Source organism: Marinifaba aquimaris, from assembly GCF_013328345.1.
Taxonomy (GTDB): domain Bacteria; phylum Pseudomonadota; class Gammaproteobacteria; order Enterobacterales; family Alteromonadaceae; genus Marinifaba; species Marinifaba aquimaris.
In genome coordinates this window covers 1-51,187 of record NZ_JABULX010000030.1, presented here as the reverse complement: position 1 = coordinate 51,187, position 51,187 = coordinate 1, and the positions used below count along the sequence as shown (strand labels likewise).

The following is a 51,187-nucleotide window of genomic DNA, read 5'->3' as shown; positions in this document are numbered from 1 at the left end:
TGGGGGCGCATTATAGAGATCTAACTTCACCCGTCAACGCTTTTTTTGAAGTTTTTTAATAAAAATATGATCTTTTTGATTTTTGACTAAAAACCATACAAAGCACTGACTTAATGACCTACAGCCATTAACCTAGTATTACATTTACTTACTTTTGCATATTAATCTTTAAAATATGAAGCGAGTCCTGATTCTTTGACATCTTCTATTGATTTGTACTGCCAGTCAGGTGCTTTGTCTTTATCAATTAATAACGCTCTGACGCCTTCTGTAAAATCTCCTTTCATCAGGATTCGGTTTACTAAATTCTTCTCAAGCGTTAAAGCATCTTCAATACTTATTTCACCGGTAAAATGTGTCAGTTGTTTTATAATCAAACCTGCACTTAATTTACTGCCGTAGATATATGCTTCATTTGTCTCTAGATAAGGTTTTAGCTTATCTGTTAATTCTTTGTAAGCCATTTGCTTAAAATCAATATCTTTACCTTCTTCAGCATATTGATAGAGCTTACTATTAAGGTAGTCATCACATTGCATTGATAGTTCACTAAGCGTGTTATCAAGTATCGTTTTACAATCCTCAATGGCATGCCATTTAATCATTTTTAATCGATCCAACAACTGCTCAGCATCAATATCGGGTATATAGTAGTCGGCAAGATTCAAATAAATAGCTTCAGATGCATTAGCTTGATAAGCCGTTAACGCAAAAATAAGCCCGCTAATTGATGGCATCTCGTTAAGAAATTTCGTCGCACCCACATCTGGAATCAAACCAATACTTATTTCAGGCATCGCCATTTTACTGTTTCTGCTGACAATGCGGTGACTCGATGCATTGACGAGCCCAAGCCCTCCTCCCATACAGATACCATGAGCAAAAGTGACGATTGGCTTGGTAAAATGCTTCATCTGAGCCATTAGTGCATATTCATGGCTAAAAAACGCTATTGCTTCTTCACAAACAACATTTGCTTCGATGTTGTTTTGAATAGTTTGTGCTTTTGCTAAGGTGCTCACATCGCCGCCCGCACAAAATGACTTATCTAATGTTGAAGTTAAATATACGCAAACAACGTCGTCATCGTTCTCGGCATTTACTAATGCAGAACTTATCAGATCTACCATTTCAGTATCTTGTGCATTGAGTTTATTTGGGGCATTAAGTCTGATCCTACATATATATAGGTCATTAACCGTTTTAACTAAATCCACTAATACTTTACTCATCTGAATCGCCTTTTTGCGTTAATGCTGTTTTTTTTCATTATTTATCGATAGACTTCGACGTTAAACGTTAATTCAATTTTCACCTTTTTACATGACAATTATTAAATACCTTTCTTATTTAGTTTCTGGTGCTGTTCTTTTTTTTGTAGCCTTTGGCTTGTATTTACCCGATGACTATAAAGTAGAAAGACAAATTAAGATTAATGCGCCTGCAGATGAAATACATATATATGTAGGGAACTTAGATAGATGGCATAAATGGACAATCTGGCAAGACCTAGAACCAGATATGCAGATTAACGTTCTAAAATCTGAAGGTGTGGGTGCAGAGCAGAGATGGAGCAGTAAAAGTGGTACTGGTAGTTTAACATTTACTCGAACAGACGATTTTTATGGCGTCGATTACGATCTTGTATTCGATAGTAGTACTACCGCAAAAGCAGGTATTCACTATTCACTCGCTGATCAAGCTACCATTGTTTCTTGGCAAATGTCTGGTCAAGTGACGACACCTGTTATTGGTCCATACGTAGCAATGATGATGGATGGTATGTTAGGTCCAACCTTTGAAAAAAGCCTAATAAATTTAAAAGAGTTAGTCGAGTGATAACAAATATTAGGCTCAAGCTAAATTGAATACTTGCTTAGTGTTCTGATAACAAGCTTGCTCTATTTCAATTGCAGGCTCTTTTCTTATCTCAGATAGTGACTCAAATACCTTAAGCAAATTTATAGGTGTATTGATTTCACCTTGTTTTCCCATAACAGGCATATCAGGTGAGTCTGTTTCTAAAACTAAGCAGTCAAGCGGTAAATTCGCAATCACCTTTCTTGTTTTTTGCGCTCTGGGGTAAGTTATTGTTCCCCCTACCCCAATCTTAAAACCTAAGTCTAAATATTGTTTAGCTTGCTGATAACTGCCAGAGAATGCATGAACAACCCCACCATGTAGAAAGTTAGCCATTCTTATATGTTTTGCCATGGTATCGAGTGTTTTTCGATGATGAAGGATCACAGGTAACTTACATTTTTTTGCTTGAGATAATTGAATATCAAACAGTTTTTTTTGTTTAAGCCAGGTTGATTCACAAAGGCTGTAGTCCAAACCAATCTCACCCACAGCTACAGCCTTTTGATAAGTGGCAATATAAGTTGATACTTGTTCTGCTTGCTCTTCGGTATGTTCATTAACGAAATAAGGATGTAAACCCAGTGCAATATGAATACTCGGATACTGCAAAGATAACTTAAGCACATTATTCCAGGTGCTAAATCGTGTGCCAGGTACAACAAAATCGGTGATATTTAATTTTCGAGCATTGGTTATGACATGTTCACGCTGCTCATCAAAGCAGTTGAAATCTAAGTGGCAATGACTATCAATATGCATAAGAATCTAACAAATTACGCTTTTATTACATATATTAATAAAGCATTTATTTTTGCAATAAATTTGCAACATACCAGGGTTAGTTTGGGCGAAATTTCAGGCTTGTAGTTGCAGCATATATGAAAATTTCAAACTTCTCTTTTTTATCTTCTGGCGTCATATGTGTACTCGCAATACTCCTATTTATCATTGTTTCTTGGTCAAGTGAAAAGCAAACTTCAACACAAGAGCAGTTCCACCAATACCAAATCAGTAAAAACCAAATATCCCAAGGTTTTGTCAAATCAGTCAACACTTACTTTCAGACGGGTGATACTTTATCACTGAACCAAGCCAGTAAAACGCTTTTAGAAATTAAACGCTCGCTTGAAGCTCAAGATGAAAACCTAATATTTGCCGATTCGATTAGACAGCTTGATAACTTAAACCAACTTCTTTCTCTTATATTAACCTCTGGCAATAAGCTCGGCAAAAATGCGCAGGCACTGATTCAAAATAATGAATCTAATATTCAGGCCAGCATTGAGCAATATGCAGCCTACTTATATGAAGCTCAGAATTTAAATAAATCGATTGAGGTTATTTACCAACATTCTCAAGCTTTACAGTCCATATCTAGTGGTTTAAATGAGCTCAGTAATCAGCGGGAACGTTTTTTTATAAAACTTTCTCAAGGCGAGCAAGATTCAACATTACTTAACCAGAAAATAGACGAGCTAACGCAAAGTACTCATCAGCTCGCTGCTATGGATAGATTTGGCATACTTGAACAAACAGACGAGGACGAAGATGAATTGTTTTTCGACGACGAAGCTGAAGCAGAAGAGAAAGGTCAAATCATCGTAGATGAGTTACTGAGCCTGGTTAATCGATACAACAAGGAAATAAATAATACCATTGCTGGCATACAATCCACCTTGCGCACGGCTAATCAGCTCAGTAAACAAGTTAATGAATTTCAGCAAAGTTTTATTGATATAGAACAAAACTTAAAAGCTGATGTTGATCGCGTTTCATCAACGACTAGTCAATTTTTATACGCAGCAGCTCTATCGCTGACAATTATTGGGGTGGGTATTTTTTACTTTCAGTACCAACTCGTCGTTAAAAGAATTGCTAAGTTGCAGAGTCGCTTTAAAGAGCTCGTCAATACTGGCGTATTAACGAAAGTAAAGTTGAGCAGTGATAAATCTGAGATCAACGATGTATTTAGACTCTTTAACCAACTTGTCGATAAATTATCAAACGAACAAGAGCAAAAAAATCAAAAAATCTCTGTCGCGTCTTCGTCTTTAGGCGGTTTAGTGAAAGAGATAGAGTCAATAGAAGATGCGACCCATTCTATTTTGTCTGAATTTGAAGGCACAGCAGATACAACCAAAATGCTCACTCAGCTAGCAGATGAAGTCTACAGCGGATCTGACAGTGTGCAGACAAATGCAGAACAGACTGAAACATCAATATTAGATACCAATCAAAAGATTAATGACGTGTTATCGCAAACTCAAGACATTGTAAAAAGTATCGATGCCAGTCAAGTCGCTATAGAAGAATTATTATCCTCTGTTGAAAATGCCACAACGATAGTAGAAACCATTGGTAGTATTGCCGGCCAGACGAATTTACTGGCATTAAATGCCGCAATTGAAGCGGCGCGAGCAGGCGAACATGGTCGAGGTTTTGCGGTGGTCGCAGATGAAGTGAGGAACCTTTCACAAAGTACGCAGGCGTCACTTACCGACATTAGTTCAATTTTAGAAGGTTTAAAATCGAGCTCTTCTGATTTGAACAATCAAGTTGAAAATATTAAGCGCTTATCCTACTCACAAGAGCAAGTTGCGGTTGAATTATCACAAAATGCAGAGTCAGTGCGTATAAAAGCACAAAGTTCGGCCAGTGCTGCGACGCAAAGTGTACATAATGCGAAACACCAAGTTCAGCACCTAGGTGATTTTGATAAATCGATTCAACAAGCCATTGAACTTGCAAAAGAAACTCAGTTAAAGGCTTCTCAGATAAGCTTTACAACTAAACAGCAAACTTCGCAAATTTTAACGACATTAGGAGCAACATAGGGCCTTTTTTAGCAGGTTTTATATCCTTTAGTCGTAAAGTTCGTTTTTTATTCTAATATGCATGTAGACCTGTGGTTTCATTCGTGTAGAATCCGCGCTGCAAAATAACTAACGAGAAAATAGGCTGTTTTATGTCTAGTAATTCAATACTGGGTGTTTTTGCTAAATCACCATTTAAACCTCTTGAGCAACATATTGATACTGTTCTCAAGGCCAGCGAATTGTTGTTACCTTTTTTTGAGGCTGTTTACCAAAAGAATTGGGAAAAGGCTGAACAATTAAGACAACAAATTTCTGATACGGAGCGAGAGGCTGACAAGCAAAAGCAAAGCATTCGCATTAATCTTCCCAAAGGCTTATTCTTGCCTATTGAGCGAACCGATTTATTAGAGCTCTTAACACAACAAGATAAGATCGCTAATAAAGCCAAAGATATTGCAGGACGCATTATTGGTCGTGAACTAAACATCCCTTCTTCACTTCAACAGGATTTTACCGCCTACGTCACACGTTCTATTGACGCAGTTAAACATGCAGCTAAAGCAATTCACGAGTTAGATGAACTGCTTGAAACTGGCTTCCGAGGTCGCGAAGTTGATTTTGTAGAAAAAATCATTCATCAACTTGCCGCAATCGAAGAAGATACGGATAGATTACAAATCACAATTCGTAAACAACTTCATCAAATAGAGCACGAACTAAACCCAATTGATGCGATCTTCCTATACAGCGTAATCGAATGGGTAGGTGAATTAGCTGACAAAGCTGAATCAGTAGGTAGTCGATTAGAGTTATTATTAGCTCGTTAAAACAAGAGTTTTTTTTGCTATGGATATTTTATCAACCTATGGCGTAATGCTGATAGCATTTGCCGCTATTGTAGGCTTTTTTATGGCTTGGGGTATTGGTGCAAACGACGTTGCCAATGCCATGGGTACATCAGTTGGTTCAAAAGCCTTAACAATCAAACAAGCGATTATCATCGCAATGATTTTCGAATTCGCTGGTGCTTATTTAGCAGGTGGTGAAGTTACATCTACTATACGTAAAGGTATCATAGACTCTGCACCATTTATAAATATGCCGGAAGTCTTTGTTATAGGTATGATTTCAGCACTTGTCGCTGCGGGTACATGGTTAGCCGTTGCATCTTACATGGGCTGGCCAGTATCAACAACTCACTCAATTATCGGTGCTATTATCGGTTTTGCTGTAATCAGCGCAGGTGCCGATGCAGTTAACTGGGGCAAAGTAACAGGTATTGTTGGTAGCTGGATTGTTACGCCATTACTATCGGGTGTTTTGGCATATATCATCTTCATGAGTGCGCAGAAATTTATATTCAACACTGACAACCCAATCAAAAATGCGAAACGTTATGTACCTTTATACATGGCATTTGCAGGCTTTGTATTATCGCTTGTAACAATCAAAAAAGGCTTAAAACACGTTTCTGATATTCAATTATCAACATTTGAAGGTTACATGTGGGCGGTGTGTATCGCCGTATTTATCGGCCTTCTAGGTAGTTATTTTGTTAGCAAAGTTAAAATTGATCCAGAAGCAGATAAAGAAATGCAGTTCAACAACGTTGAAAAAATCTTCGCAATCTTAATGGTTGTAACGGCTTGTTGTATGGCATTTGCGCACGGTTCAAACGATGTTGCTAACGCTATCGGTCCATTAGCAGCTGTAGTAAGCGTGGTAGAAAACGATGGTCAAATCGGTGCAAAAGCCGAGCTAGCATGGTGGATATTACCACTTGGTGGTTTTGGTATTGTTGCAGGTCTTGCCCTTTTCGGACACCGCGTTATGGCAACAATTGGTAAAGGTATTACTCACTTAACACCTAGTCGTGGCTTTGCTGCAGAGTTAGCCGCAGCTTCGACAGTGGTTATTGCATCAGGTACAGGCTTACCTATCTCTACTACACAAACTTTAGTTGGTGCAGTTTTGGGTGTAGGTTTAGCTCGCGGTATCGCGGCACTTAACTTAGGCGTAGTACGAAACATCGTCGTATCTTGGGTTGTTACACTACCTATTGGTGCAGGTCTTTCAATCCTCGCTTACTTCGCGTTATCAGCAGCGCTACTGTAAAGCTACAGTTAGTTGACAGAAAGATTACAGAAAGGCCAGATTGTCTGGCCTTTTTTATTTCCTGCCCTTTTCGATTAAAACTTGACTTTTATACGAAAAATCATTTATAAAACAATAACTAAACCAAATCACCCCGCCTTATTAAAGTTCAGCACTTTTAACCACGTGTAACATTACTGTCATAAAAACATCATATACTGAACGCGATTATAATTAGCTCAAGGTTTAAGATGTCTCAGCACCTTACACTCCCAAACAAAAATGACAGGATCAGAAAGGTTAAAGACCAAGTAGCCAAATACGGTGTTTCAGCCGGTGGTTTAATGGTTTTAGCTGCTCTATTAATGATCTTTTTCTACTTACTTTATGTCGTCTACCCTATTTTTGAAGATGTAGAAGTAAGCCACGAATCGAAAATAAGTGTAGCTGGTCAACAGCACAATTACGCACTAGGCCTCGATGAACACGTTGAAATTGGTTACCGTTTTACTGACCAACCTAGCTTGGAATATTTCAGCTTAGTTGAGGGTAAATTAGGTCAAACCATTCTCAATAAAACATTTGATAAGTTGGATAGTGTCAGTACTTTCGCTAAATCATCACCTCACCAAGGTTTATTTGCTTATGGTTTAAGTAATGGTGAAGCGTTTGTAGTTCAGCCTAAATTCAAAATATCATTCCCCAATGATAAGCGATTTACTGAACCTAGAATTACTTACCCACTTGGTGAAGAAACCATCACATTAGATGAAGCGGGTGAAGCGATTGAACACTTAGCTTTCTCAGTTTCAGAAGAAGGTGCGGGCTTTTTATTCAGCACGGCTTCAGGCGTTAAGTATCAATATTGGGTCGCTGAAGAAAACTTCATGACAGATGAAATTGAATGGCAATCAGAAACCGTTGAATTAGATGGTTTAGGCTCAGACATTCAAGCACTTCATATCTCTCCTGATTTATCTAGAGCGTTTGTCGTTCAATCTAAGCAATTAAATATCATTGATATTCGCGATATAGAAGAAGTTGAAGTTAAGTATCAAGTATCAGTTGCTAAGGCTGATGAAAAAGTTGTCGCTTCGACATTATTATCTGGTGCTAACTCAATCATGCTTGCTAATGACCAAGGTATCATGAGCCAATGGTTTGAAATCAATGGTGAAAAAGGACCTGAGTTAATTAAAGCAAGAGAGTTTGTTACAGATAACAAGCAAATCAATGGCTTATTCTCAGAGTTCTACAGAAAAACGTTTTTTGCAACATCGCAGAACGGTCGTTTAGGTGTATACCACACAACCAGTGAAGCTTACCTTTTTGATGAAGTCGTGACAGAAAATGCAGTAAACAACTTCGCCATTGCACCTCGCTCAAATGCAGCACTACTTGAAACGGATAAAGGCTTTGAATTAATCCGAATCAAGAACAAGCACCCTGAAGTGACTTGGTCTGGTTTATGGCAAGAAGTTTGGTACGAAGGTTACCCTGAGCCTGACTATATTTGGCAATCAACTTCAGCCAGTGATGATTTCGAATCTAAATTTAGCTTAGTGCCAATTAGTTTCGGTACGATCAAAGCAGCAGCTTATGCAATGCTATTCTCTATTCCAATTGGTTTAGCTGCCGCTATTTACACCGCTTACTTCATGCCATCTTCTGTTCGAAGTGTAGTTAAGCCTACCGTTGAAGTCATGGAAGCCCTGCCAACTGTTATCCTAGGTTTCTTAGCAGGTTTATGGTTAGCACCCATTATTGAAGAAAACCTGCCTGGTGTCGTTGTGCTCATGCTAGCGGTTCCAGTGTTTATCTTGTTAACAGCATTTGCATGGCATAGCTTACCGGCCAAAATCAAAAATAGCTTACCTGAAGGTTATGACTGCTTGATTCTTATCCCTGTCATTTTAGCTGTTGGTTACTTCAGCTTTGAGTTCAGTCCAGTGATCGAATCAGCTTACTTCGGTGGTGATATGCGTTTATATATCACGGATAGCTTAGGCATTGACTTTGACCAACGTAACTCATTCGTTGTTGGTATTGCGATGGGCTTTGCCGTCATTCCTACTATCTTCTCCATTACTGAAGATGCAGTATTCTCGGTACCAAAACACTTATCTCAAGGCTCTTTAGCCTTAGGTGCAAGCCAATGGCAAACACTCGTGCGCGTTGTGTTATTAACGGCAAGTCCTGGTATTTTCTCTGCTGTGATGATGGGTCTAGGCCGCGCAGTTGGTGAGACAATGATCGTACTTATGGCCACAGGTAATACGCCAATTATGGATTGGTCAATTTTCCAAGGTATGCGTACGTTAGCGGCAAATATCGCGGTAGAAATGCCAGAATCAGAAGTGGGCTCAAGCCACTATCGAATTCTCTTCTTAGCAGCCTTTGTACTGTTTATATTCACTTTTGTTTTCAACACTGTGGCCGAATTCGTTCGTCAGCGCCTACGTGAAAAATATAGCTCACTTTAGGTTTTAGGAGATTAAAAAATGAAAAGTTGGTTTAAATCAGGCTCTCCTTGGATCTGGATGACTGCAGGTGCGGTGAGTATCAGTTTAATATCAGTAATCGGTCTTTTATTACTGATTGCATGGCGCGGATTAAGCTTTTTCTGGCCATCAGCTATCCATCAATTTGATGTTCAGCAAAATGGTCAAAATGCGGTTGTTATCGGTGAAGTTTACGATCGCGAATATGTACCAACAACCCGCTTAATCCAAGCAGGCGTTGATACAAAAGGCTTTAAAGGCGAAGAGATCGAACGTTTACTGATCAAAACGGGTAACCGTGAGTATGTAGACTTAGACTTCCGTTGGATCTTACGCACAGACATTCAAACACAGACAAAACCTTCTGGTGTCGCCGTGTTTGAACGTTCTAAAAACGGTAACTTCTACGGTTTCGTTTCACAGATTATCGAAGATGGTAAAACCATTGATAATCCTAGTAACGAACAGTTAGAAGAGTTAATTGAGCGTGCAGTAAACTTCAATGAAGAAGCGCTAGATTTACAAAATGGTCCTATCGGCTCAATCAACTACCGCTTAGAGCGCATCCGTTTAGAAGAAAGAGCATTAGAGCTAAAAGAAAAGCTCACGCCAGAAGACTCAGCCGCGTTTAACCAAGAGCGCAAAGAGTTAAAAGCAAACTACTTAGAACTTGAAAAAGAATTATTCAATTTAAGAAAGTTAGCAGAACGTGACTTCGTAATTGTTAAAGATATGCGTGGTGAGCAAGTTCGCATCCCACTATCGCAAGTGTTAGATGTAACGTTCCCGAATGATATGTCGTTTATCACAAAAGCGGGTCGCTTCTTAATTCAAGTATCAAAGTTCATTACTGATGACCCACGTGAAGCAAACACTGAAGGCGGCGTATTCCCAGCTATTTTCGGTACGGTATTCATGGTTATGTTAATGGCTGTTATCGTTACGCCGTTTGGTGTTATCGCAGCTATTTACCTACACGAATATGCAGCGAAAAATGCAGTAACTAAGGTTATTCGTATTGCTGTTATCAACTTAGCCGGTGTACCGAGTATTGTATATGGTGTATTTGGTTTAGGTTTCTTCGTTTACATGCTTGGTGGCAGTATTGATGAACTTTTCTATCCAGAAGCATCGCCTAGCCCAACATTTGGTACACCAGGTGTTATTTGGTCTGCTCTAACATTAGCCATTTTAACCTTACCAGTGGTGATCGTTTCAACAGAAGAAGGTTTATCACGAATTCCATCTTCTATCCGTCAAGGTAGTTTGGCATTAGGTGCAACAAAAGCAGAAACCTTATGGCGAATCATTATTCCAATGGCAAGCCCTGCAATTATGACAGGTTTAATTTTAGCGGTTGCTCGTGCAGCAGGTGAAGTAGCTCCGCTGATGTTAGTCGGTGTAGTTAAGATGGCACCAACCTTGCCTCTTGACGGTAATTTCCCATTCATACATTTAGATCGTAAATTTATGCACTTAGGTTTCCATATTTATGATGTTGGTTTCCAAAGTCCTAACGTTGAAGCAGCTCGACCACTTGTTTACGCTACAGCATTCTTACTAGTCAGTGTAATCGTCGCGCTTAACATTACCGCTATCGGTATCCGTAACCATTTACGTGAAAAGTTTAAGTCACTTGAACATTAATAGATCAAGCAACTTTAAGTGAACAGAATTTAAAATTTTATAGGTATTGTAATGATTTCAGTTAACCCAGAAGTATCATCAGTTAGTGCTAATCAAGTGACAGACCCTAGCCAGTTAACTGCAGAGCAAACAGCGCTAGAAATGAAAAACCTAAACTTGTTTTACGGTAACAAGCAGGCTTTATTTGATATCAACATGAAGATCCCAAAAGGCAAAGTAACTGCATTTATCGGCCCTTCAGGTTGTGGTAAATCAACTTTATTACGTTGTATCAACCGCATGAATGACTTAGTTGATATTTGTCGTGTTGATGGCTCAATTGAGTTAGAAGGTAAAAATATCTTTGATAAAGATGTTGATGTCGCATCACTTCGTCAAAACGTTGGTATGGTATTCCAGCGCCCTAACCCATTCCCTAAATCAATTTACGAGAATGTAGTTTATGGTCTGCGTATTCAAGGTATTAACGATAAGCGTTATTTAGATGAAGTGGTTGAAAAATCACTTCGTAAGGCTGCGTTATGGGATGAAGTTAAAGACCGCCTAAACGACAGTGCGTTTGGCTTATCTGGTGGTCAGCAACAACGTCTTGTTATTGCACGTGCAATTGCTATCGAACCCAAAGTACTTTTACTCGATGAACCAACGTCTGCACTTGACCCAATTTCAACTTTAACAATCGAAGAGTTAATCAACGAGTTAAAAGAGACCTATACTGTAGTTATCGTTACTCACAACATGCAACAGGCAGCGCGTGTTTCAAACTATGCCGCGTTTATGTTCATGGGTGAGTTAATCGAGTACTCTGACACAAACCAATTATTTACTGCTCCTTCGACCAAAAAAACGGAAGATTACATCACAGGTCGTTACGGTTAATCGCTAACAACAGTAGAAAAAGAACATCACAAGGGCATACAGTATGGAATTACACTTAAATAAACATATTTCGGGTCAATTCAACGAAGAACTTGAACAAGTACTCAGTCACGTACTTGATATGGGTGGTTTAGTTGAAGAGCAGTTAAGGCTATCTATGGAAGCACTTAACGGCTTTGATCGTGACCTTGCAGACACCGTTATCGCTAACGACTACAAAGTGAATCAATATGAAATGAATATTGATTTAGAGTGCACGCGCATTATCGCAAAGCGCCAACCGGCAGCAATAGATTTGCGCTTGGTACTGGCTATTGCAAAAATCATTGCCGATTTAGAGCGTATAGGTGATGAATCTTGCCGTATTGTTAAAGCGGCGCGTGATAAGTTTGCAGGAGATCAAACTCAGTTCCTAGTTGATTTAGAACACATGGGTAAGCAAGTACTCGCGATGCTTAACCAAGTTTTAGATGCATTTGCTCGCATGGACGCAGACGCTGCTTACGAAGTTTATAAACTGGATAAGCAAGTCGATAAAATATATGAAGCCGTAACACGTCAATTAATGACATATATGATGGAAGACCCACGTTCTATTCCTAAGGTTATTGAAGTGCTATGGGCGACGCGTTCATTAGAGCGCATTGGCGATCGTTGCCAAAACATTTGTGAGCACGTTATCTACTTAATTAAAGGTAAGGACATCCGCCATACGAGTAGAGAAGAAATTGAAAAGACGTTAGCAACAAAAAAATAGTTACAATTTCAAAACATTAACTTGCCGCTGAACACCTATACTTTGCGCTATGTAGGGGTGTTCAGTGGCGTTTTATTTTCAAGCCAGGCGCTCAGTTACAGAATAATTACAATAAAAAGACAAAAATATGTCACCTGTAATATAAGTGTCATCTACCCTTCATAAAATAGCCGTCAATTGGTAACACGGGTGCGCTAGACAAACTCGTTTAATAAATACATTTAATCACTACAACTTATAGGACTTGTTCCATGAAAAAGTTAACCCCAATCGCTTTAGCTGTTTCAGCATTATTGTCAACTTCGGCTTTTGCCCAGCAGCAAGATAAACTTTTAACTATCTATGGTAAAGCCAACGTAGGATTCCAAGTTTCCGATGAAGGAAACGACAGCTACACTGACGTAGAAAGCTATGCATCTCGCCTAGGTGTTAAAGGTGAGTACAAACTAGAAGATGGTTTAACTGCATTCTATAAATTCGAAATGCAGGTTAACATCGATGACAAAGAAGATAACCTCACTGCTCGTAACCAATTTGTTGGTCTTAAAGGTGGTTTTGGTTCTGTTTTCTTAGGTCGAAGCGATACTCCTTTCAAACTAGCTCAAGGTAAAATTGATTTATTCTCAGACTACGAAGGCGATGTTAAAGCCCTTTGGAAAGGTGAAAATCGTTTAACGGATAGTGTGAACTACACTACGCCTTCTTTTGGCGGTTTAAAAGTGTCAGCGACCTATATCGCTGAAGGTGAAGAAGGAGGTCAAGATGGTGTTTCAATCGCTGCGATGTACGGTGACAAAAAGCTTAAAAAATCAAAGTTTTTTGCTGCTGTAGCAGCAGATAGCGATGTTAAAGGTTATGACTCAGTACGTGCGTCACTACAAGGTAAATTAGGTAACTTAACCCTTGGTGGTATGGTTCAACAGTCTGAAGAAGCTGAAGGCGATGAAGAGATTTCTGGTGTGATGGTTAGTGCATCATACCCAATCGGTAAACTTAAGTTGAAAGCTCAAGTTCAAACAGCTGAATACGATGTGGCTGATTTCGAAAAAACATCAGCAACTTTAGGTGCAGATTACAAACTTGGTAAAATGACTAAAGTATTCCTTTGGGGCACATCAATCGATAATGACGACGACGGTGAAGATGAGAGCTATTTCTCACTTGGTTTTGAGCACAAGTTCTAAAATCAATTAATCTTACTTAGTTAATAAAAACCAGCCTAATGGCTGGTTTTTTTATGTGTATTCAAACCGGATTAGCCGGTATCTATCGACCCGCTACCGTGCAAGTTGATTAGGTTATATCTTTGCTAATAAACCATAGTTAAAGAAGAGTTTTGCTAAAAAACAGGTAAAGATAATACCTACTGACCGCTAGGTTAGAACAAGTGCTCGATACCCATCACCAGCAATACTTCATTCGTTCAAGCTTTATAGTGAGCTCTTATGCATATTGTTTAGTTCAGTTAAGTGGCCACAAAAAAGCCCGCTCACAAGCGGGCTTTTCAACGTTATTTAAAATAACTCATGTGTGTAGATAAAACTTGAATCGATTAATCCGATTTTTTCTTTTCTTCACCAGGCTCGACATGATGATCATCGGCCTCACCAACAATGTGCTCTAAGCGAATATCTTTCTCTGAGCGAAAAGTCATGATTGGACCTGAAATCGCATAACCACAAAATATCATAAACAGGACGAGTGCAGGCTCAGTCGCCACCACAATAAATACCAATACCATGGCTAAAATCATGATAAATGGGACTTTTCCTTTCCAGTCGACTTCTTTAAAAGATGAATACTTAAAGTTACTCACCATTAATAGGCCAGAAATAACCGTAATTAAACCTGCAAAAATGGCGAACGTTTGACCTTCAATATCATAGTCTGCCCCTAGCCATACCATACCTGCAACAATTGCAGCAGCAGCAGGACTCGCTAAACCTTGAAAATATCGCTTATCAGCCGTACCTACCGTTGTGTTAAACCTAGCGAGACGAAGCGCTGCTGCGGCAGTGAAAACAAATGCTGCCAGCCAACCGGGTTTACCTAGGCCCGCTAATGCCCAGTTGTAAGATACAAGTGCTGGTGCAATACCAAATGAAACCATATCAGCCATACTGTCATATTCAGCACCAAAAGCACTTTGCGTGTTTGTGACACGTGCAACACGTCCATCAAGGGCATCAAAAATCATTGCAATAAAGATCGCTATCGCAGCGCTCTCAAATTGATTATTCATTGACGCTATAACAGCATAAAAGCCGCTAAATAAACCTGCGGTAGTTAATAAGTTAGGAAGTAAGTACACACCGCGTCTGGGTTGAGTTTGTTGTTCAGTCATTAATGCCCTATCACTTTATTTTTTTGATAACTGCCCTGCCAGTTTACTTGAAACAGAGCAAATCACCAATCGATAGTTAATGTTTAAGGCCATTTCTGGCTTTAAAAGTTAACTTATCATCGACAACGTCCACCACAATCGTCTGACCCGATACCACTTTTCCTGAAAGAATTGCTTGTGCTAATAGGTTTTCGACTTCTTGTTGAATAGCTCTTTTCAGCGGTCTTGCGCCATAAACTGGATCAAAGCCGGCTCGGGCAATATGAGCAAGTGCCGCTTTACTCATTTCTATACCTAATTCGCGTTCTTCTAAACGTTTTTTAAGGCCTGTAAGTTGTAGTTCAGCAATCGCACTAATGTGCTCATTATTAAGCGGATGAAATACCACAGATTCATCAACACGATTGATAAACTCAGGTCTGAAGTGTTGCCCAACTACATCCATGACGGCATCTTGAATTTGGTCAATTTGGCCTGTCGTGAACTTTTCTTGGATGACATCAGAGCCCAAATTAGAGGTCATAATGATAACGGTATTCTTAAAATCAACCGTACGTCCCTGACCATCGGTTAAACGCCCATCGTCGAGTAACTGCAATAAGATGTTAAATACATCTGGGTGAGCTTTTTCAACTTCATCGAGTAAGATGACTGAATATGGCTTTCTTCTCACCGCTTCAGTTAAATATCCACCTTCCTCGTAACCAACATAACCCGGAGGTGCACCTAACAAACGCGCAACGGCATGTTTTTCCATAAACTCAGACATATCAATACGGATCATGGCATCTTCTGAATCAAACATAAAGTTTGCAAGCGCTTTACATATTTCAGTTTTACCAACCCCAGTGGGCCCCAAAAATAGGAAAGAGCCAATTGGTCTGTTTGGGTCGCCTAAACCCGCTCTTGAACGTCTAATCGCATTCGCAACGGCAGATACAGCTTCGTTTTGACCAACAACGCGGCGGTGTAGTTCTTGCTCTAAACGCAGTAACTTATCTCTTTCACCTTCAAGCATTTTAGAAACAGGAATACCTGTCCACCTTGATAACACATCAGCAATTTCACTGTCCGTTACTCGGTGTTTTAACAAGTTCATGTCTTGCATTTCAGCCTGACTGGCTAAATCGAGTTGCCTTTCTAGCTCTGGAATTTTGCCGTACTGCAATTCAGACATGCGATTTAAATCTTGCGCACGAGAGGCTAATTCAAGATCTAATCTCGCCTGCTCTAATTCAGATTTAATATTTTGCGCGCCTGCCAAAGCAGCTTTTTCAGAATGCCATACTTCATCTAACTCGCTGTAACGCATCTCTGTATTGGCTAAATCCTCATTTAACGAAGATAAACGCTTTTTACTGGCTTCATCTTGCTCTTTAACGAGTGCTTGCTGCTCTAGTTTGAGCTTAATAATACGGCGCTCCAATTTATCTAACTCTTCAGGTTTAGAGTCAATTTCCATACGAATACTAGAGGCGGCTTCATCGATCAGATCAATCGCTTTGTCAGGTAATTGTCTATCCGAAATATAGCGATGAGATAAAGAAGCAGCGGCAACAATGGCCGGATCAGTAATTTCTACAGAGTGATGAAGCTCATAGCGTTCTTTTAATCCACGTAAGATAGCAATGGTATCTTCAACACTGGGTTGATCGACCAATACTTTTTGAAAGCGTCGCTCAAGCGCTGCATCTTTTTCAATATACTGACGATATTCATCTAAAGTAGTTGCACCTACACAGTGTAATTCTCCACGCGCTAATGCCGGTTTGAGCATATTGCCAGCATCCATCGCACCGTCCGTCTTACCGGCACCCACCATCGTATGTAATTCATCAATAAACAGAATCACTTGGCCTTCAGCTTTGGATAACTCATTGAGAACCGATTTTAGTCTTTCTTCAAATTCACCACGGTATTTTGCACCAGCGACTAAGGCACCTAAATCAAGAGATAACACGCGTTTGCTCTTTAAGCCTTCAGGCACTTCGCCATTGATAATACGTTGGGCTAACCCTTCAGCAATTGCGGTTTTACCAACACCAGGCTCACCTATTAATACCGGGTTGTTCTTAGTACGGCGTTGTAAAACTTGAATAGTTCTTCTTATTTCGCTGTCTCTGCCAATAACAGGGTCAAGTTTGCCCTGTTCCGCTCGCTCAGTTAAATCTATGGTGAACTTTTCTAACGCTTGGCGGTTTTCTTCAGCATTTTGATCATCAACCTGTTGGCCATCTCTTAATTTCTCAATTGCCTGTTCAATGCGTTGTTTGCTACCACCAGATTTTCTTAAAATATCACCTAACGTTGCTTTATCTTCTACTGCAGCCAGCACAAATAGCTCACTAGAGATGAATTTGTCTTTGCGTTTTTGAGAAAGTTTGTCACACATGTTTAATAAGCTAACCATGTTGTGAGATAACTGGATATCTGCACCAATTCCATCAACTTTGGGAGTGCGATCAAGCGCTTCAGCAAGTTGCGAGCGCAGGCCGTTGACATTCACATCAGCCAGATCAAGTAAAGCACGTGTGCCACCGCTATCCTGATTAAGTAAAGAGTACATTAAGTGAATAGGTTCAATGAACTGGTGATCACGACCTAAAGCCAAGGATTGAGCATCCGAAATAGCGAGCTGAAATTTACTGGTTAGTCTGTCGAGTCTCATCTTAGTAACCTAATTTGATAATGCTTGTTACTAAGTAAATGGGATGTTCGTGGTTTTTTTCAAGCAGCGAGCAAGAAAAAATAATCTTTATTCGATCCAGATCAAAGAAGCCATTCGACCCGTTTTTCCATCTCGTCGATAGGAAAAATATTGGTTTGATAGTTGATAGGTGCAATCGCTATTTCGATAAATATCTGTTACTCCCAAAGCCAGTAGTTGGTTACAAGCTAATTGCTGTAAATCAGCCAAATACTTTCCTTGCTCAGCAGCATGTTGATGGATAGCAAAAGCTTTGACGTTTCGACTATCCAACGCTGTAAAAGCAGCCTTAACATCTTCACCCACTTCAAAAGCACTAGGGCCGATACAAGGGCCTAACCAAACCTGAAAATCACCGAATTGGCTCTGTAGCTGGTTATTTAGTTGAACAAGTGTATTTTCAATGATATTCGATGCTAGAGAACGCCATCCACAGTGGATAGCAGCAACAGCCCGACCGCGTTTTTCTGCCATTAACACAGGTAAACAATCAGCAGTCATAACAGAGGCAACTTTTAGAGCCTGGCAAGTAAAGCTGGCATCAGCTTTTGGTAATTGAGTTACATCAGCATCAGGATTGATATCTGGGTAAGATGCCAAATCTATCGCTATATTAGAGTGAGTTTGCTCAAGCCAGAAAGGTTGATTAGGCGTTGGTAGTAAAGCTCGGTTGCTTATTACCACTTGAGGGTCATCGCCAACGTGCAGCCCTAAATTGAAATACTCAAAAGGCGCTTGGCTATTTCCAGTACTTTGTTTATCACCTCGACAAGTTGAGAGGGCTGTTACCCCCTCCACTTTTGGCCAATTTGGCTCAAACCAAGGTGATGGATGGTTCATTAATAGCTATCCACACCGTGCTCATTAGCATCTTCACGAAGTAGTGCATTTAGTGTTTGCATATCTTCTGGGATATCGGCTTGAAACTGCATCCACTCTGATGTTCTAGGGTGTTCAAGTTCAAGTATAGTTGCATGTAACGCCTGACGACGAAAAGCTCGTAAGCCTTCAATCAAGGTTTCGCTCGCACCTTTTGGTGGACGAACAACACCGCCATAGCCCCAATCCCCCACTAGTGGGTACTTTAAAGAAGACATATGAACGCGAATCTGGTGAGTACGCCCCGTTTCTAATCTTAATCTTAAACGCGTGTGTGCACGAAAACGCTCTGCAACGCGGTAATGAGTAACCGCATCTTTACCACCTTCAACAACAGCCATTAGCGTGCGTTTACTTGGGTGTCTGGCAATAGGCGCATCAACTAAACCGCCAGCTGCAAGCGTACCATTGACCACAGCTTCGTATTCACGAGTGACGGTTTTATCTTGTAACTGAGCCACAAGTGAAGTTTGTGCGGGTAAGTTTTTAGCAACAACCATTAAGCCTGTTGTATCTTTATCTAAACGGTGGACAATACCTGCACGCGGCACATTTTCTAGATCGGGACAGTGATGCAGTAATGCATTCAGTAATGTTCCCTGTTTATTACCAGCACCTGGATGGACAACTAAACCAGCGGGTTTATTAATGACGAGAATATCTTCGTCTTCATAAACGATATCTAAGGCGATATCTTCCGCTTCATGTCTAACTTGAATTTCGATTTCTGCATCGATTTCAACCAGCTCATTACCTAACACCTTTTCACGTGCTTTGGTCACTACTTGACCGTTTACCTTAATACACCCATCGAGTAACCACTCTTTTAATCGAGAACGAGAATATTCAGAGAAGCGTTCAGCGATAGCTTGATCAAGGCGTTTGCCCATAGCTGATTCAGTTAAATGGCCAGATAATGAAACAGTTTCTTTCATATGAATCTCAAGGTTGGTTTATAGGATAATCGGTGCAAGATAGTTAACACTGGGGTAAACTAGGTTTAATTGTACCTTGTAATCGACTTTTGAGATAGTCATTACAAGCTTTATCGTATATAACGCGGTACTTAGCGTGCAAATTCGTTTGGTTAGCTAGCCTTTTCTACAACGAATGTGGCAGTATTACGCTAATGAGAAAAATAAAAAAGCTTAGTCAAAGGAGCGTATTTTGACTCTTAACAAATCAATTATCGTCAGCATTTTATCGATGAGCCTTTTAATAGGCTGTTCAAGTGCCCCAGAAGAAGTGACGATTTCTAATAAAACGACCGTTCAAGAGCAATACGAAAGTGCCAAAGAATTGCTTGAATCTGGCGCTTACTTTCAAGCATCTGAAATTTTAGCAGAACTCGACTCTCGTTATCCGTTTGGTCCTCACTCTCACCAAATTCAGTTGGATTTAATTTACGCTTACTACAAAATGGCCAAATCGGCTCAAGCGATTGCGTCAATCGATCGTTTTATTCGACTAAACCCAACTCATCAAAATATTGCCTACGTACATTACATGCGTGGATTAGTGAATTACCAAATGGCACAAAATGCTTTCCAAGAGTTATTTGGTATTGAACGCTTTGACCGTGATATTTCAAAATTAAGAGAAGCCTTCAACGATTTTAAAACCGTTATCGTTGACCATCCAACTAGTAAGTACGCCAATGATGCTAAACAACGCATGGTTTACCTCAAAGACTTTATGGCGAAAACAGAAATAGCAGCAGCAGAGTATTACATTGAGCGAAGCGCTTGGGCTGCTGCGGCGAATCGAGCTAAATATGTATTAGAAACTTTCTCTGATACGCACCAAATTGAACGCGCATTAGAAATCATGGTTGAAAGCTACGGTGAGTTAGAGCTAGATACGTTAAGAGCCAACACCCTGGCGACGTTAAAAACCAACTTTCCTAACAACCCGTTAGTCAATTAAATAAAAAATTAAGTGATAAAAAAACCGAGCATGGCTCGGTTTTTTTCTGTCTGACATTTCATTTATTGCTTATTGTCATCAACAGGAGTGAGTTTAACCACTGCCAAATAATGACCTCGTAAATAGATAGTTAAACCAATTGCTACTAGCCAAAAACCAAAATGGACATAATGTCGATAGCTTTGATCTAGGTCTATGGTCAGATGTAAGCAAAACCAAAGTCCGCCCCAAATCAACAGGTAAATAATCCAATTTAGCCAAGTAGGAAAAATACTCTCCACTGACTTAAGCAAAAACGTTTTACAATGTGGACAACCTAGGTTTTGTCTCTCATCCCGAAATTTTTTGATGTGCCTAGAATGATCCGCAAACTCTTGTTGGCAAACAGGGCAAGTATAATGATTAATCATGATTACAGGTGTTTTCCCCATGGGCCACTTTTATAATCAATATACATGGCCTCTACTTTCGCTCTAGCCCAAGGTGTTCGCCTTAAAAACTTTAAGCTAGATTTAATACTTGGGTCTTTTTTAAAACAATTGATATCGACTTGTTCTGCCATGGCTTGCCAGCCTAAGTTTTCAGAAAGTTGTGTCAATATCATCTCTAACGTGACCCCGTGGAGTGGGTTTTTCGGCTGCTCTTGCATACGACTACCTAGAATAAACGACATCTAATAGGCTGATTGTACAAAAGCAGACGATTTAAGTCTGTAATTTAAGTATAATCGCGCCAATTAATTCCCAGTAAAGGCAATATCATGATCAAACTCGGCAAATACCAAACCTTAACGATCGAAAGAAAAGTGGATTTTGGTTTTTTCTTAACCTGTAATGAAGGAGAGGAAGTCTTATTGCCCAATAAATATTGTCAATCTAGTATGAATATTGGCGATAGTATTGAAGTATTTATCTACCTTGATTCGGAAGATCGAATCACAGCGATTAACAAGCCTGCCTACGCTCAGGTTGGTGATTTTGTTGCACTGAGATGTATCGATACCAACAATGTTGGCGCATTTTTAGATTGGGGCTTACCAAAAGATTTAATGGTTCCTTTTGCCGAACAAAGGAAAACCATGGAAGTGGACAGTCGCTATTTGGTTTATGTTTATGAAAACCCGGTTGATGGTCGCATCATTGCCAGCAGTAAACTCGATAAGTTTATCCCTGAAAAATCGAAAGGTTTTACTAACAACCAAGAAGTGGAACTATTAGTGGGCCCTAAAACAGACTTAGGCTACAAATGCGTTATTGAAAATCGTGCTTTGGGTATTCTGTTTTTTGACGAGGTGTTCAATCAAGACGTTACCTTCGGTCATAAAATCAAAGGCTTCATCAAGCGCGTTCGTCCAGACGGGAAAATTGACTTAAGTACCAGACAGCAAGGCTATACAACACTGGGCCCACTTGCTGAGAAAATCCTTAAAATGCTGGCGGAGAATGGTGGTCATATGGCCGTATCAGATAAAAGCTCTCCGGAGCTGATTCGTCGTTTATTTGCCTGCAGTAAACGAGAATTCAAGATGGCGATTGGTAGCCTATACAAGCAGAAAAAAATTCTTTTGACTAAAACTGATATTGAATTGATTAAATAGATTTGAGAATGTAAAAATATTTAATTTTTTTTACAATTCAATTGGAATTTAAGTTAAGGCTTACATTGCCGATACAAATTGGCAATGTAACAATATTGTGACACCGTGTTTTCTATTCAATGAAAAAATGAATTAAAACAATGCCACGGAGGCATGTTTTGGAAAGCTAACACAATCGCTAATTATTGGGAGCCTTATGAGACTATCCGCAGTAAATAAAATTACGCTTGGTTACGCAACTGTTATAACTTTCCTTCTAATTGTGGGTTTTAGTGGTATCAATAGCATAGGTACTATCAGTAACAGTATAGAGAAAATTAACGCTCAAGCTGTACCTGTAAAAAACCGTATCGCAACACTATTAGAAGACGTTGCGGCGGTTAACCTCATCATGTACAAACATTACAACGCCACTGAACAAGCCGAATTAACCTCGCTTGAAAACCAATACCAAGATTATAAAAAGCAGCTAATCAGCGAAATAAATCAGCTTGAAAGTCAGTTAGCTAATTTACCCAATGCCAGTGCACAAATTAAAGCACTTGATAGCGCTAACCAATCTTTAAAAGAAGCCTTCGATGAAATTGACCAAACAATGGCCTTATCGGAAGACGCGTTAAAAAACTTCAGCCAGCTTGATAGTTTTACCGCAGAACTCAACAGCGTGCAGGCTAAATTTGACCACCACCTTGAATCATTAGGAGCAGCCCCCGTATCTGCTGCGGCCAAAAAAGAACTCATTAATGCCGAACTATCGATTGTTCGTGGTATATCCATCGCCAAACAAATGGCCTCAACTCAAAACTACTCACAATCTCGGCAACTGACTGCTGAATTTGGTGCATGGCTAAAAGAATATGTAGAAATTGGCTTTAAACTAAAAGCCATTCCTTTTTCTGGTCAAACCAAACGTTCCGTAGATGCTTTTTCATTATCAGTAGGCGATTTAGCTTATCTAGTAGCAAGAGATAAAGGTTTAAGCGATGTGGTTAATCAGTTCTTATCGGTTAAAAACACACTGACTGCGAATTTATCAGCCAACCAAGATATGCTCGAGTCGGTACATTCTGCATTAAAAGGCGTCTCTGGTTTTGCCAGCCAATATTCAGATGCAGTTGCTAAAGATGCTAATGAGTCGGTTAATGACAGCCAAGTGATGATCATTATATTCAGTGTAATTGCCATTGTACTAGGTATTGCAGTAGCGCTGATTGCGATCAGAAATATTCGCAGCCCGCTTGATGAAATGAACGAATTATTCTCTAAAATAGCGACAGGTGATTTAACGCAAACGATCACTGTCGATAGCAACGATGAATTCGGTCGTTTAAAAGCGTCGGCAAGTCAGCTCAATACGGCTTTAAAAGAAATGATGGCTCAAATTCGCACTCAAGCCGATAACCTAGCTAATTCAGTCGATCAAACCAGTGCTACTACACGCGAGCTGCAAACTCATATATCCGATCAAAAAGAACAAACGGATATGGTGGTGACCGCTATGCATGAAATGGCTACAACTATTAAGGAAGTTGCTGAAAATGCACAGACGACCTTCAGTGAGATGAATACGGCTTCTGAACATGTTCAAAACAGCCAAGATAAAATTGCTCAAAATAATCAGATTAGCTTCCATCTCGCTGAAGAAATGGAAAATGCAGCATCAGTTATTCGTATGCTTGACCAAGATGTCAATAAGATTGAAGAGATTTTACAGGTTATTGAATCCATTGCTTCTCAAACTAACTTACTTGCGCTTAATGCGGCTATTGAAGCTGCGCGTGCCGGTGAGCACGGTCGAGGCTTTGCGGTTGTTGCCGATGAAGTGAGAACCTTGGCAAAACGCACACAAGATTCAACAGAAGAAATTAAAGCAAATATCGAAACCTTATTAGAAGGGTCAAATAAGGCGGTTGATGCCATCCACGCATCACAAGACAAAACCCAACAAGCGGTCGATATGTCAAAAGAAGTCTCATCGTCTATCGATTTAATTGCTGATGTTATCTCAACAACGAAAAACCTCAACCTTCAAATTGCAACGGCTTCTGAAGAGCAAAGTGCGACCGCAGAAGAGATTAATCGCAATGTAGTACAAATTGCCTCTTTATCAGAGCAAACAGCCGAAGGCTCAAGCTACAACGAGCGATGCATTAACGATTTATCTGTTTCTGCACATGAATTAGAAGACCTCATCAAGAAGTTCAAGGTATAGGTGGCGATACTATGAAAACAATGACAGCAGCAGTATTTGCTCTAAGCGCTACATTTAGTTCAGCTTTACAAGCCGCCACCGAAGTTAATTTCTATACATGGCGAAGCCAAGAAGCAGGTTTGTGGCAACAAATTAATGACCGCAACCTCATTCCAGGTGTTAAGGTAAATATAAAAGTTTTAAAGTACGAATCGTATACCGATCACGTCCTATTGAACTTACAAAATAATCAAGCTGATTTATTTCAATGGGCACCAGGGGCAAGCTCTTTGCAAAACCTTATTAAGCATGATTTTATTTCGCCTTTTCCCGGGGATTTATCAGACATTAATACCAGTGCCCTACTGGCCTCTTTAGCAGCTGATAATCAATATTACGGTGTCCCTTTTGCCCTGCAATTGCAATCCGTACTGGTTAACAAAAAACTGCTCAATAAAAATGGTATCAGCTCAGAGCCATCTTCTTTATCGGCATTAGAGCAAGTCTTTGATGAATTAAAAGCCAAGGGGATAACCCCGATGCATCTGGCTGGTAATGAAAACTGGTATTTGAATCAATTAGTCGCTGAAGTGTTATTAGCGGGTTTAGTTGATGAAGGCTTTGCTGATAGGTTAGTAAAGGGTCAAGCGTGTTTTACCGATAGTGAATATCAGCAAACATTAGAATTACTAGCCCGTTGGCAACAAAAAGGTTATCTCAACAGTAATGCCGCTAGCGAGAACTATGGTGGTATGGCTAACTCAGTGGCACTGGGTAACTCTGCTATGGCCATTGATGGTGGCTGGCGTACCAACCCTGCTTCCACTTTTTATAGCGTTGATCCTAATTTTGAATTCTATTTTTGGCCAATCCCAGGCAAGGTAGGTAAAGTTTACGCTCTGGGTGATGGCTCTTATCAAGTCAATAAACACTCTGAAAATGTCGATGAGGCCAATCAGGTATTAGCGTTTACCGCAACTAAGCAATTTGCTGAATTATTTGCTCAACAAGTTAATGAGCTACCTGCCTACGGCGGCAGTTTATACATTGAAAACCCAGTGTTAAAACAAATGGCAGATAAAGTATCAAGCAATGCTTATACGGTAAGCTTATTTAACGCTTACGATTTAAATAAGCAATCACCGAGTTATAGAAGCTTAATTGTTGATGGTTTAAAAGATTTATTCAGTAATAACAAAACACCTGAACAAATCACTCAAGCTATTCAAGATGGCTTAAATAGCTGGAATTACGTGGGCGCCGCTCAATGTAAATAAGCTAATTGCCAAACCAAATGAATAAAAAAGGGCTATTGAGCCCTTTTTTATTATCCAGATAACGGACAAGGTTAGTTTTAGCTATCCAAAAAAAAGCCCAGTGAAAACTGGGCTTTGACACAGAACATTAAAATTTATAGCAATTATTGGGCGGCAATATTTGCTAGCTGAAGTGCGTTTTGCTTTTCAGACTTTACGTACTTAACCCATTGGTTGGCTAAGCGGCGACTTGATTTGTGATCGATTGCTTGTTCGAACGCCAGCTCAGAGTCTACGTATTCTTTTAAGTTAAAGTGCGCCATACCCAATACTAATTTAGCTGTACCCAAGTCAGTCAAATCGCCTTTTGCCTGCGCTTTTTTAATTGCAGCAATTGCTTCTTTGTTGCGATCTAGATTTAACAAAGTCTGACCTAACTGTGCATACAGGTCACCGTTTTCGGCAAGCTCAGCAGCTTTAGTTAATACAGGTATCGCCTTTTCATCTTCACGTGCCATCGTTAAGCTTTGTGCGACAAATTTTAAATTATCGACATTCTCATCGATTTTACCGTCTTTAATGCCCTGCTCTAATAACTTAGCGCCTTTGTAAGGGACTTGGTTAAAGACATAAAGTTGAGATAATGATTTAATGTCAGTGTGCTTGGTGACAAAACCACGCTGAAATGCTGTCTCCATAATGGCGAGTTGCTCTTCTTCACGGCCTACTTCACCATACATATTTGATAATTGAATCCAATACTCAGGCTTATCATATAAAGCCACCATACGCTCAAGTACTTGAACCACCTTTTCAGGCTGTTTTAGTTCATAAAAAGCGGCACGTTGTAAAACTAACCAGTTTTCATTCGGTACTTGGCCTTTTTCATCGGCTAAGTTAATGGCCGTTGAAATCGCTTCTAAGGTGTTTTTATAATCTTTAGATTGATAATAAGCTTGTGCTTTTAATACATAAGCACGCTCGTTTGGCTTGCTGTTTAATGCCATCCACTGATCGATATAAGCCACAGTTTGCACGTAATCGTTTTGCATCATGCTCAATTGTGCCAGTGAATATAAAGTGGCCATGTGTAATGACTCAGGGATCACATCTTGTGCGATGACTTCTTTGAAGTTATCGGCAGCGCCCTTGTAATCTTCTTCTTGGTACAAGATGAACGCATAGAAATTGTGCATCATGGCAATTTCATAACTGTTCATTGAATTCTTTTTACGCTTTACGTTATCAAGCGCTTCAAGTGCTTCTGTTACATTGCCTTTATCAGCTAAGCCTTGAGCATGTGCTAATTGGCTATAAACCTTAGAACGCAATGCAGGAACACGTTTTGTTTTTTTAGTTTGTGCAGTTGGCTCTTGCTCAGCTGTTGCGTGACCAGCAGAGCCCAGCGCTACTGCAAGGCCTAACAATAACGACAATAATGGCTTGTTCATTTTGTTACCCTTCTTGTTTATTCTAAATAAAAAGCCTGACTTTGAACCCATTAATCACTACAAAAACATGATCAAAGCCAAGCTATAACTTTGAGTAAATTATTTACTCATCTCAAAAGTAATGCGGTTTTGTACACCAGCAACTTCCGTTGGCTCACCGTTAATTACTCTTGGCTTGTATTTAAATTTCAGTGCTGCATTAAGCGCTGCTTGGTTGAAAATACCTTGAGGCTCTGCTTTAACCACTTGTGGGTCTCTTACTGAACCTTGTTTAGTTACGGTAAATTCAACAATCACGTAACCTTCAATACCACGTTGTGCCGCACGTCTTGGATATACCGGCGCAACTTTAACGATAGGTAAGTATTCACCATCGCTTGATTGCAGGCTTAATCCACCTTGAATACCAACATCCGCCTGAACATCAGCACTGAAGTTAGTCGTTGCTGCACCTACATTAGGATTTGCTGCTTGCATTTGCGGTTGCTCCATCGGAGGTGGTGGCGTTTTTGGCTTAGGTGGCTTTTGTGGTTTGCGCTCTTTTTTCTCAACTTGAGATTCTTTTTTCACGCGTACAAAATCAAGCACACTACCTTTTGGTGGCTCAGTCATAGCGCCTTCACCACTTGCAATCAAAGATTGCATGCCAAAAACCAAAGCAAAGGTCACAGCACCTGCGAGTAAGATGGCTAATAAGTATCGGATGATCATGACTTATAACCTTTAATTACTCATTGGCCGCAATTGATACATCGTATGCACCTGCAGCGCGTGATGCGTCCATTACCTTCACTAACGTTTCTACGTTGGCTTTGCGGTCTGCTTGAATAACAACAGAGCCTTGTGGATTTTCGGCTTTTAAGCGCTCGATGTTAGCTTGCACAGCACGTACATCAATACGACGCTTATCAATCCAAATCTCACCTGCATCGTTAATCGCAATTAAGATGTTGGCGCGTTCTTTTTTAACGGCCGTTGGTGCATCAGGACGGTTAACATCAATACCCGCCTCTTTAACAAAAGAAGCCGTTACAATGAAGAAGATAAGCATGATAAATACAACGTCTAGCATTGGCGTCATATCGATGTTTTGTTCTTCATCGTCCTGCATTACATTGATTGGTGACTTTCTCATAATAAAATTCTCAACTCTTTTTAGTGTTCCATCACTAGCTTGTCTGCCAGTAACTCCACTTCTTTTTTGGCATTACGCTGTAACCAGGTCAGGATAAATACGCCTGATAATGCGCCAACCATACCCGCCATTGTTGGGATAGTGGCTTTAGAAACACCTGATGCCATTGAGCGTGCGCTACCTGTTCCTGAAATAGCCATGACATCGAATACTTCAATCATGCCTGTTACTGTGCCTAGTAAGCCTAGGAATGGGCAAAGAGCGACAAAACACGCTAATAAAGCTAAGTTTTGATTAATTGCCATTGATGCACGTGATATTTGTGCCTGACGAATTTGCTCCGCGTCCCATGAACCTTTATCGGTACGCGCTTCCCACTCTTGTTTAATACGCTTTTTGATTGTAGGAAAACCTTTAAATACAAACACTAAGCGCTCGAATATCACTATCCACATGACGAAGATGAGGCCGGCGATCAGGGTTAATACCTGACCACCTGTTTCCATAAATCCTCGGATAGCTTCACTCATTTCAGCTAGTGCTAACACCTTAAGCTCCTTTTTCAGAACGCTCAGCGATGATACCCGCGCTTTGCTCTTGTAAGATGTAAACTAAGTTCTTAGAGCGCGTGTGTAGAACTGTGTAAAGTAAGATAGTTGGTATAGCTACCACTAAGCCTAGAACCGTTGTCACTAGGGCTTGAGAGATACCACCGGCCATTAATTTAGGGTCACCTGTACCGAATAATGTAATCGCTTGGAAGGTATTGATCATACCGGTTACCGTACCAAGTAAACCCATAAGTGGTGCAACAACAGAGATGATCTTAATAAACGTTAAGTTGCGCGTTAACTTAGGTACTTCACGCATAATCGCTTCAGATAATTTAAGCTCTAACGTTTCAGTGTCCGCTTCTGGATGCTTGTCTTTAACCTGCATCACACGGCCTAATGGATTATCAGATGTCGCTTTATCCGCTTTTAATTGACGACGCACTTTACCGCCAACTAATGTTAAAGAGATGAAACGCTCTAACGCGATTAATAAGCCCACTAAACCAACGGCTAAGATAACGTAACCAACTGTACCACCTTGCTCAACACGCTCTTTAGTATCAGGTGCTTGAACTAATAGTGATAAAATTGAACCGCCTGTAGGGTCAAGGGCAAACTCAACAATACCTGAACCATTTTGAATCGCATCGGCACTTGCTGTGTAACGCGCTGCAGGTTGACGAGCAAGCTCAGCTAAAGAGCCTGTTTCGCTTACGTATTCGATGTATTTACCATCAGCAACTAAGTTGAATGCACCAACACGAACGATTTCTTTTTCAACCTTATCACCCGTTTGTGTGATAACCGGTGCTTTGAAGGTTGTGATCTTGCCAGATTCAGTCATCTCACGTTGTAACTCGAACCATACCGTTTCAATTTCTTCGATACTGGCTAGCTTTGAGCTTTTGCCCATCTTTTGTGCTAACTCATCCATGAAAACGTCACGGTTTGGATATTGTGTTGAGATAATAGAGTTTTGGAATTTACCTTTTGCATCACCTGCAACTTGTTGTAAAACACCGAACAACTCTTTTAAAGAACCCATGCGCTTATTTAATGCATCGGTTTTATCTGCAAGGGTGTACTCGTTCTTTTCAAAGTCAGACTCTAACTGCTGACTAGTTGCGATAGCGTTATCACGTGTGTTTATCGCATTTTGTAAAAGCTTAACTTGCTCGTTTTTACGCGCCATGAAATCAGCTTCGCGTGCTTTATTTTCTTGGCTTTGGAATAACTGACCTTGCTCTAATTTAGATAAAAGTTCATCTAAGTTAGCCGGGCCTTCTGCCACAGCTGGTGCAGATAACGTCATACAAGCTAAAGCAATTGCAGCCGGCTTAGCGGTTAATTTTTTGAAAGTATTTTTAATATTCATGTTCTTATCCTGCCGGTATTACTGAGCTGCAGCTAAAGGCAACATTAATAAATCAGGGGCTAACTGCTTACGAGCAATACGTAAACCTTTAGAAATTTGAATGCGGTACTGTGATGGTAATTCGATAAAACCAGCTTGGTCTTTATCCCAGCTACCGTTCACTTGACCATCGCGTGTTTGATAATAAAGTGCGACACGGCCTATGCGTAAGAACTCAACATCGCGCTCTACACCATTGATTGTTAATAAACCAGTGTAAGCTTCGATTGTTTTTCCGTAGTCAACTTCAACTTGGTAAGCTTCTAAAACACGGCGGAATTTTTCAGACGTGGCAACATCAGCTGCACTCATCATGATTTTTAAATCAGCGATGCGTTTTGCACGCTCATCAGCTAAGAAAGGAACATCTAAAGCAACAAACTGCTCTAAACCATCAACCATACGGATCATTAAAGGTACGATTTGACGTTCAATTACACTTACTTTGTCAATTGAAGCATCTAACTCAGCCATTTCGGCTAATTGATTATCAACTTGCTTTTGCAATTGACCGTTGTATACGTTTAAACCTTCGATTTCTTTGTTTACTGTTTTGAATTGTTGTAAACGCTCTTGAATATCATCGCTGATTTTATCGATTCTTTTTTGTGATTCAGCGGCTGATTTATTAATTTCGGCACCTGCTTTAACAACAGGCTTTACAATATCATTCGCGCTAACGTTAGCTGATAAGCTAACCGCTGCCGCGATTAAAGAGATTTTTAGGCTGTTTGAGAGCTTCATTTAAGCTTCCTCGGTTACTTTATAATTGACGCGAGAAAGGGTATTTCAGCTCAGTGACGTTTTGATGAACCAAATATTACGTAAAAGTTACAGGGCAAAATTTTTTAACACAAACGTAAGAAAAGAATCACGATTGAAATGTATCTGTCACCATTTATTCATTTAAGACCAGATAAATGAATAATTGGTGACATTTTTTTTACTGACTTTTTGACAGTCTTGTCATATTCCAAGCGAGTAGTAAGCGTTTTGTGTCACGGATGAGCACAATTAATTTTGATTTTTACTGATGATTTCAACTAAGTCGTTCTCAATTAGATAAGCCTGATCGAACGTTTCTAACTTGTTGTATGAAATCATCCCTTGAATGCCGTCAATATAAGCTTGACCGCGTTCTGAGTATTTATCTAATGTTGTGGCAAGCTCCATTCCAGATATTGCTTGGCCATCAGCTCGTAGCTGTGCTCTTAATGAACGCAACTTTTCATAAGCCCCCGTCGTGTTTATATTCAGCATATAACCTTTAACTGAATCAAGAGGGCTATCGAATCGCGCCAAACCATAATTACCTAGCTCTTTTCTTTGTTGCTTAGGGATCATGCCTTTACCAGAAAAATCCCACTGACCAAAGAATGCATTGCCCTCTCTGGCAAAACGGGAGGTACCCCAACCACTCTCTTCGGCAGCTTGAGCTAAGGCAAGTGATACCGGTAAAATATCAACTCTTAATAAAAGTGCTTGTCGCATCTCTTCAGTTAACGGTGAAGCACTGTCTTTAATAATCCGGTATTTAACGGCTAAAGCTTTTAATTCCGGTGAAGTTAAATCATCATTTTGAACGCGTTCTCTTTCCAACAAAATATGTTCATTAGAGATTAAAATGAGCGGCGCCATCAAACGAAAAAAGACATCCTTTTTGATACTGACTGGCATTTTTTGAGAGCGCTCAGCCCAGCTTTCTCCGACCCCGGGAAAAACGATACGCGGTACACCCCGACTACCTTGCTGCCATTGTTCTGCATCGTAGTCGAACTTTTCAAATACCTTTTGCAGCTCAGCAATAGAGGCAATTCGTTCTTCAACCACGGGTTGAGAACCTGCTACTATCGTTTTATCTGACCGTTTGGCGATAATCTCACGCTCTTCAACCGTCGGCGCACAAGCCGATAAAATAGCGATACCCGATATACATGAGATAAATTTTTTAAACACTAACATTACAATCTTCCATAACGCTTTGCTTGATGCATGGTTACAATTTAGCCAATGCTTTTATATGTGCAACTACGCTGCGCGCTAAAGCGGGTAAATTATAGCCACCCTCAAGGGTCGAAACTAAACCACGACAACAGTCCGTATTATCAGCAATGGCACGAATTTGACGCGTGATCCAAATATAGTCATCTTCAACTAAGCCAACCGAAGACATATCATCATCAATATGGGCATCAAACCCGGCAGAAATTAAAATTAACTCAGGTTCAAAAGCGGCTAATGGGGCAAATACACCCTGTTCAATCGCATCTTTGAACTCATCACTTTTCGCGGCTGAATCTAGCTTGATGTTAACAATGTTCTGTTGCTCGACATCAACATCCGTTTCTGGAAAAAACGGATATTGAAACGATGAGAAAAACAGAACACGCTTATCATCGATAAATATATCTTGCGTGCCATTACCGTGATGAACATCAAAATCAATAATTGCGACGCGCTTTAAACCGTAGTGTTCAAGTGCATGAGCGGCCGCAACGGCTACATTGTTGTAAAAACAAAACCCCATGGCTTTTTTGCGTTCTGCATGATGGCCTGGTGGTCTAACATTACAAAATACTGAATCATGCTCACCAGCCATAACCAGATCAACACCAAGCACTCCAGCACCCGCTGCGTGTTGCGCTGCCAATAAGGTCTTAGGGCTAAGTGGTAAATCATCACTTAGCATATTAAAACCTTCTTCAGGTACTTGGCTGGCTAGTTCGTCTAGGTAGTCAGCATCGTGCACGCGTTCAAGTTGCTCGCGCGTCACTAAAGGCGCGTCTTTGTGCACAACACAGTAATCTAAACCTGTCGATAAAAGTTGATTATTAATGACATCAAGTCGCGCCGGACACTCTGCATACCAATCGGGTACTTTGTGCATTCGGCATTTGTAATGGCTGATAATCGCTGCTGTCATTTATTATTCTTATTATGTTTTTTATTTTAGTGCTTTGTTATTTTTAGTCGTCTAGCTCAGGCTCGATAAACTCAGTGCCCCAGCCGTCATACTCAACGCCAAACTCCTTTGCCATTTCAGCCATTTTTTTCGTTTGTTCATTGATGGCCTCTACTGACAATGTGGTCTGTGCAACCACGTCAAATGACAAAATCTCTTCACCATCGTCGGTAATATACTCATCAGCATCTGTTGCTTCAAAACCGTACTTATAAGCGGCAACAGCTGCTTTTTCTAATTTGTTGAAGTCAGTAGAAGAAAAATGGTGCTCAATTACATAAGTGGCATGAGGGTCACTACCGTCTTCAAGTAATGACTCAACAACCATTTTGTTAAAGGCTAATGGGTTTTCGTGAAATTCCACAATGCGCTCCTCGTTAATTAAGCTTTGGCTGACTTTTCTAATTCAGCCACTTCGGCATCTAATGCTTCAATTTTTTCAAGCATTAAAGTGTGATATTCATTTGCTGTTTTTCTTAAATCTTGGCTTTGCTCGGCTGTTAACTTTCGCGGCGCTAAGGTTTCAACAATTAAATATCCATTATTCCAACGGTTTAATTTAATTTTTTCGTGAGTGTTATTCATCACGATAGGGATAATAGGTACATCAGCTTCTTGAGCTAACTGAAAGGCACCGCGTTTAAACTTTAATAGGCCGCGACCATAAGAGCGTGTACCTTCAGGGAACATCCAAACGGTTACATCATTTTTAGTAATGGCATCAGCTGCTTTTGATAACGTGCCATGTGCAGCTTTTCGATTTTCTCGGTTAATTAAAATATTGCCCGATAGCCAATACAACCAACCAAAGAACGGGATCCACTTTAAGCTTTTCTTGCCAATGGTAACCCCGCGTTTAGGTAAGGCACCAGAGATAGTAAAAATATCATAACTGTTTTGGTGATTACCTATGATAACGGCAGGGCGAGTTTTCTCAGCTTCTTCATTGGTGCGATAAATCACTTTTACGCCGATAATCCATGCTACTTTGGCATATAGATCAGCAAATACTTTTACATTGGAGGGGTTGAAAGGTCTGAAGGCGCAAAAAACAACACCGATTAAACTAACAATGATTAAATAGATAGCAATTAAAAGAATACGAATCGCTGCTAACAAAATGGCTCTCCCCTATAAATTACGGCGCAAAGTATATGTTTATCTGGCACAAAAGTCAGCAAGGGATCGATTCAATTGATGTTCGATGCGATTTTAGGCAAGAAAAAAGCGACCTAACGTCGCTTTTTTTAATTTATTCTCAGCTAACCATCACTGGGCTCTAGCTCTGATGATACACCCTCATCGGGTATGTTAGATTCGATCAACACATCATCAACGCGTTGTAACCCTCTTGGTAACTTATTACCTCTTCGACCACGTTCGCCTTTGTAATGTTCCCAATCTTTCGGCTTGAGTGTCATTTTGCGTTTACCCGCAACTAAAACAATACCATCTTGTTCGCTCACAACACGGATGTGTCTTAGGTACTCTTCTCTATTGCGCGCGCGTTCAGCACTGATACTAATCACCTTATTCCCCTTACCTTTAGCAAGTGAAGGTAAATCAGCAATTGGGAACACCAACATACGCCCTTCGTTCGATACACCCACGACAAACTGCTCCACATTAGACAATTTAACAGGCGGTAATACCTTTGCATTGGCGGGTAAAGTTAATACCGCTTTACCGTTTTTGTTTTTACTAACAAGGTCTTTAAACTGAGTAACAAAGCCATAACCCGCATCGGATGCCATCAGGTATTTATCATCATCTTGCGCTAAAATAACGTGCTCAATGCGCTCGCCCGCACCAATATTAAACCGGCCTGTTAATGGCTCACCTTGGCTTCTAGCAGATGGTAAAGTATGGGTTTCAGTGGTAAAAGCACGACCTGCAGAATCAACAAATACAGATGGTTGGTTAGAGCGACCTCGAGCAAAAGCTAAATATCCATCCCCTGCTTTGTAATTTAGCGCCTGTGCATCAACATCATGGCCTTTAGCACAACGACCCCAACCTTTTTCAGAAACCACTACTGTGACGGCTTCTGTCGGTACTAAGTCTTTTTCGCTTAACGCTTTAGCTTCAACACGCTCAATAATAGGTGAACGTCTGTCATCACCATATTTTTTAGCATCTTCAGTTAGCTCTTTTTTGATTAGCTTTTTAAGCTCTTTATCAGAACCTAAAATTTTCTCTAACGCCTGGCGCTCAGCTTCTAATTCATCTTGCTCGCCGCGAATTTTCATTTCTTCCAACTTCGCTAAGTGACGAAGTTTGAGCTCTAGTATTGCTTCAGCTTGTTTGTCTGTTAACGAGAAACGCTCGATAAGTTTTGCTTTAGGCTCATCTTCAGTACGAATGATATGAATCACTTCATCGATATTTAAAAAGGCGATTAATAAACCTTCTAAAATATGCAAACGAGCAAGCACTTTGTCTAAGCGATACTGCAAACGACGTGTAACCACATCTTTTCGATACTCGATCCACTCTTTTAAGATAGTGATCAAGCCTTTAACTTGAGGTCGACTATTTAAGCCAATCATATTCAAGTTAACGCGGAAATTTTTCTCTAAATCGGTTGTAGCAAAAAGGTGTTGCATTAATTGTTCAGTGTCAACGCGGTTTGAGCGCGGTACGACAACTAAGCGAATAGGGTTTTCATGGTCAGATTCATCACGTAAATCGGTCACCATAGGGAGCTTTTTCGCCTGCATTTGCGCAGCAATTTGCTCTAAAACCTTACCTGTTGAAACTTGGTGTGGCACTGCTGTTATTACCACTTCACCATCTTCAATTTCATAAACGGCACGAGATTTAATGCTACCGCGACCCGTTTCGTAAATTTTCTGGATTTCTTTAGCGGGGGTGATGATCTCAGCTTCTGTTGGGTAATCAGGTCCAGGGACTAAAGCCATCACATCTTCGATTGAAACGTTTGGCTTATCGATTAATAACTTACAAGCAGAAACCGTCTCACGCACATTGTGCGGTGGAATATCGGTAGCCATACCAACAGCGATACCTGTAATGCCGTTAAGCAAAATATGGGGTAATCGCGAAGGTAACTGTAATGGCTCTTTCAACGTACCATCAAAGTTCGGCCCCCAATTAACAGTACCTTGGCCTAATTCAGAAAGTAAAACCTCAGCAAATTTAGATAACTTAGCTTCGGTATAACGCATTGCTGCGAATGATTTAGGATCATCTGGGGCACCCCAGTTACCCTGACCGTCAACAAGTGGGTAGCGATAAGAAAAAGGCTGAGCCATTAGCACCATGGCTTCATAACATGCAGAGTCGCCGTGTGGATGGAATTTACCGAGAACATCACCCACAGTACGGGCTGATTTTTTGTATTTAGCAGAAGCGGATAAACCCAACTCAGACATAGCGTAAATAATACGGCGCTGAACAGGCTTTAAGCCATCAGAGATATGAGGTAATGCCCTATCCATGATCACGTACATGGAGTAGTTCAAATAGGCATCTTCGGTAAATTTACGCAGCGGCAGTTGCTCTACGTTTTCAAGATTAATATCTAAAGTATCAGACATATGGCTCGGGGTAAGTTGTCATTATCATTATTAGCGTGCTACAGCTAAGAATTGAGCACGCATTGTTAGGTTTCACACTACACAAAATTGGTAAAATTTACTAGAGCACTACTCGATTAAAAACTAAAACTTAGCTGCTGCTCGGTTATATCGCTATCAGTCAGGCCAACACTTAAGCCGACTAAACGAATACTTCGCCCTTTTTGTCGAGACAGTACAGCCTGCAAAAGTGCCATAAAGTGAGATTTTTTTAACTCAGAGACCGTTTTCTCAATAGTGGTGGATTGAAAGTCATTGAACTTTAACTTCAAAACTTGCTTTTTGATGTGCTTACTCTGTTTTTTTGCATCAATGCGCTTACAAAGTTCATCAAAAAGTGGCTCGATAACTTGCTGTATTTCTCGCTCAGAAAAAATATCTTGTGCCAAAGTATGCTCTACGCCAATTGACTTTCGATCTCTGTGCAAACACAGCTCTCTGTCATCAATGCCATGACTGCGCTCAATAAGTGCATAAGCAAACTTGCCAAAGCGATCGATTAATTCTTTTTGTGAAAATACTCTCACATCAGCGGTTGTTTCTAGCCCCATATTTGCCAGCTTTTTAGCTGTCACTTTGCCCACTCCGGGAATTTTACGCAATGGTAAAGCCGCTACAAAGTCGGTGACTTTGTCAGGCGGAACGACACAAATACCATTGGGTTTGTTTTCATCACTTGCAATTTTGGCAATAAATTTATTCGGCGCAACCCCAGCTGAGGCGGTTAATTGAGTTTGTTGGTAGATTTCTTCTCGTATGGCTTGGGCAATTAATGTGGCAGAGCCATTAAAGGCTTGGCAGTCAGACACATCTAAATACGCTTCATCTAGCGACAAAGGTTCAATTTTATCTGTGTACTGCTGAAAAATTGCTCTGACTTGCTGTGAGATGGATTTGTAAAGGTTCATATCACCTTTAGCTAAAATAAGATGAGGACATAATTTTAAAGCTTGCGCAGTTGCCATTGCAGATCGCACACCATAAGCACGTGCTTCATAGTTACATGTTGCGATAACACCGCGCCTGTCTTTTGCGCCACCAACTGCCACGGGTTTACCCGCCAATTCAGGATTATCCCTCACCGCCACCGCAGCGTAAAAGCAATCCATGTCTACATGAATAATTTTCTTTGCCATCTCAAAAGCTGTAAATAAAAACAGTACTAACAATTATACATAGCACTGTTTATTTATCCATATTAAAAGCAAGGGATAAGACAGTTGCTGAAATAACTGCGTTAAAGCTCAATCATTACAGCTTTAACACACTCATTGACAGTTTAAACGTTTGAAATGAACTTATTGAAATGATTGGGTTAGTTGCTCCAACCCATCTTATAAGAGAGATAAGCAATGCCCATTAACAGCGTAAAAAAGAGAAAAGAAAATAAACCGGCATAGGGTAAATTAAATAACATAACCACCTCCAATCGTTTGTTCGGTTTAAATATTAACCAGTTAGTAATTGAAGTGAATTGCTTTTACCCAAATTAACAAATCTGATCAAAACTATGCTTTGTATTGCCATGGCCCAAAAAGCAAAAAGCCCGAGTATTCACTCGGGCTTTTAATTATTAATCAGGTCATTTATCGGCGTTAAACGATTCGGTTATTTTGCCACTGCTTTTCTTTTTCAGCACGTTCGGCTTCTTCTTTTGCCATTTTCTCTTTGCGGTTATCGCAAGGGTCATCACAATTACATGCTTTGTCGATACCTAATGCACCAATGCCACCGCAGCTCCCGCTGATAGTTTTTCTCTGTACCCAATAGCCAACTGACATGGCTAATACGATCACCAAAAAGAACCCGAAAACGAGTAAAAAAACTGTCATTACTTCTCCGCAACTATTGTAATGCCTTGTTTTTTAAACCTATTGTTAATAAGGCTTAAACTTAGGACTGTATTGTACTTCTAAACCTGTGGCGGATTTTACCACAAAATTCGATAATTTGTGCAGCCTTAGTTAAGCAGGTTTCGTTAAACGAACAAAAGATCAAAAATTAGGTTTTAGCGAATCAAACCACTCTGGATACCTGCTGCTTAAACTATCAACATAACTGCGGCCAATTGGAATTTCTTCTATACCTAAATCAAGCGAGTAGCTTCGTTTATGTCGTCTTCTCACTGATTTAACTTTATTTGGGTTAACTAGCCATGAGCGATGCACTTGAACTAACGACTCATCATCAAAGTAGTTTTTTATCGTTTTCAATCTCATCATGATGTATTTGGGATTACCGGTTTTTTTGTAATAAATCCCGCTGTAACCTTCATCCGCTTTAACAAAATAAATGTGCTCCTTTCGGCTGCTTATTTCATATAGCTCAGATAATACCTGTGGTTGCTGAGCTAGATGCATCACAGATTGCCTGCTGATATCGATTAGGTTTGCAACACAATCAAAGAAGGATTTATCTTGTTCACTTGGTTCATCATTTAGAACAAATTGCAGGGATAAGTTGTTATTCTGCACCAAATAATTCGGTTCTTTAACGATTTTTGGCTCTTCACTGACCGACTTAATGATGGTGTCATCGGTAAGGTGCGAAAGTACAGACTCCAATTTTAAATCAATGTCTCCTGTCACTAACGCCTGCTGCTGTAACTTTTGCAAAATACTTAATCGCTTTTGATCATTTAATTTAGATTCTAAATGTTCTAGATAAACAATTTGCTGACTTTGAGGCTCTAAAGTTAATTCAAGTATGAAATACCCCTCATTTACCTGAAAAGCTTGTTTCCACTTTTGCGCAATTTTACTTAGTTGTAACATTGCATCCATACAACATAGTGCCGTAAGGTGGCATTTATCGGCAGCTAACTTAACTTTAAATTCACCTTGTTTGAGCATTATGCGTAATAAAAAAATCAGAGCCCGAATATCTGATTTGACAAAAACGAGGCTGTCACTGGGTAAAGCTGATAAATAGTCTTTATCTAAACTCATGACCAGAGCATTTAAACAAACACTTCGATTTCTCAATTTCATTTCTGTCGTCGTCAATTCTTCAGCATTGATATTTTGTGATAAAGACAATAAGAAGAGCTGATCATTCTGCAATTTTAGTAATTTCAACTGACTATCATAATAAAGCTTGGGAAGTATCGCGCGCGAAGAGCGTTCAAATAGCACACACAACTGTTCAGCAATTAAGCCGACAATAGCCAAATGATTGAAAAGTTCAGATTTAATTCCCCTATGTTTTTCTAGTTCTGCATCCGCTAGCTTCTGCTGTTTAAGCTGATTTAAACGCCAAAACATCCCCACAATGATGATCAAAATGCCAACAAATATACCTAGCAATAATTTTTGATACTCAATCAACAAACTCTTTAAATCGAGGATAAATGCCTTAGTCGGATAATAGTGCTCAAATAATAAAAACTGCAGCGATTCAGCCGATTTTACATCACTGCTCAACTCCGATAATGCCACGCCAGCAAAGCCTTGTTGATCAGCATAATGAAGTTTAGCAAGTGCAGATTGATGAGATTCAAAAGTAACGAAAAGTTTGTGCTGATGGTTATATACATAGTGACCTTTAGTGTATTCATCCCAAATAAGCTCACTGCCTTCTTGCTCTAATAATTCAAGTACTTGAGAATAACTAAATAAACCAGAAGGTTTACCATTTATGTCGTTGCGACTGGAATCCGGCAAATACTGCCATGGTTGGTATAAACCTTTATTTTCACCATATTCAACCCCTTGCCAGGCGTGAATATGGCTAGGAATAGACATCACGATTTTATCCGCCGGCAAGCCTTTTTGCTTTAACCAAGCTACCCCAGCCTCTATGGTATTCTCGGGTGTTGGTAAATTTGGATTAATGCCCAAAGGGGCTTGGTGTTGCGCCTCTTTACTCCATGCGCCATACATAAAAGATGACGTAATAGAAACAAAATCAAGATGTTCACTAATTTGCTTGGGGTGCCAGATACCTGAATACTCTTCAACAAATGCAGATACTAATGACAACCAATACTTTTTTTTTCGTTTTGTTTCTAGTTGATCTAAAGCTTGCCTTAACTCTGTAATAAGCAGTGAAAGATTGTTTGCATCGTCAGGATGATTAGGGTTACCAGGATCACCACCATAAACAGGGTAGCGCCAGTCAACTTCAATTCCATCAAACTGATATTTATCAATATGCTCAATTAAATTATTAATAAAGTACTGCCTTACAGTGGCATCAGCGGCAATTGCGGAAAAATAAGTGGAGTTACCCCAGCCGCCCAAAGAAATGATATTTTTTAAATGAGGATGTTGCTTCTTAAGCTTAAGCATTTGGCCATAACTGCCATTTAGCCGATCGCCTGAAATGGTGTGGTCTGGGTAGTTAAATTTGATATCCGTTTGTACATCACACATTTCAACCGTTCCACCCTTGCCCGGTTTGATGCATTTGTAGATCAGGTGCGTCAACCTTTGCGCTTCTACATCATGAATGTGGTAGTTGTAATTATAAATAACCCAGAAATGAAAGTAACCAATTACCCATTTCTCTTTTGCTTGACCAACAAAGCTTAAAAATACGAACAGTAGACCTAATACCAAGCGCATGATAACAACCAAAACTTCAAAATTTCCATATACAAGCGTCAGTTGCATGGGCCACTGGTAAACACCAGATAAACACATAACCAACATTTATTGCTTTTTTATAACAATAAAAACAAAAACTCAACATCTAAAAATATTTAATTTTTATGAAAAAATAAAGTTAAATTAACAACTTAACTTATTTAAACGAAGTTTCTTGGGAGAGATCAGGCGGCGATAAATAGAAAGGCATGGTTTAAACCATGCCTTTGAGTGAGTTGTTATTACTTAACAATACTTAAGTGGAATAACTGACGGTTATCTGTAGAACAGGCTTCAGCATGAACCGTATTAGTTGCCTTTTCAGTGATATATAAACATGAGTTAGTTTCTTTGTGACGAATTTGCCAAGCATCACCTCTTGGTACCAATTCAAATTTCATGTGTTTATCACCATACCACCAGTCCCAATGGTCAACATCCATGGTGCCAGAGTTAACATACATGGCCTTACTGGTTCCTGTATGCATCAAATTAATATACTTAGATTCATCAGTGCCTTTAATTTGCCAAACCTGATCGTATGAAGGAAAACAATTAAAGGCTCTGATATTACTACCATTGCTCGCATTTGGACTATACAAACAACCATGAGTTTGTTGATGACTAATTCGTATTCTGTAACCAGGTTTCAAAGCAATCTGAGTAGGTGTTTCTGTATCAATTTGGATTTTAAGTTCACCATTTGCCTGATTTTGTAGATTTGTGCGCTCAACAACAGGAACATCATCAACCCACCCTGTAATTTCAAGGCCAGTATCAATTTCAAAGGCGTCTAAGTACGGGTCAATTTTATCAAATCTTAAAACAACATTTTCTTTGTTAAATGCATGGTCTCGGCGAGTCCATACCTGGTCCGTAATGTTTTGAATATAACAATTAACTGCGGTCAATTGAGCCGTGATACCATCCCAACCATCAACTGAGTAGCATTTTTGAGTACCTGCGTTGTAGCGAATTTGTTTACCGGCGCGGTTAATACCATAAACAATTTTATTGTCGTCAACTTTTAAAGAACCTGGCACTAACCATGTTTTAGGATCTTGTGTTGCACCATAGTCGTGTTGTGTCTGCAACCAACCGTGGCCTGCTGCCCAATAGCTAAATAATAACGTGCCATCATCCGCAACACTGTATACACCGTCTTTGTTTGTCGCTAAGCTGCCCGGAACAGAAGGTTTATACGTAGTCGTTAGCGTTGCAAAACCAACTTGGCCGTTACCTGCATTGTAAGTATTGAAAATACGACCATCGTCAAAAGTACCAAAAATACGGTCATCCCAACCCACTAGAGAGTTAGGGCTAACATGTCCTCCCCATTGGCCAACATTTACACAATCAAGGGTATCGATAAAACACATATGAATGGAGTGATTACTCTGCTCAGTAATGGCATAAACCACCTCTCTACCATCATTTTTACCACCATAAGTCAATGTATTAGGAATAACTTGTTGATTACTTAATTGAGAAAAGAGGCTTAAGTTTGTGCCTTCGACTTTAAACAGACTGCCACTTTTAGAGGCTACTACTACCCCTTTATCGGTATTAACTAAACTACCCTGAGCAAAGGTTGCAAAACTAACGAGTTTAAAGCTATCAGCAAAAATATCACCACTTAGCTCAGATGAAACTAACTTACCGGCAGTGCTTATCGCATAAACTCTGTCACCATTGTTTGAAACGGCGATGTTGCCTGGCTTAACTTTTGTATGTGTTTGCTGATGAGTAATGAAATCACCACCCACTTCTTCAAACTGAACAATTTGATGATTTTCATCAACAGCGAAAACCGTATTACCCGGACCTTCTACTAACGAGCCAACAAGCAATGGACTATTTGATGAGACGTATTTTAAAGTGCCATTAGCTAGGTAAACTTGCAGGCGACCATCTTTTGTTATTGTTGCAACCCCAAAATAGTCTTCAGATGGACTGCCAACAAAAGCCTGTAATCCAGATGTTGGTATCCCGCTAATTGCTAAGCTACATTCTGCCGTTTGCGAAGTGTAATCATGAACGGCGCCATCTCTGGTCACTAATGAAAAGTTTGCCGCTTTTAACTGAACTGGACTAGATGCAAATACTTCTGCTGCACATGCATCTTTAATTACTAGTTTTTCGAAGAAATTCGTTTCATAAACCCAGCCCTTTGAATCGGCTAATGAAGTAAATTGACTAATTGGGGAAGGTTGGTAAGACGTTCCCTGAGGTGTGGGGTGGCCATGTGGGAAAGACACCATACTTTTTGTGAAATATTCTGCATAATTAAATTGAAAACGTTCATTTGGCAGTTTACCACTAGGTAAATCGTCTTTTGTTGGCACCCCCTGAAAAATACCGTCACAACCTAAACCTAAGCTAACTTTATCTTGTGTACAGATAAAATCATAATTTAAATTCTGCTCGGGATTATTAATGTCAGCTTGGATCGTACCAAACTCTGTCGATACTAGATCTAGATCCATCGTCTCGTTAAAGATATAACCTACAGTTGCAGCATTCGCATTACACTGAATTGCCCCCATGATTGCCAAAGCAACTAAATTTGTTTTTGTTTTCATCTAAATGTCCACTTTTTATAATTTATTTGGATACGCCTTAAGCGTTTTTTCAGAATAAATAGCAAAATCTTCCCTGCACAGACCACCTGGGCTGATAATCACCAAAAGCCAATAAAAAACATTTAATATCAATAAGTTAAATAAAAACCTATATACTTAAAATATCGATAAACGGCCCTCCACATAGTGCTCATTGAGCATAGAGCAACTAATAGAAAGAAAAGGATAAACAGCTGATTTAAATGAAGTTTTTTATTCATTAAGGCGAAATCATGCCCGTAAGGAAGCGTTACTGAAAATGAGTATTCAACGTTAAAACAATCTGAACTCATCATGAACGAACAGATAAAAATCTTACATAACAAACACTTAACCTATATCCATTGATAAAAACAAACATATTAACGGCTCATAACAGGTTGTTTTTAAGCGCTAATGAGGTGACATTCAAAAGGATAACTAAACCAGTAAAAACAAATTAAACAATTGTTTTAATTAGCTTTTATCTTTGCACTCAAAGCGGAAAGTAAGTTTTAGTGGGAAAAATACAAATAACACTTATCTATTGCATAAGGTTTTAGGTAAAACGAGAAACTGATTTTCTTTTTGCTTTCCACCTTCTAAAAAAGCCCAAGTAGTGTGTATTTTGGTGATGAGTGATTCAGCTGCGAAGGTATATCCAAATTGAGGTATTTTTGAAGAAGCTAAAGAGGTAACCTAAACAAATTCAGATAGTTCAGTTTCTTATACAATGAATAGTATGACATGTCTTGATAAGCCTCCGAAAAGTCATTATCGACGAGCAAAAAAAAGTACGTTTAATTAAACGTACCTTTATAAGAAGATAAGCTATAAGCAACTAAGTATTATCTCTATAGCTTTTGAGTCATGCCAAATTCTATTTTTTCAGCGATTAGTTTAAATAAGGTTTGAATTTAGGGCTGTACTGCACTTCAAAACCGTCTGCCGATTTAACAATAATAAACACGGCTAAGGCTTGCTCTTTGGCAAATTCGAGTGCTTTTTCAGGTCCCATTACATTCATGGCAGTTGCTAAACCATCTGCCATCATCGCTGATGGATGTAGCACAGTAACCGATGCTAAGTTATGGGTAATAGGTTTAGCTGTCGTTGGGTCAATGGTATGAGAAAAGCGCTTGCCGTCTTTTTCAAAATAGTTTCGGTAGTCACCCGAGGTGGCAATACTGATATTAGCTAGGTTGATAATTTTTTGCACGCTGCGCTCCCCCGAGGTTGGCTTTTCAATGGCTACACGCCATAAACCGCCTTGTGGCTTTTTACCTTTAGCACGCATCTCACCACCAATTTCAACGAGGTAGCTGCTAATCCCCTTCTCTTCTAAGTACTCGGCAACTTTATCGACGCCAAAACCTTTGGCGATAGCTGATAAATCAACTGAAATTTGTGACTGGCTTTTGGCAAGTGTATTTTCTGTAACGGCCAACTTATCTAAACCTGTTAAGCTTTTTGCCAGTTTTAATTCATCTTCAGTAGGCACGATATTGGTTTGCCCCTGTGCACCAAAGCCCCATAAGTTAATTAACGGTCCTACGGTCACATCAAGTGCGCCTTGAGTTTGTTGACCAATTTCAATCGCTTTACCAACAACAAACGCCGTATCTTTTGATACTTCAAACTTCTCTTGCTCTGTGTAGCGATTAAAACGGCTTAACTCTGAGTCTTTTATATAGGTCGACATTTGTTGGTTAACGGTTTTTAAAATCGATTCGATATCACTGTAAAAGCTTTGGGTACGAATTTTGGATTTATCCGCGTAAAACTTAACTGAGTAAGTCGTCCCCATTGTTTTACCTTCTAGTAAAACTTGCTGAGGGATTTGTTGTTGAGCTTGGCTTTGAGTTGTTGGCTCGGTACAAGCGGCAACAAACAAGCAACTTGAGGCCACAATGGCTAAAGACTGAAGTGCTTTTTTCATATTGATATTGTTTATCCGTAAAGATCTAATTTTAATACGATTTAGTGTGTTACTGATTAAAAGTATAACACTGGTTAATCAGCTTTTTTCGGCAAAATATGCTGACAAATAATTAATCATGGCTTTCAGCTTAGGCGTCGCCCCTTTGCGACTGGGGTAAACGACAGACAAATCAAGCTCTGGCCCCGTCCAATCGGGTAATACGAGTTCAAGCATCCCATCAACTAACGCTTTATCGGCCATGTAACTCGGTAAAAGGGCAATCCCCATTGAATCGAGACAAGCTTGACGGATGACCATAAAATCATCACAGGTAAAAGTAGCATTGATAGCATAATCTTGCTTTGTTGTATCTTTATTTTCTGACAATTGCCAATTGGGAATGTTAGACAAGGTATTCATAAATAGACACGGTTGCTCAACCAACTGCTGTGGGTGTGTTATTGCTTGGTATTGGGCTAAGTAGTCTTTACTAGCAAACAGCTTCATTTTAATTCGATAAATGGGTTTAGCGATTAAGCTAGAATCATTATTTAAGCCGACACGAATAGCAAAGTCGTAATTTTCTTCAATCAGATCGACTCGCCGATTCGCTAATTTCATCAACAACTCAACTTTTGGGTATTGCTGATGAAACTTAGCAACAATGGGGGCAATGAGCTCAATTCCTATGGTATTGGACGTACAAAATCTTAACTTGCCTTGTGGTACCTCCGATAACGCATCAATGCAATCAAAGCTGGCATTAAGCTCCTCCTCAACTCGTTTAGCATGCTCATAAACTAGCTGCCCCATTTCCGTTAAACGCAATGCTCGGGTTGTTCTTTCAAGTAAAAGTACCTTTAACTCACTTTCTAAGCGGCTGATTTTGCGACTAATGTTAGATTTAGGTAGCCCCAATACATCAGCCGCCTTGGTAAAGTTGCCTTGTTCAACAACTTGGACAAAAACCAAGTAATCATTGATATCAGTTATTTTAGTCTTAAGCACTTATTGTTACCCTAAATAGAACAATCACTCCCATTTTAGCGTATTTATCCAATTCAGGTAAGCCTCTAAACTTGCATTCAAGTTAAACAAACAATTGAACACAAATAGGAAAAGACAATGCAAGTACTTCACTTTAACGAATTACCACAAGGCGGTTTCAACGGTTTAACAGAGAAGCGTTTTGTAACGGATAGACGCGTTTTTCAGGGCCGCGCACATGAAAAGGCATTCGATGGTTTAGGTAATTTTGTTTACTTAGCCGATGCGAGTTACTTGCCTTTTGGTGAAACAAAAATGCACAGTCATAGCGAAATTGACGTTATTTCTGTAATGGGTTCGGGTCGTGTTTCGCATGAAGGATCGCTTGAGCACGGTAAAGATATTGAAGCCAACATGGCTCAGGTACAACGCGCCGGTGCAGAAGGTTTTGCGCATAATGAAATTAATCCCGAAGAAGGGCCTAACCAATTAATTCAAATTTGGGTTTTACCAGACCAATTAGGTGAGCGTGCAGGCTATAAAACATATCAATTTAAGCACGGCGAATTAACTAAAATCTATGGCGGCAGTAAAGCACAAGACGATACATTCTATAGCCAAACAGCTTTAAGTGTCGGGTTAGCTAACAAGGGCGATACTTTCACTTTACCGGGGGAATTAATGGCTTATCTACCAAAGGGGGATGCAATTATCAATGGAGAAGCGGTTAAAGCACAAAGCCTAATCAAAGTAGAAAACGGTATTGATTATCAGGCACAAGATGATGACGCCATGATTATCTTTATTTACCACGATGATGCACAAAACTAATCAGTATTAATTTGAACTAAGGGCAAAGTAAAATGAGTAAAATAAAAAGCAGTTTGAGCAATTATTTAATGTTAGTGCCACTGGTTTATTTCATTCCACCTTGGGTGGCACAAAATATCAGTGATAATCATTTGATTGTCACTCTTATTTCTCTTGCAGTGATTGTGCCTTTGATTAGTTTTGGCTTAATGCCACTATTAAGCCGCTTTTCTGGGGCCAACAAGCAATAATAATGGTAATTAGCTAAGCTCTACGGTAAGGTGCGCCGCTTATCGACACGTTAGCAAATACGCTAACTAAGTAATGAAAGAGTATCTGTATGCTATTTGCTGATTTACCCCTATCTGAAGCCATCTTAAAAGCTGTGGCGGAACAAGGTTATAAAACCCCATCACCTATTCAGGCCAAAGCTATACCGCCTATTTTAGAAGGCAAAGATGTAATGGCTGCAGCCCAAACGGGAACGGGTAAAACAGCAGGCTTTACCTTACCTATTTTGGAAAGGCTTGCTGAAGGTAGAAAACCTAAGCCTAACCAAGCTCGTGCTTTAATTTTAGCGCCAACGCGTGAGCTAGCTGCGCAAATAGATGAGAATATTACGGCTTACAGTAAACACTTAGTATTGAGTAACCAAGTGGTTTTTGGTGGGGTTAAAATCAATCCACAAATGATGAAATTAAGACGAGGCGTTGATATTTTAGTTGCCACGCCTGGCCGTCTACTCGATTTACATCAACAAAATGCCGTTAAATTTGATAGCCTCGAGGTGTTGGTTTTAGATGAAGCCGATCGCATGCTCGATATGGGCTTTATCAATGACATCAAGCGCATCTTGCGATTATTGCCGCCAAAAAGACAAAACCTGTTGTTTTCCGCTACCTTCTCAGAAGAAATTCGTGATTTAGCAAAAGGGTTAGTCAATAACCCAATTGAAATTTCAGTAGCGCCTGAAAATACCACAGCCGAGAAAATCAATCAGACGATTATTCCGGTAGATAAAAGACGCAAAGCCAAATTACTGCATCATTTAATCGTTGAAAATGGTTGGCAACAAGTGCTGGTGTTCAGTAAGACGAAACACGGCGCTAATCGTTTGACCCGTGAGCTAGAATCTAAAGGGGTAAAAGCTGCTGCTATTCACGGCAATAAAAGCCAAGGTGCTCGCACCAAGGCACTTGCTGGTTTAAAAGCAGGAGAGATCAGTGTCCTAGTGGCGACTGATATTGCAGCTCGAGGCATAGATATCGACTTATTGCCAATAGTGATCAACTTCGAACTACCACATGTCAGTGAAGATTATGTGCACCGTATTGGTCGTACAGGTCGAGCGGGTAGCTCAGGGCGCGCCATTTCTTTAGTCTGCGCCGATGAGTTTAAATTGCTGTCAGATATCGAGCAGCTTATTCAACAACTGATTGTTCGTGAAACGGTTGCCGGTTTTGAACCGGTTAATGAACTGCCAGAATCCGTGTTACGTGCGCCGAAAAAGAAAAAGCCGAAAAAACCGAAGAAGAAGCAAGCTGTAGAAGGTGAGCAAACAGAAGCTCATCAAGCTAAACCACCAGTAAAAAAACGTTCAGGCCAAAATACAAATAAGCCTAAATCGAGCAATAACCGACCTCCTAGAAAGTCAGCGGATAACAAGTCAGGCAATAACTCACCTTCCGGTCAACGCCGCAAAAGACCGAGTAAAGCAAAAGTGAGTTTTAACGCCGCTAAATAAAGCACAAAAAAAGGAGCAAATCGCTCCTTTTTAATACCTGAACATTTTTATTGCCCTGCTCTAACCAACTGACACTTATTGTCAGTTAGCCTCCATTATAGTTTTTCTCGTTGAAAATAAGCCCATTTATAAAGGAGACAAACAATGGCAACAACAGTAATAGAAGTAGTTGAATATCGTTTTAAAGCAAACGTTGATATGAAGAGTATTTTGGCAATTTCTGAGCAGCTCAATGCATTTTTAGCTGAGCAAGATGGCTTCCAATACCGTTCAATGATTCAACGAGATGATAATTTATTTAGTGACTTTATTTATTGGACAGATGAAGACTGCGCTCAAAAAGGCAGTGCAGCATTTGAGTCACACCCAATTGCAGAAAAACTGGCAATGGTCATGGAAATGGAAAACGTGACAATTTCGCTCTACAACGTATTATCAGAGCTTCAAGCTTGTGAGAAAGCTGCGTAATAGACTGAATTAATTAAGGAAATATCATGAAAAAAGCTGAGCGACTATTCCAAATCGTAACTATGTTACGCGGCCGTCGCTCAGTTGTTACCGCCAAGCAGTTGGCCGATATGCTAGAGGTGACAGAACGGACTATCTATCGAGATATTCAAGATTTAATTTACTCAGGCGTGCCTATCGATTCAGAAGCTGGTATCGGCTATAGACTAAAACCAAAACACAGTGTGCCGCCTTTAATGTTCGATGAAACAGAACTCGAAGCGCTACTGCTAGGCGTAAGAATGGTGCAAGGCTGGAGCGGAGAGTCAATGGCAAAAGCCGCCGAGTCAGCATTAAATAAAATTCATTCTGTGTTGCCAGAGAACCTACACCTTAAACATGTGCAAAAGCCTGAATGGCTTATCGTCCCTAATTTAGATGAAGGTAGAAGTTCGAAATACAATGATTTAATCGCCGATGCCATTAAAAACAAACTCAAATGTGATTTGGCTTATACCCGAGAAGACGGGCAGCAAAGTAATCGCATTATTTGGCCTTTGGGGGTGATTTATTGGGGCAGAACATGGACTTTAATTGCCTGGTGTGAAAAGCGAGCGGCTTATCGCATGTTTAGGTTAGATAGAATCAACCTGCTTAAAACCCTTACCGATAGTTATCAGACAAAACCTAATTTGAGCTTAAAACATTACTTATCACTTTATTGTGACGAATAACTTTTTAACAATCTTACTTTAAATCTAGCGCGGTTATCGGTAGTGTTTAATTTGATGTTTAATCTTTAGTAAGGAAACGTTATAAATGCCTGTCACTGTTATGGAAAGTGAAACTGATATCGCGTTGTGCTTTGATGCCTTTTTTGCGCTTCGCCCCCACCTAACAAAAAATACATTCACAGAACAAGTAAAACGACAAATCTCACAAGGCTATTCTATTATCGCGATTAAAGATAATGGTATTGTTGCCAGTGCAGCAGGTTTTAGAGTCAATGAGTTTCTCGCTTGGGGCAAAACGCTCTACATTGATGATTTAACGACGCTTACCGCCTACCGAGGAAAAGGCTATGCCTCATGTTTAATGGATTGGTTAATTAATCATGCTAAAGAAATAGGCTGCGATGCCTTGCATTTAGATACGGGCCATCAAAGGCATGAGGCTCACAAACTTTATCTAAAAAAAGGACTCAATATAAGTTCGCATCACTTATCATTAAGCAACTTGCAAGTTAAAAGCTAAATCCTGAATGAAAAACATCATTATGACCCATCCTAGTATGGGTTGACACTTTTTTGATTAAAACGCCTGATGAATTTCATCGGGCGTTTTGTATTTTAAGGCCGAATGTGGCCTTTGTTGATTATATAAATCGACTGATTGTTTTACCATTTCCCTTGCCTCATTTAGGTTATTTGGTTTCATTAACAAGTATTCGTTTTTAAGAATACCGTTTACTCTCTCAGCCAGTGCATTTTGATAGCAGTCATAACCATCTGTCATTGAAC

The 51,187-nt window shown here is 39.9% G+C and carries 45 protein-coding genes; 19 read left to right on the top strand and 26 right to left on the bottom strand.

Translation table 11 applies throughout. From position 1 onward, the window contains the following. Positions 1–161 precede the first annotated feature (161 nt). On the bottom strand, positions 162–1,232 hold the full coding sequence (locus HR060_RS15905) for an enoyl-CoA hydratase/isomerase family protein (RefSeq protein ID WP_174201280.1): 1,071 nt from the start codon (positions 1,230–1,232) through the stop codon (positions 162–164). Positions 1,233–1,323: 91 nt separating this feature from the next. Between HR060_RS15905 and HR060_RS15900 the strand changes: the two genes are divergently transcribed. Further along, positions 1,324–1,839, top strand: coding sequence for an SRPBCC family protein (locus HR060_RS15900; RefSeq protein WP_174201279.1), 516 nt, complete (start codon positions 1,324–1,326; stop codon positions 1,837–1,839). A gap of 15 nt (positions 1,840–1,854) precedes the next feature. Here the strand turns inward: HR060_RS15900 and HR060_RS15895 are convergent, their stop codons facing one another. Continuing rightward, complete coding sequence (locus HR060_RS15895; RefSeq protein ID WP_174201278.1) at positions 1,855–2,622, bottom strand: TatD family hydrolase; 768 nt, start codon at positions 2,620–2,622, stop codon at positions 1,855–1,857. Between the two features lie 119 nt (positions 2,623–2,741). Here HR060_RS15895 and HR060_RS15890 point away from each other — a divergent pair, with 119 nt between their 5' ends. From HR060_RS15890 to HR060_RS15855, 8 genes are all read left to right on the top strand, one after another. After that, positions 2,742–4,697 (top strand): methyl-accepting chemotaxis protein, encoded by a 1,956-nt coding sequence (locus tag HR060_RS15890; protein ID WP_174201277.1) that lies wholly within the window; start codon positions 2,742–2,744, stop codon positions 4,695–4,697. 131 nt (positions 4,698–4,828) lie between these two features. Continuing rightward, positions 4,829–5,506 carry a TIGR00153 family protein gene (locus tag HR060_RS15885; RefSeq protein ID WP_174201276.1) on the top strand — a complete coding sequence of 226 codons (678 nt, stop codon included), beginning with the start codon at positions 4,829–4,831 and terminating at the stop codon, positions 5,504–5,506. A 19-nt stretch (positions 5,507–5,525) separates the two neighbouring features. After that, positions 5,526–6,794: an inorganic phosphate transporter gene (locus HR060_RS15880; RefSeq protein ID WP_174201275.1), complete on the top strand. Its 1,269-nt coding sequence runs from the start codon at positions 5,526–5,528 to the stop codon at positions 6,792–6,794. A 230-nt stretch (positions 6,795–7,024) separates the two neighbouring features. Continuing rightward, positions 7,025–9,256, top strand: coding sequence for an ABC transporter permease subunit (locus HR060_RS15875; protein ID WP_174201274.1), 2,232 nt, complete (start codon positions 7,025–7,027; stop codon positions 9,254–9,256). 18 nt (positions 9,257–9,274) lie between these two features. Continuing rightward, positions 9,275–10,921 carry a phosphate ABC transporter permease PstA gene (gene pstA / locus HR060_RS15870; protein ID WP_174201273.1) on the top strand — a complete coding sequence of 549 codons (1,647 nt, stop codon included), beginning with the start codon at positions 9,275–9,277 and terminating at the stop codon, positions 10,919–10,921. A 51-nt stretch (positions 10,922–10,972) separates the two neighbouring features. After that, positions 10,973–11,800: a phosphate ABC transporter ATP-binding protein PstB gene (gene pstB, locus HR060_RS15865; RefSeq protein ID WP_174201272.1), complete on the top strand. Its 828-nt coding sequence runs from the start codon at positions 10,973–10,975 to the stop codon at positions 11,798–11,800. 43 nt (positions 11,801–11,843) lie between these two features. Then, positions 11,844–12,557, top strand: a complete 714-nt coding sequence (gene phoU, locus HR060_RS15860; RefSeq protein WP_174201271.1) for a phosphate signaling complex protein PhoU — start codon at positions 11,844–11,846, stop codon at positions 12,555–12,557. 251 nt (positions 12,558–12,808) lie between these two features. Next, positions 12,809–13,741 (top strand): porin, encoded by a 933-nt coding sequence (locus HR060_RS15855; protein ID WP_174201270.1) that lies wholly within the window; start codon positions 12,809–12,811, stop codon positions 13,739–13,741. A 368-nt stretch (positions 13,742–14,109) separates the two neighbouring features. Here the strand turns inward: HR060_RS15855 and pssA are convergent, their stop codons facing one another. From pssA to rluD, 4 genes are all read right to left on the bottom strand, one after another. Next, positions 14,110–14,901, bottom strand: a complete 792-nt coding sequence (gene pssA / locus HR060_RS15850) for a CDP-diacylglycerol--serine O-phosphatidyltransferase (RefSeq protein ID WP_174201269.1) — start codon at positions 14,899–14,901, stop codon at positions 14,110–14,112. Between the two features lie 76 nt (positions 14,902–14,977). After that, positions 14,978–17,569: an ATP-dependent chaperone ClpB gene (gene clpB, locus HR060_RS15845; protein WP_174201268.1), complete on the bottom strand. Its 2,592-nt coding sequence runs from the start codon at positions 17,567–17,569 to the stop codon at positions 14,978–14,980. An 87-nt stretch (positions 17,570–17,656) separates the two neighbouring features. Then, entirely contained in the window at positions 17,657–18,448 is a 792-nt protein-coding gene (gene pgeF / locus HR060_RS15840) for a peptidoglycan editing factor PgeF (protein WP_174201267.1), read from the bottom strand. Beyond that, positions 18,448–19,422: a 23S rRNA pseudouridine(1911/1915/1917) synthase RluD gene (gene rluD, locus HR060_RS15835; protein ID WP_174201266.1), complete on the bottom strand. Its 975-nt coding sequence runs from the start codon at positions 19,420–19,422 to the stop codon at positions 18,448–18,450. The genes pgeF and rluD overlap by 1 nt, the downstream gene beginning before the upstream one ends. 232 nt (positions 19,423–19,654) lie before the next feature. On the opposite strand from rluD, the gene HR060_RS15830 reads away from it, so the two are divergent. Then, positions 19,655–20,413: an outer membrane protein assembly factor BamD gene (locus HR060_RS15830; protein WP_174201265.1), complete on the top strand. Its 759-nt coding sequence runs from the start codon at positions 19,655–19,657 to the stop codon at positions 20,411–20,413. A 62-nt stretch (positions 20,414–20,475) separates the two neighbouring features. Here the strand turns inward: HR060_RS15830 and HR060_RS15825 are convergent, their stop codons facing one another. Continuing rightward, the gene (locus tag HR060_RS15825) at positions 20,476–20,844 is read right to left on the bottom strand and encodes a hypothetical protein (RefSeq protein ID WP_174201264.1); all 369 of its coding nucleotides are present in this window, start codon (positions 20,842–20,844) and stop codon (positions 20,476–20,478) included. After that, positions 20,826–21,086 (bottom strand): VF530 family protein, encoded by a 261-nt coding sequence (locus HR060_RS15820; protein ID WP_246283195.1) that lies wholly within the window; start codon positions 21,084–21,086, stop codon positions 20,826–20,828. Before HR060_RS15820 ends, HR060_RS15825 begins: the two co-directional genes overlap by 19 nt. 87 nt (positions 21,087–21,173) lie before the next feature. On the opposite strand from HR060_RS15820, the gene HR060_RS15815 reads away from it, so the two are divergent. From HR060_RS15815 to HR060_RS15805, 3 genes are all read left to right on the top strand, one after another. Continuing rightward, positions 21,174–22,010, top strand: a complete 837-nt coding sequence (locus tag HR060_RS15815; protein WP_174201263.1) for a CvfB family protein — start codon at positions 21,174–21,176, stop codon at positions 22,008–22,010. Positions 22,011–22,206: 196 nt separating this feature from the next. Further along, entirely contained in the window at positions 22,207–24,222 is a 2,016-nt protein-coding gene (locus HR060_RS15810) for a HAMP domain-containing methyl-accepting chemotaxis protein (RefSeq protein ID WP_174201262.1), read from the top strand. Positions 24,223–24,233: 11 nt separating this feature from the next. Beyond that, positions 24,234–25,478, top strand: coding sequence for an ABC transporter substrate-binding protein (locus tag HR060_RS15805; protein WP_174201261.1), 1,245 nt, complete (start codon positions 24,234–24,236; stop codon positions 25,476–25,478). Positions 25,479–25,621: 143 nt separating this feature from the next. Here the strand turns inward: HR060_RS15805 and HR060_RS15800 are convergent, their stop codons facing one another. The 17 genes from HR060_RS15800 to HR060_RS15720 all read right to left on the bottom strand — a co-directional run bounded on the left by HR060_RS15800 (position 25,622) and on the right by HR060_RS15720 (position 46,687). Further along, a complete protein-coding gene (locus HR060_RS15800; protein ID WP_174201260.1) occupies positions 25,622–26,908 on the bottom strand; it encodes a tetratricopeptide repeat protein in 1,287 nt (428 codons plus the stop codon). Between the two features lie 99 nt (positions 26,909–27,007). Further along, positions 27,008–27,613: a TonB family protein gene (locus tag HR060_RS15795; protein ID WP_174201283.1), complete on the bottom strand. Its 606-nt coding sequence runs from the start codon at positions 27,611–27,613 to the stop codon at positions 27,008–27,010. A 22-nt stretch (positions 27,614–27,635) separates the two neighbouring features. Continuing rightward, complete coding sequence (locus HR060_RS15790) at positions 27,636–28,043, bottom strand: ExbD/TolR family protein (RefSeq protein WP_174201259.1); 408 nt, start codon at positions 28,041–28,043, stop codon at positions 27,636–27,638. A 20-nt stretch (positions 28,044–28,063) separates the two neighbouring features. Further along, positions 28,064–28,591 (bottom strand): MotA/TolQ/ExbB proton channel family protein, encoded by a 528-nt coding sequence (locus HR060_RS15785; RefSeq protein WP_425487464.1) that lies wholly within the window; start codon positions 28,589–28,591, stop codon positions 28,064–28,066. 1 nt (position 28,592) lies between these two features. Next, entirely contained in the window at positions 28,593–29,972 is a 1,380-nt protein-coding gene (locus HR060_RS15780) for a MotA/TolQ/ExbB proton channel family protein (protein ID WP_174201258.1), read from the bottom strand. Positions 29,973–29,990: 18 nt separating this feature from the next. Further along, positions 29,991–30,755 (bottom strand): DUF3450 domain-containing protein, encoded by a 765-nt coding sequence (locus HR060_RS15775; protein ID WP_174201257.1) that lies wholly within the window; start codon positions 30,753–30,755, stop codon positions 29,991–29,993. 270 nt (positions 30,756–31,025) lie between these two features. Further along, positions 31,026–31,973, bottom strand: coding sequence for a glucosaminidase domain-containing protein (locus HR060_RS15770; RefSeq protein WP_174201256.1), 948 nt, complete (start codon positions 31,971–31,973; stop codon positions 31,026–31,028). Positions 31,974–32,007: 34 nt separating this feature from the next. Continuing rightward, positions 32,008–32,934 (bottom strand): histone deacetylase family protein, encoded by a 927-nt coding sequence (locus HR060_RS15765; RefSeq protein ID WP_174201255.1) that lies wholly within the window; start codon positions 32,932–32,934, stop codon positions 32,008–32,010. 43 nt (positions 32,935–32,977) lie between these two features. Beyond that, positions 32,978–33,301 (bottom strand): ribonuclease E inhibitor RraB, encoded by a 324-nt coding sequence (gene rraB / locus HR060_RS15760; RefSeq protein ID WP_174201281.1) that lies wholly within the window; start codon positions 33,299–33,301, stop codon positions 32,978–32,980. A 53-nt stretch (positions 33,302–33,354) separates the two neighbouring features. Further along, positions 33,355–34,092, bottom strand: a complete 738-nt coding sequence (locus HR060_RS15755) for a 1-acylglycerol-3-phosphate O-acyltransferase (RefSeq protein WP_174201254.1) — start codon at positions 34,090–34,092, stop codon at positions 33,355–33,357. Between the two features lie 143 nt (positions 34,093–34,235). After that, positions 34,236–36,533: a DNA topoisomerase IV subunit A gene (gene parC, locus HR060_RS15750; protein ID WP_174201253.1), complete on the bottom strand. Its 2,298-nt coding sequence runs from the start codon at positions 36,531–36,533 to the stop codon at positions 34,236–34,238. A 116-nt stretch (positions 36,534–36,649) separates the two neighbouring features. Further along, a complete protein-coding gene (dinB, locus tag HR060_RS15745; RefSeq protein WP_174201252.1) occupies positions 36,650–37,708 on the bottom strand; it encodes a DNA polymerase IV in 1,059 nt (352 codons plus the stop codon). A 459-nt stretch (positions 37,709–38,167) separates the two neighbouring features. Then, positions 38,168–38,404, bottom strand: a complete 237-nt coding sequence (gene nqrM, locus HR060_RS15740) for a (Na+)-NQR maturation NqrM (protein ID WP_174201251.1) — start codon at positions 38,402–38,404, stop codon at positions 38,168–38,170. A 162-nt stretch (positions 38,405–38,566) separates the two neighbouring features. After that, positions 38,567–41,224, bottom strand: coding sequence for a glycosyl hydrolase family 18 protein (locus HR060_RS15735; RefSeq protein ID WP_174201250.1), 2,658 nt, complete (start codon positions 41,222–41,224; stop codon positions 38,567–38,569). A gap of 176 nt (positions 41,225–41,400) precedes the next feature. Further along, positions 41,401–43,740, bottom strand: coding sequence for an RICIN domain-containing protein (locus HR060_RS15730; protein ID WP_174201249.1), 2,340 nt, complete (start codon positions 43,738–43,740; stop codon positions 41,401–41,403). A gap of 913 nt (positions 43,741–44,653) precedes the next feature. Next, positions 44,654–45,697: an FAD:protein FMN transferase gene (locus tag HR060_RS15725; RefSeq protein WP_174201248.1), complete on the bottom strand. Its 1,044-nt coding sequence runs from the start codon at positions 45,695–45,697 to the stop codon at positions 44,654–44,656. 78 nt (positions 45,698–45,775) lie between these two features. Then, the gene (locus tag HR060_RS15720) at positions 45,776–46,687 is read right to left on the bottom strand and encodes a LysR substrate-binding domain-containing protein (RefSeq protein ID WP_174201247.1); all 912 of its coding nucleotides are present in this window, start codon (positions 46,685–46,687) and stop codon (positions 45,776–45,778) included. A gap of 117 nt (positions 46,688–46,804) precedes the next feature. Between HR060_RS15720 and HR060_RS15715 the strand changes: the two genes are divergently transcribed. From HR060_RS15715 to HR060_RS15690, 6 genes are all read left to right on the top strand, one after another. Further along, positions 46,805–47,497: a pirin family protein gene (locus tag HR060_RS15715; RefSeq protein ID WP_174201246.1), complete on the top strand. Its 693-nt coding sequence runs from the start codon at positions 46,805–46,807 to the stop codon at positions 47,495–47,497. Between the two features lie 32 nt (positions 47,498–47,529). Beyond that, the gene (locus HR060_RS15710; protein ID WP_174201245.1) at positions 47,530–47,727 is read left to right on the top strand and encodes a putative antibiotic biosynthesis monooxygenase; all 198 of its coding nucleotides are present in this window, start codon (positions 47,530–47,532) and stop codon (positions 47,725–47,727) included. An 89-nt stretch (positions 47,728–47,816) separates the two neighbouring features. Beyond that, positions 47,817–49,220, top strand: a complete 1,404-nt coding sequence (locus tag HR060_RS15705) for a DEAD/DEAH box helicase (RefSeq protein ID WP_174201244.1) — start codon at positions 47,817–47,819, stop codon at positions 49,218–49,220. 144 nt (positions 49,221–49,364) lie between these two features. Further along, positions 49,365–49,688 carry a hypothetical protein gene (locus HR060_RS15700; RefSeq protein WP_174201243.1) on the top strand — a complete coding sequence of 108 codons (324 nt, stop codon included), beginning with the start codon at positions 49,365–49,367 and terminating at the stop codon, positions 49,686–49,688. 26 nt (positions 49,689–49,714) lie between these two features. Further along, on the top strand, positions 49,715–50,401 hold the full coding sequence (locus HR060_RS15695; protein ID WP_174201242.1) for a helix-turn-helix transcriptional regulator: 687 nt from the start codon (positions 49,715–49,717) through the stop codon (positions 50,399–50,401). Positions 50,402–50,486: 85 nt separating this feature from the next. Beyond that, entirely contained in the window at positions 50,487–50,921 is a 435-nt protein-coding gene (locus HR060_RS15690; RefSeq protein ID WP_174201241.1) for a GNAT family N-acetyltransferase, read from the top strand. Positions 50,922–50,978: 57 nt separating this feature from the next. Here the strand turns inward: HR060_RS15690 and HR060_RS15685 are convergent. Then, a partial coding sequence (locus tag HR060_RS15685; RefSeq protein WP_174198709.1) for an integrase core domain-containing protein occupies positions 50,979–51,187 on the bottom strand: 209 nt, incomplete at its 5' end.

Excerpts from the sequence above, each read along its gene's own strand:
- HR060_RS15810 (WP_174201262.1), top strand. The coding sequence starts at position 22,207 with ATGAGACTATCCGCAGTAAATAAAATTACGCTTGGTTACGCAACTGTT.
- HR060_RS15725 (WP_174201248.1), bottom strand. The coding sequence starts at position 45,697 with ATGAAAAAAGCACTTCAGTCTTTAGCCATTGTGGCCTCAAGTTGCTTG.
- HR060_RS15875 (WP_174201274.1), top strand. The coding sequence starts at position 7,025 with ATGTCTCAGCACCTTACACTCCCAAACAAAAATGACAGGATCAGAAAG.
- HR060_RS15705 (WP_174201244.1), top strand. The coding sequence starts at position 47,817 with ATGCTATTTGCTGATTTACCCCTATCTGAAGCCATCTTAAAAGCTGTG.
- HR060_RS15805 (WP_174201261.1), top strand. The coding sequence starts at position 24,234 with ATGAAAACAATGACAGCAGCAGTATTTGCTCTAAGCGCTACATTTAGT.
- nqrM (WP_174201251.1), bottom strand. The coding sequence starts at position 38,404 with ATGACAGTTTTTTTACTCGTTTTCGGGTTCTTTTTGGTGATCGTATTA.
- HR060_RS15905 (WP_174201280.1), bottom strand. The coding sequence starts at position 1,232 with ATGAGTAAAGTATTAGTGGATTTAGTTAAAACGGTTAATGACCTATAT.
- pgeF (WP_174201267.1), bottom strand. The coding sequence starts at position 18,448 with ATGAACCATCCATCACCTTGGTTTGAGCCAAATTGGCCAAAAGTGGAG.
- HR060_RS15855 (WP_174201270.1), top strand. The coding sequence starts at position 12,809 with ATGAAAAAGTTAACCCCAATCGCTTTAGCTGTTTCAGCATTATTGTCA.
- HR060_RS15715 (WP_174201246.1), top strand. The coding sequence starts at position 46,805 with ATGCAAGTACTTCACTTTAACGAATTACCACAAGGCGGTTTCAACGGT.
- HR060_RS15710 (WP_174201245.1), top strand. The coding sequence starts at position 47,530 with ATGAGTAAAATAAAAAGCAGTTTGAGCAATTATTTAATGTTAGTGCCA.
- HR060_RS15765 (WP_174201255.1), bottom strand. The coding sequence starts at position 32,934 with ATGACAGCAGCGATTATCAGCCATTACAAATGCCGAATGCACAAAGTA.
- HR060_RS15700 (WP_174201243.1), top strand. The coding sequence starts at position 49,365 with ATGGCAACAACAGTAATAGAAGTAGTTGAATATCGTTTTAAAGCAAAC.
- HR060_RS15790 (WP_174201259.1), bottom strand. The coding sequence starts at position 28,043 with ATGAGAAAGTCACCAATCAATGTAATGCAGGACGATGAAGAACAAAAC.
- HR060_RS15735 (WP_174201250.1), bottom strand. The coding sequence starts at position 41,224 with ATGTTGGTTATGTGTTTATCTGGTGTTTACCAGTGGCCCATGCAACTG.
- HR060_RS15800 (WP_174201260.1), bottom strand. The coding sequence starts at position 26,908 with ATGAACAAGCCATTATTGTCGTTATTGTTAGGCCTTGCAGTAGCGCTG.
- HR060_RS15695 (WP_174201242.1), top strand. The coding sequence starts at position 49,715 with ATGAAAAAAGCTGAGCGACTATTCCAAATCGTAACTATGTTACGCGGC.
- pstA (WP_174201273.1), top strand. The coding sequence starts at position 9,275 with ATGAAAAGTTGGTTTAAATCAGGCTCTCCTTGGATCTGGATGACTGCA.
- HR060_RS15885 (WP_174201276.1), top strand. The coding sequence starts at position 4,829 with ATGTCTAGTAATTCAATACTGGGTGTTTTTGCTAAATCACCATTTAAA.
- pstB (WP_174201272.1), top strand. The coding sequence starts at position 10,973 with ATGATTTCAGTTAACCCAGAAGTATCATCAGTTAGTGCTAATCAAGTG.
- HR060_RS15880 (WP_174201275.1), top strand. The coding sequence starts at position 5,526 with ATGGATATTTTATCAACCTATGGCGTAATGCTGATAGCATTTGCCGCT.
- clpB (WP_174201268.1), bottom strand. The coding sequence starts at position 17,569 with ATGAGACTCGACAGACTAACCAGTAAATTTCAGCTCGCTATTTCGGAT.
- HR060_RS15895 (WP_174201278.1), bottom strand. The coding sequence starts at position 2,622 with ATGCATATTGATAGTCATTGCCACTTAGATTTCAACTGCTTTGATGAG.
- HR060_RS15900 (WP_174201279.1), top strand. The coding sequence starts at position 1,324 with ATGACAATTATTAAATACCTTTCTTATTTAGTTTCTGGTGCTGTTCTT.
- HR060_RS15780 (WP_174201258.1), bottom strand. The coding sequence starts at position 29,972 with ATGAATATTAAAAATACTTTCAAAAAATTAACCGCTAAGCCGGCTGCA.
- HR060_RS15890 (WP_174201277.1), top strand. The coding sequence starts at position 2,742 with ATGAAAATTTCAAACTTCTCTTTTTTATCTTCTGGCGTCATATGTGTA.
- HR060_RS15815 (WP_174201263.1), top strand. The coding sequence starts at position 21,174 with ATGATCAAACTCGGCAAATACCAAACCTTAACGATCGAAAGAAAAGTG.
- HR060_RS15690 (WP_174201241.1), top strand. The coding sequence starts at position 50,487 with ATGCCTGTCACTGTTATGGAAAGTGAAACTGATATCGCGTTGTGCTTT.
- phoU (WP_174201271.1), top strand. The coding sequence starts at position 11,844 with ATGGAATTACACTTAAATAAACATATTTCGGGTCAATTCAACGAAGAA.
- HR060_RS15825 (WP_174201264.1), bottom strand. The coding sequence starts at position 20,844 with ATGGGGAAAACACCTGTAATCATGATTAATCATTATACTTGCCCTGTT.
- HR060_RS15820 (WP_246283195.1), bottom strand. The coding sequence starts at position 21,086 with ATGTCGTTTATTCTAGGTAGTCGTATGCAAGAGCAGCCGAAAAACCCA.
- HR060_RS15730 (WP_174201249.1), bottom strand. The coding sequence starts at position 43,740 with ATGAAAACAAAAACAAATTTAGTTGCTTTGGCAATCATGGGGGCAATT.
- HR060_RS15770 (WP_174201256.1), bottom strand. The coding sequence starts at position 31,973 with ATGTTAGTGTTTAAAAAATTTATCTCATGTATATCGGGTATCGCTATT.
- dinB (WP_174201252.1), bottom strand. The coding sequence starts at position 37,708 with ATGGCAAAGAAAATTATTCATGTAGACATGGATTGCTTTTACGCTGCG.
- rraB (WP_174201281.1), bottom strand. The coding sequence starts at position 33,301 with ATGGTTGTTGAGTCATTACTTGAAGACGGTAGTGACCCTCATGCCACT.
- parC (WP_174201253.1), bottom strand. The coding sequence starts at position 36,533 with ATGTCTGATACTTTAGATATTAATCTTGAAAACGTAGAGCAACTGCCG.
- rluD (WP_174201266.1), bottom strand. The coding sequence starts at position 19,422 with ATGAAAGAAACTGTTTCATTATCTGGCCATTTAACTGAATCAGCTATG.
- HR060_RS15775 (WP_174201257.1), bottom strand. The coding sequence starts at position 30,755 with ATGAAGCTCTCAAACAGCCTAAAAATCTCTTTAATCGCGGCAGCGGTT.
- pssA (WP_174201269.1), bottom strand. The coding sequence starts at position 14,901 with ATGACTGAACAACAAACTCAACCCAGACGCGGTGTGTACTTACTTCCT.